The sequence below is a fragment of the Pectinatus brassicae genome (assembly GCF_014201835.1).
GTDB lineage: Bacteria > Bacillota > Negativicutes > Selenomonadales > Selenomonadaceae > Pectinatus > Pectinatus brassicae.
In genome coordinates, this window is the sequence record NZ_JACHFH010000005.1 from 57,672 (window position 1) to 101,208 (window position 43,537).

Annotated in this window: 42 protein-coding genes and 1 CRISPR repeat array (1 of these 43 running past the window's edge); of the genes, 32 read left to right on the top strand and 10 right to left on the bottom strand. The window is 34.6% G+C overall.

Translation table 11 applies throughout. The features are described from left to right. Positions 1 to 527 carry the 3' end of a DNA polymerase III subunit gamma/tau gene (gene dnaX, locus HNR32_RS02950; RefSeq protein ID WP_183859517.1) on the top strand. Its footprint begins 1,264 nt before the window's first position, so 527 of the gene's 1,791 nt are visible here — the last part of the coding sequence; its start codon lies off the left edge, out of view; the stop codon is at positions 525 to 527. A 53-nt stretch (positions 528 to 580) separates the two neighbouring features. Here the strand turns inward: dnaX and HNR32_RS02955 are convergent, their stop codons facing one another. After that, on the bottom strand, positions 581 to 913 hold the full coding sequence (locus HNR32_RS02955) for a hypothetical protein (RefSeq protein ID WP_183859520.1): 333 nt from the start codon (positions 911 to 913) through the stop codon (positions 581 to 583). A gap of 389 nt (positions 914 to 1,302) precedes the next feature. Here HNR32_RS02955 and HNR32_RS02960 point away from each other — a divergent pair, with 389 nt between their 5' ends. The 12 genes from HNR32_RS02960 to cas2 all read left to right on the top strand — a co-directional run bounded on the left by HNR32_RS02960 (position 1,303) and on the right by cas2 (position 14,703). After that, entirely contained in the window at positions 1,303 to 3,207 is a 1,905-nt protein-coding gene (locus HNR32_RS02960) for a sigma 54-interacting transcriptional regulator (protein WP_183859521.1), read from the top strand. A gap of 678 nt (positions 3,208 to 3,885) precedes the next feature. Further along, positions 3,886 to 4,371, top strand: a complete 486-nt coding sequence (locus HNR32_RS02965; protein WP_183859523.1) for a helix-turn-helix domain-containing protein — start codon at positions 3,886 to 3,888, stop codon at positions 4,369 to 4,371. A 393-nt stretch (positions 4,372 to 4,764) separates the two neighbouring features. Next, positions 4,765 to 4,938 (top strand): hypothetical protein, encoded by a 174-nt coding sequence (locus tag HNR32_RS02970; RefSeq protein ID WP_183859525.1) that lies wholly within the window; start codon positions 4,765 to 4,767, stop codon positions 4,936 to 4,938. Between the two features lie 267 nt (positions 4,939 to 5,205). Continuing rightward, complete coding sequence (gene cas10, locus HNR32_RS02975) at positions 5,206 to 7,869, top strand: type III-A CRISPR-associated protein Cas10/Csm1 (RefSeq protein WP_183859527.1); 2,664 nt, start codon at positions 5,206 to 5,208, stop codon at positions 7,867 to 7,869. Then, positions 7,841 to 8,260, top strand: coding sequence for a type III-A CRISPR-associated protein Csm2 (gene csm2, locus HNR32_RS02980; RefSeq protein ID WP_183859529.1), 420 nt, complete (start codon positions 7,841 to 7,843; stop codon positions 8,258 to 8,260). The genes cas10 and csm2 overlap by 29 nt, the downstream gene beginning before the upstream one ends. Continuing rightward, positions 8,260 to 8,961: a type III-A CRISPR-associated RAMP protein Csm3 gene (csm3, locus tag HNR32_RS02985; RefSeq protein ID WP_183859531.1), complete on the top strand. Its 702-nt coding sequence runs from the start codon at positions 8,260 to 8,262 to the stop codon at positions 8,959 to 8,961. Before csm2 ends, csm3 begins: the two co-directional genes overlap by 1 nt. Position 8,962: 1 nt before the next feature. Next, complete coding sequence (gene csm4, locus HNR32_RS02990) at positions 8,963 to 9,958, top strand: type III-A CRISPR-associated RAMP protein Csm4 (protein ID WP_183859533.1); 996 nt, start codon at positions 8,963 to 8,965, stop codon at positions 9,956 to 9,958. Further along, entirely contained in the window at positions 9,955 to 11,187 is a 1,233-nt protein-coding gene (gene csm5 / locus HNR32_RS02995; protein WP_183859535.1) for a type III-A CRISPR-associated RAMP protein Csm5, read from the top strand. Before csm4 ends, csm5 begins: the two co-directional genes overlap by 4 nt. Positions 11,188 to 11,204: 17 nt before the next feature. Continuing rightward, entirely contained in the window at positions 11,205 to 11,999 is a 795-nt protein-coding gene (cas6, locus tag HNR32_RS03000; protein WP_183859537.1) for a CRISPR system precrRNA processing endoribonuclease RAMP protein Cas6, read from the top strand. Positions 12,000 to 12,015: 16 nt separating this feature from the next. Beyond that, the gene (gene csm6 / locus HNR32_RS03005; protein WP_183859539.1) at positions 12,016 to 13,326 is read left to right on the top strand and encodes a type III-A CRISPR-associated CARF protein Csm6; all 1,311 of its coding nucleotides are present in this window, start codon (positions 12,016 to 12,018) and stop codon (positions 13,324 to 13,326) included. 21 nt (positions 13,327 to 13,347) lie between these two features. Next, positions 13,348 to 14,346 (top strand): CRISPR-associated endonuclease Cas1, encoded by a 999-nt coding sequence (cas1, locus tag HNR32_RS03010; RefSeq protein WP_231038075.1) that lies wholly within the window; start codon positions 13,348 to 13,350, stop codon positions 14,344 to 14,346. A gap of 36 nt (positions 14,347 to 14,382) precedes the next feature. Continuing rightward, positions 14,383 to 14,703, top strand: coding sequence for a CRISPR-associated endonuclease Cas2 (gene cas2, locus HNR32_RS03015; protein WP_183859541.1), 321 nt, complete (start codon positions 14,383 to 14,385; stop codon positions 14,701 to 14,703). A 225-nt stretch (positions 14,704 to 14,928) separates the two neighbouring features. After that, a CRISPR array of direct repeats spans positions 14,929 to 17,295; the repeat unit is 35 nt; unit sequence ATTAAAAAACATAAGCCCCGTAAGGGGACGAAAAC. 575 nt (positions 17,296 to 17,870) lie between these two features. Here the strand turns inward: cas2 and HNR32_RS03020 are convergent. Next, positions 17,871 to 18,683, bottom strand: coding sequence for a polysaccharide deacetylase family protein (locus tag HNR32_RS03020; protein WP_183859543.1), 813 nt, complete (start codon positions 18,681 to 18,683; stop codon positions 17,871 to 17,873). A gap of 197 nt (positions 18,684 to 18,880) precedes the next feature. Here HNR32_RS03020 and HNR32_RS03025 point away from each other — a divergent pair, with 197 nt between their 5' ends. From HNR32_RS03025 to HNR32_RS03045, 5 genes are all read left to right on the top strand, one after another. Then, positions 18,881 to 19,855, top strand: coding sequence for a biotin--[acetyl-CoA-carboxylase] ligase (locus HNR32_RS03025; RefSeq protein ID WP_183859545.1), 975 nt, complete (start codon positions 18,881 to 18,883; stop codon positions 19,853 to 19,855). A 26-nt stretch (positions 19,856 to 19,881) separates the two neighbouring features. Then, positions 19,882 to 20,655 carry a type III pantothenate kinase gene (locus HNR32_RS03030; protein ID WP_183859547.1) on the top strand — a complete coding sequence of 258 codons (774 nt, stop codon included), beginning with the start codon at positions 19,882 to 19,884 and terminating at the stop codon, positions 20,653 to 20,655. Positions 20,656 to 20,672: 17 nt separating this feature from the next. Next, on the top strand, positions 20,673 to 21,626 hold the full coding sequence (gene dusB, locus HNR32_RS03035; protein ID WP_183859549.1) for a tRNA dihydrouridine synthase DusB: 954 nt from the start codon (positions 20,673 to 20,675) through the stop codon (positions 21,624 to 21,626). Positions 21,627 to 21,714: 88 nt separating this feature from the next. Then, positions 21,715 to 22,074 carry a hypothetical protein gene (locus tag HNR32_RS03040; protein ID WP_183859551.1) on the top strand — a complete coding sequence of 120 codons (360 nt, stop codon included), beginning with the start codon at positions 21,715 to 21,717 and terminating at the stop codon, positions 22,072 to 22,074. Positions 22,075 to 22,147: 73 nt separating this feature from the next. Next, the gene (locus HNR32_RS03045; protein WP_231038074.1) at positions 22,148 to 22,969 is read left to right on the top strand and encodes a polysaccharide deacetylase family protein; all 822 of its coding nucleotides are present in this window, start codon (positions 22,148 to 22,150) and stop codon (positions 22,967 to 22,969) included. Here HNR32_RS03045 and HNR32_RS03050 read toward each other — a convergent pair whose 3' ends face one another. Further along, the gene (locus HNR32_RS03050; protein ID WP_183859553.1) at positions 22,970 to 23,461 is read right to left on the bottom strand and encodes a hypothetical protein; all 492 of its coding nucleotides are present in this window, start codon (positions 23,459 to 23,461) and stop codon (positions 22,970 to 22,972) included. Positions 23,462 to 23,497: 36 nt separating this feature from the next. Between HNR32_RS03050 and HNR32_RS03055 the strand changes: the two genes are divergently transcribed. From HNR32_RS03055 to speB, 5 genes are all read left to right on the top strand, one after another. Continuing rightward, a complete protein-coding gene (locus tag HNR32_RS03055) occupies positions 23,498 to 24,520 on the top strand; it encodes a glycosyl hydrolase family 18 protein (protein ID WP_183859555.1) in 1,023 nt (340 codons plus the stop codon). 472 nt (positions 24,521 to 24,992) lie between these two features. Then, positions 24,993 to 25,784, top strand: coding sequence for an adenosylmethionine decarboxylase (gene speD, locus HNR32_RS03060; protein WP_183859557.1), 792 nt, complete (start codon positions 24,993 to 24,995; stop codon positions 25,782 to 25,784). 26 nt (positions 25,785 to 25,810) lie between these two features. Beyond that, positions 25,811 to 27,262 (top strand): aminotransferase class I/II-fold pyridoxal phosphate-dependent enzyme, encoded by a 1,452-nt coding sequence (locus tag HNR32_RS03065; RefSeq protein ID WP_183859559.1) that lies wholly within the window; start codon positions 25,811 to 25,813, stop codon positions 27,260 to 27,262. A gap of 35 nt (positions 27,263 to 27,297) precedes the next feature. Beyond that, on the top strand, positions 27,298 to 28,149 hold the full coding sequence (speE, locus tag HNR32_RS03070) for a polyamine aminopropyltransferase (protein ID WP_183859561.1): 852 nt from the start codon (positions 27,298 to 27,300) through the stop codon (positions 28,147 to 28,149). Continuing rightward, entirely contained in the window at positions 28,136 to 28,996 is an 861-nt protein-coding gene (speB, locus tag HNR32_RS03075; RefSeq protein ID WP_311636354.1) for an agmatinase, read from the top strand. Before speE ends, speB begins: the two co-directional genes overlap by 14 nt. 105 nt (positions 28,997 to 29,101) lie before the next feature. Here speB and HNR32_RS03080 read toward each other — a convergent pair whose 3' ends face one another. From HNR32_RS03080 to HNR32_RS03100, 5 genes are all read right to left on the bottom strand, one after another. Beyond that, complete coding sequence (locus tag HNR32_RS03080; protein WP_183859566.1) at positions 29,102 to 29,545, bottom strand: PTS sugar transporter subunit IIA; 444 nt, start codon at positions 29,543 to 29,545, stop codon at positions 29,102 to 29,104. A gap of 14 nt (positions 29,546 to 29,559) precedes the next feature. Further along, positions 29,560 to 30,942, bottom strand: a complete 1,383-nt coding sequence (locus HNR32_RS03085; RefSeq protein ID WP_183859568.1) for a PTS fructose transporter subunit IIC — start codon at positions 30,940 to 30,942, stop codon at positions 29,560 to 29,562. Further along, positions 30,939 to 31,868: a 1-phosphofructokinase gene (gene pfkB / locus HNR32_RS03090; RefSeq protein WP_183859570.1), complete on the bottom strand. Its 930-nt coding sequence runs from the start codon at positions 31,866 to 31,868 to the stop codon at positions 30,939 to 30,941. Before pfkB (HNR32_RS03090) ends, HNR32_RS03085 begins: the two co-directional genes overlap by 4 nt. A 16-nt stretch (positions 31,869 to 31,884) precedes the next feature. Further along, positions 31,885 to 32,742 carry a tagatose bisphosphate family class II aldolase gene (locus tag HNR32_RS03095; protein ID WP_183859572.1) on the bottom strand — a complete coding sequence of 286 codons (858 nt, stop codon included), beginning with the start codon at positions 32,740 to 32,742 and terminating at the stop codon, positions 31,885 to 31,887. Between the two features lie 120 nt (positions 32,743 to 32,862). Continuing rightward, a complete protein-coding gene (locus HNR32_RS03100) occupies positions 32,863 to 33,618 on the bottom strand; it encodes a MurR/RpiR family transcriptional regulator (RefSeq protein WP_183859574.1) in 756 nt (251 codons plus the stop codon). A 250-nt stretch (positions 33,619 to 33,868) separates the two neighbouring features. Between HNR32_RS03100 and HNR32_RS03105 the strand changes: the two genes are divergently transcribed. The 9 genes from HNR32_RS03105 to HNR32_RS14430 all read left to right on the top strand — a co-directional run bounded on the left by HNR32_RS03105 (position 33,869) and on the right by HNR32_RS14430 (position 41,951). Next, complete coding sequence (locus tag HNR32_RS03105) at positions 33,869 to 34,924, top strand: galactitol-1-phosphate 5-dehydrogenase (protein WP_183859576.1); 1,056 nt, start codon at positions 33,869 to 33,871, stop codon at positions 34,922 to 34,924. Between the two features lie 138 nt (positions 34,925 to 35,062). Then, positions 35,063 to 36,997, top strand: a complete 1,935-nt coding sequence (locus tag HNR32_RS03110; protein ID WP_183859578.1) for a BglG family transcription antiterminator — start codon at positions 35,063 to 35,065, stop codon at positions 36,995 to 36,997. Positions 36,998 to 37,002: 5 nt separating this feature from the next. Next, complete coding sequence (locus HNR32_RS03115) at positions 37,003 to 37,467, top strand: PTS sugar transporter subunit IIA (protein ID WP_183859580.1); 465 nt, start codon at positions 37,003 to 37,005, stop codon at positions 37,465 to 37,467. Positions 37,468 to 37,511: 44 nt separating this feature from the next. Then, positions 37,512 to 37,790 carry a PTS galactitol transporter subunit IIB gene (gene gatB, locus HNR32_RS03120; RefSeq protein WP_183859582.1) on the top strand — a complete coding sequence of 93 codons (279 nt, stop codon included), beginning with the start codon at positions 37,512 to 37,514 and terminating at the stop codon, positions 37,788 to 37,790. Between the two features lie 24 nt (positions 37,791 to 37,814). Then, the gene (locus HNR32_RS03125; protein ID WP_183859584.1) at positions 37,815 to 39,203 is read left to right on the top strand and encodes a PTS galactitol transporter subunit IIC; all 1,389 of its coding nucleotides are present in this window, start codon (positions 37,815 to 37,817) and stop codon (positions 39,201 to 39,203) included. Between the two features lie 68 nt (positions 39,204 to 39,271). Then, on the top strand, positions 39,272 to 40,129 hold the full coding sequence (locus HNR32_RS03130; RefSeq protein WP_183859586.1) for a tagatose bisphosphate family class II aldolase: 858 nt from the start codon (positions 39,272 to 39,274) through the stop codon (positions 40,127 to 40,129). Positions 40,130 to 40,146: 17 nt separating this feature from the next. After that, positions 40,147 to 41,073, top strand: a complete 927-nt coding sequence (gene pfkB / locus HNR32_RS03135) for a 1-phosphofructokinase (protein WP_183859589.1) — start codon at positions 40,147 to 40,149, stop codon at positions 41,071 to 41,073. A gap of 177 nt (positions 41,074 to 41,250) precedes the next feature. Then, the gene (locus tag HNR32_RS03140; RefSeq protein ID WP_183859591.1) at positions 41,251 to 41,700 is read left to right on the top strand and encodes a flavodoxin family protein; all 450 of its coding nucleotides are present in this window, start codon (positions 41,251 to 41,253) and stop codon (positions 41,698 to 41,700) included. Further along, entirely contained in the window at positions 41,700 to 41,951 is a 252-nt protein-coding gene (locus tag HNR32_RS14430) for a diguanylate cyclase domain-containing protein (protein WP_375782629.1), read from the top strand. Before HNR32_RS03140 ends, HNR32_RS14430 begins: the two co-directional genes overlap by 1 nt. 85 nt (positions 41,952 to 42,036) lie before the next feature. On the opposite strand, the gene HNR32_RS03150 is transcribed toward HNR32_RS14430, so the two are convergent. Together HNR32_RS03150 and HNR32_RS03155 are read right to left on the bottom strand one after the other, a co-directional pair. Continuing rightward, on the bottom strand, positions 42,037 to 42,456 hold the full coding sequence (locus HNR32_RS03150; protein WP_183859593.1) for a hypothetical protein: 420 nt from the start codon (positions 42,454 to 42,456) through the stop codon (positions 42,037 to 42,039). A gap of 367 nt (positions 42,457 to 42,823) precedes the next feature. Beyond that, the coding region (locus HNR32_RS03155; protein ID WP_183859595.1) for an RNA-guided endonuclease TnpB family protein at positions 42,824 to 43,537 on the bottom strand (714 nt) is incomplete at its 5' end.

Here is a 43,537-nt window from a genome sequence, read left to right on the forward strand (position 1 = left end):
CTTTAGAAGCGGCAGAATCATTGTTGCCGGATATTAAAGTACAGAAAAATACTGAAACAGCATCTTTGGTACAACCGGCAATTGATATAACAGATGCTGATGCATCATCTATTTGGCAGGTTGCTTTACGTGAATTAAAAATGCAGCATAAAATACCAGCCTTAGCTTGTGTGGAAAAGGCGCAGCCTCGCTCACTGCAAAATGGACAGCTGGTATTGGCATTTAAAGCGTCTTTTTTAAAAGCTCGTACGGAACGGGATGATTATCGGAATCTATTGGAAGGAATCCTGTTCGAAAAAACAGGGCAGACCATACGTCTTGTTTGTATAATGGATGAATCAGCTGGGGCGAAATCATCAGAAAAAGCCCCAGCCAAACAAACAAAAACAGCAACAGTACCTGTTGACAAAACTAAGATTATTGTTGCTGATGATGATTTGAATGAAGAAGAACAAAAGAGATTAAAAAATGCTGTTAATATATTTGGCAATAATATAGTTAATGAAGATAAGGAAACTGATAAATAAACCTTCATTGTAAAAATAAAAACCAATGCATTGTTTTGCATTGGTTTTTATTTTTAAGCAGCGATATATCGCAGATAACAGCTATAAATGAAAAATAAAAAGGCAAAGCCCATACAAACAAAGCTAAAATATTTTACCCAATCGGTATATTTTTCGCTAAGTTTAGCATGACGCTGAGCATAAATTGATAATAAAGCACCTTCTAATAATATGTAAATTACACGGTCAAGAATTGCCAGCTGACTCCAGCCAATCATCAAAAAAATAAAGTTGATACAAATGAGGATGATTAGAACAATGTCGCGGCCCGGCTTAGCTGGCGACGGAGTCGAAGGCTTTTTAGATTTTTCAATCTTTTCACTGATACGTTTGGAGTATCGTGACATTAACACCAGTCCTTTTATATTAGATTTGTCTTATTATACCATATATTTTAGCGGCTGACTAACACTAATCTAGTTGTATGACAAAAGATATGAAATTTATAATATATATTCTTTATCAATAGGGAAATTGTACTAAATTGCAGCAAAATATATGAATATATGTAAAGGTGTCTTTGTTTAAAAAAAGTTATAAGAATTGTTTCTGGATTGATAAAAATAACTGTACAATTTAAAAAAAATATTACACTATAATGTATTTTTTTTTCAGAATATGGATTGCTACTTTGGTAAAGGCTTGGTACAATATAACATATTAGTTTTAAATTTTATTAAAGATATAGAATTGAGGTGTACATTTTGCGTCATATGTATACGACGCAAAGACTATAATGATTAGACAAAATCGCAATAGAGAAAAACTCGCGAATTATTATAATATGTTTACACAAATGGGAACATTGGATCCTAATGTCCATCCGTGGGTCGCTGAGTCTTGGGAAAAAAGTAAACAGCATAATATAGATATAAAAAGATTTAACGATTTACAGGGATTAAATAAGGATGAACTAAAAATATTACAGGGACACCATCGGGCTGCTATTGAATATATGCAGGAATATACAGAAGGAATAAAAGATTTCCTGCAGGAATATGATTTAAGTTTATTACTGCTTGATAAAGACTGTAATGTATTAAAAAATTATTCCTCGCCTTATAATAGACTATTGTCAAAAAAAATTGAAGGTGTAAATCTTCAGTTGGAAAATGTAGGTACTTTTAGTGCCAACATAACAGCACAGTATAAGAGTATGTTTTGGCTATTTGGGCCTGAGATGTGGCTGCAAAACTATCATGACTGTGATTCTGGTTCAGCACCAATATTCGTTTGCGGTGAAATGAATTATATAGTAACAATTTTGTGTCGGGACTATGATAAATTGCCACAGGATGCCATAATTTCATTATTGATGTCGATAAAGACAGCAATGGAAATACATTTAAAACAAAAGACATTTTTGCAGGCACAAAAAACTATTCTTGATGCTACCCCGTTTGCTGTATATCATATACTTAAAAATGGTGATGTTGCTTATGCCAATAAATTGGGTGAATCACGTTTGGCAGGTATAGGCGCTATTGATAAAGATGTAACACTTAATCTTAACGAGGTTTTGCTTAATTACCAGCACACACCTATATATAAAGGTTTTGATGGAATATCATGCATAAATCAGGAAGTTACCTGGACGACAACAAGCAAAACTTATGAGGATATTACCACAGTAATACCGATAAAAGATGAATTTGACCAAAGTGTAAGCAGTGTAGTAACAGTTACTATGCCAATAGAAGATTTGCGTATGCTGGTAGCACATGCAGCAGGGTATACAGCTAAATATAGTCTTGATACAATAGTCGGTGATAGCACAGCCTGTGTGTCAATGAAAGACAGGGCAATGCGGGCAGCACGAAAAAATAATCATATTTTATTGCAGGGAGAACCGGGAACGGGCAAGCAGCGTTTAGCGCATGGAATTCATATGGCAGGTCTGCGTGCCAATGGTCCGCTTATCTCTATTAACTGTGGTGATGTTCCACCGGAATTATTGGAACAGGAATTATTTGGTGCCAAAACTGGACAGGAAGTAAGCCATCCGGGTAAATTGGAATTAGCCAGCGGCGGTTCCTTGTTGATGGATGAAATTGAAAAACTGCCATTATCGCTCGCAGAAAAACTTGCCCATGCTCTGCAGACTAGAAAAATACGCCGTATCGGCGAAGATATTGAGCGTAGTATCAATATGCGGATAATTGCTTCTTCTGATGGTAATTTGCGTCGTTTGTGCGAAAAAAATCTCTTTGATGAAAGTCTTTTTGAAATAATTTCACGTAGCATAATTCATTTACCACCGCTTAGAAGTCGTCGTGAAGACATATTGTTATTAGCAAACAGCATAATGAGTGAACTTTTGGCACAGCATAAAATCCCAGCTAAAGAATGGTCGGACGAGGCGATTAAAGTACTGTCAGAATATGATTGGCCGGGCAATATCAAGCAATTGCAGGGAGTAATTGAAAATGCTGTATTAAGCACTTCCAGCAATATAATTAAGGCTGAAAATATCAACCTTATGGGTAATATTAAACCAGACAGCAAATGGAAAGAAGATAAGGAAATATTTATCAGGGCATGGCAGTCGGCCGGCGGCAATGTCAGTCGTTTAGCCAATTTGCTTGGTGTGAGTCGTGTTACCTTATATCGTTATATAAAAAAATATGGCGTAGAAAAATAAAAATGTGGTTGGCAATGAAGTATTTTATACTTTCATTGCCAGCCTTTTTCGTCTTTAAATATATTTTATATAGTAAAAAAGATAGTATACTATTAAAGTTAATTCAATATTTGTGCTTAAATAAACGCATATTCTGTTAGAAAAATAATAATAAGAAAAATATGTACTTAATTAAATGCCGATATACCTGTTTATGCGTATAAATGACAAAATATCAAGATTGCACTATAGAATATAAGTGTTATAATAATAATCATTCCCAAGCTATACAGATAAATATTATTTTTCAATGGAAATGCACTGTTTTAAATAATAGTGCCGGTTTTTTTGTTAAAGGGAGATGTGTTGCATGAAAGAAAAAAATACTAAGAATAATCCTGTAGCGGAAGCTGATGAAATGCACAAAGAATTACCACACAAAAAGCAAAAGAAGTTGAAAAAACCAAAAAGAGTATATAATTAACACGATTAAAGCCCTCTATCATGAATAATTGATAGAGGGCTTTAATCGTGTTAATATATATTTTTTTCTTTTAAAATAGATAATTGTGCTAAATGTTAATTATATCAAGATCGTGCTAGAGGCTTTTTACTGTTTTTATTTAATATTAAGTTAATTTGACATTAAATAAAGATGGTATTAATATATAGGTACATAAATATATAGAGGTATAAAATATGAAATTTTTAACACCGCAGCAGGTAGCAGATATGCTGCAAGTTGACTGTGATACAATAATAGCGTGGTTAAAGCAAAATAAATTGCCAGCTGTTAAGATTGGCGATGTTTGGCGGATAGAGGAAGAACGGCTGCAAAATTATTTACAGCAGGAACTTGATAAAAATAGTATTGAAGAAAAATATGCTGATTATGAAGATAATGTTATACCTAAAAAAGGACGACGTGGCAGGAAACCAACTGGTAAATATGATGGTCTGAAAGAAGTCTTAAAAAATACTAAGGGAAAACTTATTAATATGACTTTTGCTGAGGTACAGGATCATATGGGAGATAGTCTGCCCCAGTCGGCTTATCGTTTGCGACCATGGTGGGCAAATGATTATACACATTCTCAAGCTAGGGCATGGTTGCATAGTGGTTGGGAAACACGCAATGTGGATTTAAAGAATCATAAAGTTACTTTTGAACGGATAAAAAAATAGGTTTATAAAAAATTTAATAAAGAAATGCTAAAAAGAGAGGCTGTCGTAGGTTTTTAGCTTTATAATAAAAAAATCATTGACAACCTTTAAATACCTCTATATAATTATGGGTACTTAAAGGTATAAAAATATAGGAAAATAAAACAGGGAGAGAATAATGAAAGAGATAATGGATTATCTAATAATTTTTTGTTTAGCGATTATCATTATATATTTAGTCGAAAATAATAGAAAACTGCGTACTAAAATAAAAATAATAGACAGGTAGAAAAATAGTTTTAAAAATATGAGTGAATCAGATTTATTATCTGGTGCTAAGAATCGTAAAAGGGCATATTTTTGTTTCAAACTGGCTGAAACAGCACAATTTAATTGATATCGGAGGACATACAAATGAGTAATGAATTGATACAAGAAGAAAATAGAAATAAACGACGTGATAAACATCGGCAAAAAGCTCGCTATGCTCCTAAAATTACAGGAATGCCATTAGGGTTGACTAAAGGACAGTGGCAGTGTAAAAAAAATAATAGAAATAAAAGTACAGTTAGTTGCAAAAATTATTAATAATGGTTATTATAAAATAAGATTTAATTGTAGTTTGTATCAGAAATTTGTATTAAATAATGATAAGTTACTAAAGATTAGAAAAAGGATTTATATTAATTGCTATATAGTTTCTAATTTACTGAATTTAAAAGTAACTAATAGATACTTTTTAAGGAATAGAGAATTATTATGCCAGTATTCATAGTAAAAAGATATTTTATATAAATCTTTTATTATTGAAGTTTTTTGCTAGCATAAAAAATTATAAAGAGAGGGTGTAAAACAGTGCGAAATATAGAAAAACTACATAAAATAACATTAGCAGCTTTGCTGCATGATTGTGGGAAAATAGTTTATCGTAGTAATGATATCAAACGTACTCATTCTTTATTAGGTACAGAATTATTGATGAAATATTGTAATGATAAAGAAATTCTGCAGGCGGTAAAATATCATCATGGCAAAGCATTGGCACAGGCTAAATTAGCTAATGATAATATAGCATATATTGTTTATGAGGCTGATAATATTGCGGCTGGTTTTGACAGACGTGATGAAGAAGGGGCAGATATTAAGACTGGATTTAATAAATATGTTCCTTTGGAAAGCGTTTTTAATCATCTGCAAGGCAGTTGCCCGGATACGGATAAAGCATATCATTATTTACGTGGTTTGGCACAAGGTGAAAAGATTAATTATGGTATACGGGCAAGCGACAATAAAATACAAGCAAGTCGTGATAATTATGCAAAATTATTGAATTATTTTGAAGAAAATCTACAATCATTAATGATTAAAAATGGCAAGATAGCAAAAGATAATTTTATAAATGCAGGTGCGGCGCAGTTATTGAAAATAATTGAAGCAATTTGTTCATATATGCCCTCGAGTACAATGCAAAAACAAGCCACTGATATTTCCTTATATGACCATGTAAAATTAACAGCAGCAATTGCTAATGCCATGTATTTATATTTTGCTGAAAATAATATTATTGATTATAAGAAAGCTTGTTTTAAAAATAATAAAGACTATCGGCAAAAAGATATGTTTTTGCTAGTGTCTGGTGATATGTCGGGTATACAGGACTTTATTTATACAATAGCTAATGCCGGAGCATTGAAATCATTGCGTGGACGTTCATTTTACCTTGATATGGTATTGGAATATCTTGCCGATGAAATATTGCAGGAACTGGGATTGAATCGCTGTAATCTTATATATACCGGCGGCGGTCATTTTTATTTATTGGCTGCTAATACACAAACGGTTAAAGATAAAATTGCTCAGATGAAAAATAAATGTAATGAATGGTTTTTGCAGAAAACAGGAACAACATTATATTTGGAATTGGGCTGGCAGGAATGCAGCGCTGTTAATTTTATGGTTCCAGATAATGCTGTTGCAGATACAGAAGAATATGAACAGATTGGCGAATTGTTTCGTAAATTAAGCAGTAAATTAAGTAAGCAAAAATTATGCCGCTATAATAAACAGCAGCTTATAAAGATGTTTGATCCGCAAAGTGCAATTAATAAAACGCGTGATGGTATTAGAGAATGTGGGATATGTCATACTTCAACAGCTGTTTTGGCTGATTTTCATGGCAGTAATGACGGCAATACCAAAGCGTGCATATTATGCAATAAATTATATGATTTTGGCAGAGAAATTATTGCTGAAGACAAGACAATATTTGTCGTGTTAAATGATAATAAAGGACTGCCGTTACCATCGTGGGATAATGAATGCAGCCTGCATATTATGGACAAGAAATGTTTAGCAGATTATGACGAAAATAAAATAAAGCATTTATATACAAAAAATGTATTAGAAACAGGTAATCGTTTAGCAACAAATTTATGGGTAGGCGATTATATTGTTCATAAATTAGAACAGGAAAATAGTAAATATTTACAAATAGCAGATTTTGAGTATTTAGCTGAGCAAAGTCAGGGTATTAAAAGGTTGGGCGTATTGCGGGCAGATGTTGACCGACTGGGACAAACGTTTGCCACAGCTTTTCGTGATGAAAACGGAACGCATTATCTGACATTATCGCGTATAGCCGCATTATCACGACAACTATCGCTGTTTTTTAAAAAATATATAAATTCTATCTGTAAGGGCAATATTGCCGGAGAAAATGAGCTAGATAAACCATTGTTTTCATTGTGGAATAATAAAAAAAATGGACGGCAGCTGGCTATTGTCTATTCAGGTGGTGATGATGTTTTTGTTGTTGGTGCATGGGACGAAGTATTAGAATTTGCGGTTGACCTGTATCAGACCTTAAATCATTTTAGTAATGGCAAAATAACTATATCAGCCGGGATGGCAATGCTGGAGCACAATTATCCTATTAGTCAGATGGCTAATATTGCCGGACAATTAGAATCACTGGCTAAAGACAGCGGGCGCAATCGTATTGCATTGCTGGATAATATAGAACAAATGTGGGCAGATATAAAAGGTAAGAATAAACAGCCAGTGCACTGTTATGAATGGCCGGTATTTATTGATGAAGTAGTTGGTGAAAAAATATTATTTTTAAAAAAACACTTTAAATTTAATACTGAGATGGAAGAAGCTGTATTGGGACAAGGTCATTTGCCAATCGGCAAGGGACAGCTTTATCGTTTACTGGAATTTTTACGGGAAAAAATTAATGGCAGTGAAGAAAATCAGGACAAGCCGCAGCGTATGAATATAGCTCGTTTTATTTATTGGCTGGCTCGTTTGCAGCCAGATAAAAAAGATATTGCAGCCGATGCGGATTATCAGAAAGTCCGGGGGAAATTATATGACTGGCTTACCGAAAAAGATTGGCAAAACAGCAGACAGCTGCTTACAGCATTAGTGCTAATAATATATGGGCTGCGTGATAAAAATAAAGAAATGGATAATGGGGGCAAAGAAAATGGCACAAAGTATATTAGACGAAGCTAAGCAATTTTTTGACAAGGCAATGGAGATGAGAAAGGATCGACCAATTCCAGCATTAAATACATCGAAACTGCGTAATTTTTTAAATGAGGTTGTAACTATTAGTAATCGTGTAGAAAGTTTAAAGGCTAAAAGGATACAAGATAATGACGATAGTAATGATTTACCGCAGGATTTGCAGAATTTAGTAGATTTTTTAGATGTTAAATTGATGTATCAAGTAGGTCGTGAGGAAAATAAATGGCCACGGCCATTAAAAAAATTTTATGAAGCTGGTAATATGGCTGAAAGAATAAATTCTGCCAAGCAAGGAATAAGAGAATATAAGAGATTTGCCGATTTAATGGAAGCTGTTGTAGCACTACATAAATATCATGGAGGGAGCGATAAATAATGGAACAAAATAATATAAGAACTTTACAGGCCAAAGTATGTATCAGCGGAGAATTAAAAATATTAACAGGTATGCATATTGGCGGTGGTGGCAATACCTCGGCTATTGGTGCAGTTGATAGTCCTATTATCAGAGATTCTTTAACAAAATGTCCAGTTATTCCAGGTAGTTCGATAAAAGGTAAAATGAGAACATTATTGGCTAAGCTTTATGATAAAAGAGGTATTGGTGTATTAGGGAGACCTGATGAAGATGATGATGTAGTAAAGCGGCTTTTTGGTTCGAGTGAACCGATACAGCCAGCCCGTTTGCAATTTTTTGATTTGTCGATGCAAAAGGAAAGCAAAGAAAGTATTGAAAAAATGGATACGGATCTTTATCTTACGGAAGTTAAATTTGAAAATACAATAAATCGTTTAACAGCACAGGCTAATCCGCGCCAGATTGAACGAGTTCCTGCCGGCGCAGTATTTTCTTTTAAGCTTATCTATAATTTGGAAAATATGGCTGAATATGAAGAAGATATAAAAGGGCTGCAACAAGCCATTTTACTGTTAGAAGATGACTATATTGGTGGTCATGGTTCGCGTGGATATGGCAGAATAGAAATAAATAATTTGCAGGTGGATATACCAATAAAACGCGATGATGTAAGTATTGGCAAGGAGAAAATAGCGGCAATTTTAAAAGGTGGTAAATAATATGGACTATCATATATATAAATTGTCATTTACTACACCCTGCCGTTTTGGTTCAACGGCAGGACTTGATAAAAGTGATGTTATTTGTCAGGCGGACACGTTCTTTTCAGCACTCGCCAATGAATGTGTATCTTTCTATGGCACTGATAAACTGCAAATACTAAAGCAAAGTGTAGAAAAGGGACAGTTCTTAATTAGTGATTTACTGCCATATGATGAAGATGGTTTGTTTTTGCCCAAGCCGTTATGGATAGTAGATAAAAAAAATAAGCAGGAAAGTCTTACAGGTATAAAAGAGCGTATGGAAGGCTCCAAAAAATTAAAAAAATTGCAGTATATACCTATATATGATTTTGAAAACTATATTGAATGCATGAAAACCGGGAAAAATTATATTAATAATGACGATAAACGTATAATTATTGATGAGATATATCAAAAACAGTTAATAGAAAAAGTAAACTGCCGTGGCGAGGAAAGTCTGCCCTATTTTATGGAACAAGTGCACATTAAAGCAAATTGCGGCCTTTATTTTATAGCGGCAACAGCAGGCAGTGACGATATAGAGTTATTAGATAAATTGCTGCAGTTATTATCATATACGGGCATCGGCGGCAAACGCAGCAGTGGTTATGGTAAATTTACTTATACTAAAGAAGTACTAAAAGATAATAATGATGGTGAAGATACAAGTAATTTATATTATTTACTGGAAAAATCACCGGGGCAGATATATATGAGTTTATCCAATATAGTGCCGGCACAGACGGAAATTGATCAGTTGCGGGAAGGTTCGTATCGGTTATTGCCACGTAGTGGTTTTGTAACAGATGGCAATTACAGTACAGTTCCGCTTAAACGCAATAGATATTTTGCAGTTATGCATGGCAGCTGTTTTAAACAGCCTTTGGCAGGAACAGTTCTCGATGTTAATGATAATGGCAGTCATCCTGTATATAGATATGGAAAAGGAATATATGTGAGGTTAGCGCTATGAATGAATTTTTGCAGACAAAGAAAATGCAGCTGAAATGTTTGGCGCCTATTCATATTGGTAGCGGCAATAAGTTAAGTAAAAATGAATATATTTTTGATGAAGATAAAGGGATTATTTATTTATTACAGCAAAATAAGTGGCTGCAGTTTTTACAAGATTTTAATCCGGCAAATGAAAAAAAAGAAACTTCATCTAAGTCCGGTAGTCAGATAAAAGGTTTTGTAGCATTGGCACAGGTGCTGGGGCATAAGAGTAAAGAATATTTACAGGAATACAAAAAATATATTATTCGTAATGCTCGTAGTGAAAAACCACTATCTTTATATCAATGGTGTATAAATAATGACATAAAAATGACAGATGCAGCTGCATGCGCTTTAGCACAAACATATATAAAAAGTGATAAAAATGACTTAAATGATATGATGCCCTTTATGCGTCAGGCTGACGGCAATATCTATATTCCTGGCAGCAGTATAAAAGGGACAATAAGGACAGCCTTATTATATAAGCTGGTAAAAACAGCACCGCAATATAAATCGTGGCAAAGAAGTTTGCAACAGATAAGGCCATCCGATAAAAAAAGCTATGAAAGCTTAGCTAAAGAAATAGAACAAGCTGTCTTTTATAAATATGAAGACTTTAATGATAAGGGGCGTAAGGTAACTGATGCCAGAGCAGATATAATGCGAGGATTGCGCATTAGTGATGCCTGTATAAATGGTACTGCTGAAACTCAGGTTTATCGTAAATATGATATCAGCCTGTATAAAGACAAACGGGGAAAAGCTGAAAAAAAACTACCATTATATCGTGAATGCGCACCCATTGATACGAGTTTTTCCTTTGCTATGACAGTGGAAAAACAATTTATGCAGTCTAGTGGAATTAATTCGATTGAAGACGTTTTGCAGATAATGGCAGATTATACGGCAGAAATAGTAAGTCTGGAAAAAGAAGTTTTTAATGACTATGGGCGGCGGTACTGGGATGGTAGAGAAAATATGGCTAATATTATTATTGGCGGCGGCAGTGGGTTTCTAACCAAGACAATTATTTACTCCTTACTGCCACGAATGGAAGCTGTTAACATAGTAAAAAATTATTTGGATTATAAATTTAAAAAACATAAGCATAATATTTTAGATCGGCAGGTCTCGCCTCGAACATTAAAAGTAGCAGGTGACATAAATAATATGTATCATATTGGCTTAGGTCTTATAGAATAAATAAAAAAGAGATATTTATGATAAAACAATATATATTTAAAGTAATACCACAGGATAAAAATGAAAGGATAAATTTTAATATGGGCTCTATCATGCATGGTCGTATGATAGAGTCGCTGCCGGAGCAAATAGCCCAGCAGCTGCATAATACATCTGCCCGCCCATATAGTCAGGCCATTTATGTAAAAGATGATATTGGTTATTGGCAGATAAATGCATTGACGTTGGAAATGAATAATTACTTAGAACAGCTAGCCAAGCAATGGAATGATAATGTAATTTATCTGCGTCAGCGGGATAAGAAATATCATATACAGCTTCATAATATATCAAATGGCTATTCATATCAGGATTTTAGCAGATGTTTTTTCACAATAGCGCAGCCGCAGCGCTATTTGCATATAAAATTTATTACGCCAACATCGTTTAAAAGTAACGGTGAGTATCAAATGTTTCCCAATATAAATTTGATTTTAGCCAGCTTGTGTCGAAGGTGGAATGCTTTATCAGACAGCATAGTTTTTGAAGATGAAGCGGCTTATAAAGATATATGCAAGAGTACGTTTATTCATGGCTATCATTTATCATCAAGAAGATTTGGTTTGGAGAAAATAAAAATAACAGGTTTTAGCGGCGATATTGATATTTTTATAAAAGGACCGGAGATGACAGTACGCTGGCTGAATATGCTGTTTGCCTATGGACAGTTTTGTGGTATTGGTATAAAAACAGCATTGGGCATGGGAAACGTGAAAGTATGGGCAAAAAATCGTGAAGATAATAATACCAGTGTAACAGCACTGATTAAATAAAGAGAGGAAAACAATTATGGAAGAATGTGTTCTTTTTTCACCAGTAGGTAGCACCGATCCGATACGTGGCGATTTTGACGGACCAATGCTGCATATTGTCCGTTACTATAAGCCTAAGAAAGTATATTTGTTTTTAACAGCAGAAATGGCTAAACGTGACCGTGAGAAAGATATATATGTCTGGACATTAAAACAGCTTGATCCCACTATAGAAATTGTGAAATTATATCATGAAGATATAGATAAACCACAGGTAATGGATAAATTTGATAAATATTATCCAGAGGATTTAAGGAAAATATATGAAGAAAATCCTGATTGCACAGTGTTGGCTAATGTTACATCAGGAACAGCGCAGATGATGACATCATTACGATTTTTTGCGGCGACGGCGGATTTCCCTATAAAGTTAAAACTTATTGCTGTCGATACACCAGCAAAAAAATCTAATCACAGCATAGCTGTAAATGATGAGTACGATAAAGAAGCAAGCTGGGCCAATAATATTGATAATATTACCGATAGCAGTGAAATTGAAGTACGCTGCAAAGAAATAAAGCATGATAATATAAAAAAAGGCTTGGTAAAAAATATTATTATCAAATATCTGGAAACATATGATTATAAAGGGGCATTGACTGTTTTACAGACAGCTGAATATTTTTTTGCACCTGATTTAGCAAAGATATTAAGAGCGGCTGATTACAGGCTACATTTAGAACATAGTAAAGCGCAAAAATATTTTGACAGCAGCAGTTTAAAATATAAAGAAGTATATCCGGTACAATCGAGTGACTGTCGGGATATATTCGAATATATTCTGCATTTAAAAAAATTAGGGGCGCGCAATAATTTATTAGAGTTTGCTCAAGGCATATCACCGGTATTATATAGATTAAGCTATATGCTATTAAAAAAATCATTAAATATACCTATGGATGATTATACCTTTCAAGATCGCGGTGTAAGAAAGTATGAAGAACGTAAACTACCTGATATTTATAAAAAAGAATTTATAAACATGAATTATAAAACACCAATTAACACATCTAATCTTTTACCACTTATCGCCTATGAAGCAGTGAAACAAAATAAAGTGAGGGGTTATGAGTTAATAAAAAATTTACGGGATTTTGAAAAAAATGTACGTAATATAGCCGCACATGAAATTAGTGCTATTTCAAAAGACACATTTAAAAATAATGCCGGAACTACCTGTGAAAAAATCATTAATGATATTGAAAAATTATATCAAATAATATTTGCAGGTAATGCTAATTGGAACAGCTATGATCATATGAATGAAAAAATAATGCAATATTTATAATGAAAATGCTGGGAGGCGGAAATGATGAGCTTTGCTTATATTACTGAAGAAGGCGCTCGTATTCAAAAGAAAGGCGATAAATTTGTTGTTGGTCGTAATTTGGAAACTATTATGGAAATACCAGCAGAAATACTGGAAGGGCTGGTACTAATAGAAAGTGTTCAGGTATCTTCACAGGCAATGGTCGCATTTTTACAGCAGGGGATTCCTGTTACTTGGATATCTTCAATGGGAAAATTTTTTGGACGTTTGGAGTCTACCCAACATGTAAATGTAGCAAAACACAGACAACAGATGCTAATGCAGGATACATCGTTTGCCATAGAATTAAGTAAGAAAATAATAGCAGCAAAAGTGCATAATCAGATTATACTTTTGCGTCGTTATAACCGCCGGCAGCAATCAGATAAGATACGAATTATTATCACTAACATTTTGGCAATTAGAAAAAATATTATTACAGCTGAGAATAAAGAGCAGCTTATGGGATATGAAGGGATTATTGCCCGTTTATATTTTGAAGCATTGGGACAAATTGTGCCGCAGGAATTCACTTTTAGTAAAAGAAGCAAAAGACCGCCGCTCGATGCAGTTAATTCTATGCTTAGTTTTGGCTATACACTTGTTATGTATGAATTATATACGGCAATAGAAAATAATGGACTTCATCCATATTTTGGTTTTATGCATGCCCTGAAAAATCATCATCCGGCATTGGCTTCTGACTTATTGGAAGAATGGCGTTCCGTTATTGTTGATTCGATGGTATTGGGATTGATTCAGCATAGTGAAATAAAAATAGAGCATTTTCAAAAATCAGAGACTAATGGCGGTGTATATTTGACTCGAGAAGGTCGTAATATATTTTTGCGGGCTTATGAAAAGAAAATGCGTACAGTCAATAAATATGAAGAAAGTAAAAAATCTTATCGTTATACATTAAATAAACATGTTAATATATTTTCACAGGCGCTTATTACAAGAGATACAGCAGTATATTTTCCTATTTTTATTCGTTGAGCTTAAAAAAAAAATAACGAATAAGGGGATAGTATTATGAGTGATGTTTTTACTAATGAAAATGAATTTATGGCTGTTGATGATAAAAGATATATAGTTCTTATTATTTATGATATTGTCGACAATAAAAGTCGCAATAAAATGGTTAAATGTTTAGAAGGATTTGGCACGCGGGTGCAAAAATCGGCATTTGAGGCTTATCTCAATAAAAAGCGCTATGAAAAACTGGTATATAAAGCTAGTAAAATAGTAAATACAGAAGAAGACTCTTTGCGTATATACTTACTGGCAAATCATACTTCAGTGCGCTCCTGGGGAAAAGGTCATACGCATGTGGAAGATATTATTATTTTTTAAAAATAATATCATTAATTCATAAATCTTTTGCAACTGTACTTTTTGTCGACAATATGTTATAGTAAAAAAAGCATAAAAAACAATAATAAAATCAGCGCCGTTATTATAATGGTGCGGGTTAGAGTGCTATTATAGCAAGTGATATTAGAAAGTGCTGTTAAAAAACTAACCTGCGCCGCAAATTAGTAAATAAACCTAGTAAGAATAGCGCTTACAGCGGACAGGATTAAAAAACATAAGCCCCGTAAGGGGACGAAAACGTTCCAGGATTCGACAATTGCTTGAGCTTTTTTTTCGAACTCATTAAAAAACATAAGCCCCGTAAGGGGACGAAAACTGAGTTCTAAAGTTCTAGCTAAAGAAATTAAGTGCTCTAGTCGAATTAAAAAACATAAGCCCCGTAAGGGGACGAAAACCCTTACGATACTTTTGTAGATGTAAAACATTACGCATAGAATTAAAAAACATAAGCCCCGTAAGGGGACGAAAACTTTCTTGTATACATTTTCATTTGTAAAACCTCCATAAATTATTAAAAAACATAAGCCCCGTAAGGGGACGAAAACTTTGTTTTGTTTTCTTTTATTATACATCAGATGCTTTAGTCTATTAAAAAACATAAGCCCCGTAAGGGGACGAAAACTAGCTGCGCATTCAAGCGGCTTATGTGAAAACTATTAAAAAACATAAGCCCCGTAAGGGGACGAAAACTTAATTGCTTTTCTTGTGTATTTTTCTTTTGACATTGTAATTAAAAAACATAAGCCCCGTAAGGGGACGAAAACTTTTTCATTTTAAAGCCCTCCATTAATTAACTTGTTGTTCCATTAAAAAACATAAGCCCCGTAAGGGGACGAAAACTACTAGTTGTTAGCTGGTTGCTTGTCGCTGTCCGCCGTCTGCCAATTAAAAAACATAAGCCCCGTAAGGGGACGAAAACTACCTTGTACTCTTGCTAGTTTACTGTTTGATACGTAATCATATTAAAAAACATAAGCCCCGTAAGGGGACGAAAACTAATATACTTCTGAAATTTCATAACCGTTCTTGTGTAACCAATTAAAAAACATAAGCCCCGTAAGGGGACGAAAACTATTTCATTAGCAACCAACATTGCAAACCTTTCTTTTCTCATTAAAAAACATAAGCCCCGTAAGGGGACGAAAACTGGTATAAACTGCAAATATTATATCCATAAGTTTCACGACCTATTAAAAAACATAAGCCCCGTAAGGGGACGAAAACAGATTACACCCAATATTGTTTATTTCCATTTTTGTTTAATTAAAAAACATAAGCCCCGTAAGGGGACGAAAACTCTAAGCATTGACCACCCATCGAACCACCTTTGCACCTCATGTTAATTAAAAAACATAAGCCCCGTAAGGGGACGAAAACCCTTCTAATAATTCAGCTATTACGGTGCCTGTCATATCAATTAAAAAACATAAGCCCCGTAAGGGGACGAAAACCACTTTTAACGCTGTGCTTATTAAAATATCGCTCTATGCCAATTAAAAAACATAAGCCCCGTAAGGGGACGAAAACGAATATTATTAATGCTGCTTTGATACATTTCGATATATTATTAAAAAACATAAGCCCCGTAAGGGGACGAAAACGAGTTACCATAGTATTTTTTAATTGCTTTACGTGTATATTTATTAAAAAACATAAGCCCCGTAAGGGGACGAAAACTAAATTCATGGATGTTATTTCATGGATATAATAATCAAGATAGATTAAAAAACATAAGCCCCGTAAGGGGACGAAAACATATACATTGTCATCAGTTATTGCTCCTTTATTTTACATTAATTAAAAAACATAAGCCCCGTAAGGGGACGAAAACACGTGTATATTTTTGTTTTGTCATTGTAATTTCTCCCTATTAAAAAACATAAGCCCCGTAAGGGGACGAAAACCTCATCACGCTGGTAATTGTTTAGCGCTGCTACTGTTTCAATTAAAAAACATAAGCCCCGTAAGGGGACGAAAACTACAAATATATCGATAACAGTTTGCCTTGGATTACAATGCTATTAAAAAACATAAGCCCCGTAAGGGGACGAAAACAAAACTAAGTGAAATATTAAAACTGTGTAATTATAAATTAAAAAACATAAGCCCCGTAAGGGGACGAAAACTAGTTCCTATTGACTTGCAATATTTCTTATAATAGTTTTATTAAAAAACATAAGCCCCGTAAGGGGACGAAAACCCATTTTATTTCTGCCATTTAATCACCCTTAAAATCCTTCATATTAAAAAACATAAGCCCCGTAAGGGGACGAAAACCAGCTTATTTCCCCTACCGATAAAACATGACTATTACATTAAAAAACATAAGCCCCGTAAGGGGACGAAAACATTTTTAGCACGTCTTTTGGTTACTCTAATATATCTAATTATTAAAAAACATAAGCCCCGTAAGGGGACGAAAACACCATAAGTTCAGCCATGTCGTTAAGATATTCTATGTCAATTAAAAAACATAAGCCCCGTAAGGGGACGAAAACGTCTCTTCAGCGCGGGTAAGCCACCTCCCGCGGACGCATTAAAAAACATAAGCCCCGTAAGGTAATGGTGGCTTGACTAAGTCAAGTCGGAAGTAACCCCTCAGGCAGCTTTGCTGCCAGCTCCCCTATAGGGGAGCCTTTTAGGTATCTAATTTCAATTAGTATCTATGAAACCAATTAAAAACATAAGCCCCATAAGGGGACGAAAACCTCAACGAACACTTTTTCTAATCGTTGTTTACCGTATCATTAAAAAACATAAGCCCCGTAAGGGGACGAAAACTGCCGTGTTTTATTAATGGTTATCTGTGCGAACCACTTTATTAAAAAACATAAGCGCGCCGTAAGGGGACGAAAACAGGGGGGCACTCTTTCCGCATTCATAGCCTTGCAATGTTGTTAAAAAACATAAGCCCAGTAAGAGGACGAAAACCGGTTTTTTGCTATTTCCAATGCTGTTCTAGTTTTACCAGGATTAAAAAACATAAGCCTCGTAAGGGGACGAAAACCTAATAATAGGTAATAAAAAACGCCTACCTAATTTGGTAGACGTTAAAGGACTGCTATTATTTTGGACAAGATAATAAAACTATGATGCTATGGAATTGTCACAACTGATAAATGTGTGGCAATTCTTTTTTTATGCTGTTAATTTTTCATCCAGCCAATTTTTTCAAATAATGGGACATAGTTTAATCTACGATAGAATGATTTAAAGGTATTGGCAGTATGGAATATCGGAATACGCTCTAACGCAAAGATATTACTGTCATTGGTAACATTGCCGTACTTGATGGAAAAGGCAGCCCGATAGCCAGCATTTTTAATCATTTTAGCGATATACAAATTATAAGTGCCTGTAGGATAAGCAAAGTAATGTGTATCCTGTTGCAATCTTTCATCAAGAGCCTTTTTGGAATTTACTATTTCACTTTCAATCTGTTTATTGCTGAGACTGGTAAGAGACCTATGGGTTACTGTATGTGACTCAATATAAAAGCCATGTTTTTTTAATTCTTTGCATTGATCCCAAGTAAGATAGTTAGGATATTTATCAAGAAAACTGGTGATTACAAAGATAGTTGCACTAAAGCCATATTTTTTTAAAATCGGATAAGCGTTGACATAATTATCCTTGTAGCCATCATCAAAGGTGATTAGTACAGGATTGGCAGGCAGTTCTTTATTATGTTCTAAGTTTTCATAAAGGTCATCCGGGGTTATAACGTGATAATCGTTGTTTTTAAGATAAGCCATTTGTTTGTCAAAATCCTGCGGCAGAACGGATAAGGAGATGTTTTTATTATCAATTTTATGATAATTTAGAACAATGATGTTAGGCTGGAACTCGCTGTCGGCCATGGCAGCTGTTTTGGATATAATATGAGGACTGGAAAAAAATACGGGAATAAGACATAAAAAAATAAGCAATAAAATTTTTTTTAGGAGTGAATGACTCATTGCTTTTTTACTTCCTCTCACTATGGATGTTGTCGAATTAATTATAGCAAGACTACGGTAATTTTACTAGCTATTTTTCTTGCGAAAATAAATATCATAAGGTATTATAATTAAGATGTTTATTTTTTATGATATTTTGCCTAAAGGATATAAATCTAAACAGTAAGTAAATAAATAAATAAAAAGAAGGTCATTTTGTGCGTTCAGAGATTTTGACTATATTGCATAAGGCAAAAGGCGGATATGTATCAGGCGCTGATTTAGCAGAAAAATTAGCAGTATCAAGAACTGCTATTTGGAAACATATTTGTGCATTAAAGGATGAAGGATATCAAATAGAAAGCAAATCAAGGAGCGGTTATAGAATTGTGGATTCACCAGATTTACTCAATCCCGGTGAAATTAAAGCTAAAATTAAAACAGAAATTTTAGGACAAAAAATTATATATTATAAAGAAATAGGCTCTACTAATAATGAAGCTAAGTTACAGGCAGCTAAGGGCGCTAGGGAAGGCACTATTGTAGTCAGTGAACAGCAAGGTACAGGACGTGGCCGTTTGTCGCGCGGCTGGTATTCTCCTGCGCAAAAAGGCATTTGGTTTTCATTGATTTTGCGGCCGGGATTTTTACCGCAGGAAGCACCTAAATGTACTTTAATGGCAGCGGTTGCTATTGCTAAAGCAATTTTTACTATTACAGGTATTGAGGTAGGCATAAAATGGCCCAATGATATTTTGTATAATGGGAAAAAATTAGTTGGTGTTTTAACTGAGATGAATGCTGAAATGGACAGAATAAATTATATAGTCATAGGCATGGGAATAAATGTAAATGTTTCTAATAAAGAGATGCCTGAGGAAATAAAAGATATTGCCACCTCATTGTCAGAGATAAAAGGCGAAACAGTATCACGTATTGATTTGCTGACGCAGGTGCTGGCGGAATTAGAAAATCTATATTTATTGATAAAAGAACAGGGGTTTGCACCAATTCTTAAATTATGGAAACAGTATTCGGTAACATTGGGGCAGGATATAAAGGTTATTGGTGTGAATGAAACTTTTTACGGTAAGGCTGTGGATATTGATGATTTTGGAGCATTATTGGTTGATACCGGTGAGAAGATTGAACGCGTATTAGCTGGTGATGTTTCTATTCGCAAAGCTAAATAATAAAAACGTTGGAGGATTATAGATAAATGTTATTAGTATTTGATATTGGCAATAGTAATATTGTGTTGGGTACTTATGAGGGAAAACGGCTGGTTAAGCATTGGCGTATTTCTACCGACAGACAAAAAACAGGTGATGAATATGGCATGCTTATAAATGAACTGTTTCGTTTCCAGGGGATTTCCATGTCGGATATTACGGCAATTATTATTTCTTCGGTAGTTCCGCCATTGGTTGTTCCCTTGGTAAGAATGTGTCAGCGGTATTTTAAGATTAAACCGCTGGTAGTTGGAGCAGGGATTAAAACAGGCATAAAATTAAAATACGAAAATCCGCGTGATATTGGGGCCGATAGGATAGTTAATGTTATTGGGGCTTATGAACAGTACGGCGGACCGCTTATTGTCATAGATATCGGAACGGCAACAACTTTTGATGTGGTCAATGAAAAAGGCGATTTTCTTGGTGGCGCAATTGCTCCGGGAATTGGTATTTCTACCGAAGCTTTGTTTCAGCGTGCGGCAAAATTGCCAAGAATTGAATTGGTAACGCCGAAAAATGTAATCTGTCATAATACAATATCAGGTATTCAGGCCGGTATTATTTTAGGGGCTGTGGGGCAAATTGACGGCATTGTGCACCGCATGAAAAAAGAAATGAATAATATGGATATGAAGGTTGTAGCTACGGGAGGACTGGCTAATATGATAGCTAGAGAATCAGAAACAATAGATACAACGGATCATTTTTTGACACTTACAGGCTTGCGTGTATTGTACGAACGTAATAAAAAAGATTAAAATATAGGTTGGGTTTTATGTTTATTGGTAATTTAAAGATAGAAAATCCGGTTTTTTTGGCGCCGATGGCCGGTGTAACAGATATAGCATATAGAATTGTAGCCAGACGTATGGGCTGCGGACTCGTTTATGCTGAAATGGTCAGTGATAAAGGCATACATTTCCGCAATGAGCATACCTTACGGATGTTGGAGACAGAAAAAAATGAACGTCCTTTGGTGATGCAGCTGTTTGGTGAAACACCGGAAAGTCTTAGTGAAGCAGCTAAATATGTTGAGAGCTTGGGATGTGCCGATATTATTGATATAAATATGGGGTGTCCTGCTCCCAAAATTGTAAAAAATCATGAGGGTTCAGCGTTAATGCTTGATCCCAAGAGAGCTTTTGCCATAATGTCAGCGGTAAAAAAGGCTGTAAATATTCCGGTTACGGTAAAGATGCGCAAAGGCTGGGACAATGAGCATATTAATGTTGTTGAGATGGCTAAATTGGCACAGGAAGCCGGCATGGATGCTATCGCTGTACATGGCAGAACCAGGGAACAGTTTTACAGCGGTCGAGCTGACTGGGATATAATAGCCGTCGTAAAACAGGCTGTAAATATTCCAGTTATCGGCAACGGAGATGTTAGGACCTGCAACGATTTACAAAAAATATTTGACCAGACTAATTGTGATGCTGTAATGATTGGTCGGGCAGCTCAGGGAAATCCGTGGATTTTCCGTGAGTTTGTACATTTTTTACGGACTGGTGAAAAAATGGCGGAACCAACAATGCAGGAGCGTAAGGAGATTATATTAGAGCATCTTGATATGCTGCTGGAGAAAAAAGGCAGTTATATCGGCCCGAGAGAAATGCGCAAACATGCTACATGGTATACGCGGGGTATTACTGGTGGGGCGGAATTGCGTCGTCTGTTTAATTTAGCCGAAAAACGTGACGATTTTGTAGAAATTTTGTCACAAATGTAATATAGCTATATGTTATCCTTATGTAAAAGCGTATAATATGGTAAAATATATATAATACGAATTATTGATTTACAACGGGGAGAAAAGTATGATTTGTTATAAATGCAGTAAAGAAATAGGCGATAATAAGCATTGTCCATATTGCGGACATGATAATACTATAGCAGTAATGAGTGATCGGGAAAAAAACAGCTATGTTGGTGTTACTATTGAAGATGGCAATAATCGCCATTATCGCAGCAGAGGGAAAACTGGCAATGGACGCTATAAAAAATATGGTTCATTATTGTGGCAGCTGACCCGCAGCAATAATTTGCTGTCGCGAATATTATTGACATTAGGAATAGCAGCAGTAATAGCTTTTGTCATATTTGTGGCACTGCCATTTTTATCAATAGCGGTTATATCTATTCTGGTAATTTGGGCAGTATTTAAGTTATTGCATTAAATAATATAGTATAATAAAAAGCGGCATAATATGCCGCTTTTTATTATAAAGAGAAATTAAATGAGGTGGAGCAATGATTTATTTATTTTTAGCATTAATAATCCTAATGCTACTAGGCGGTTTTTTTTGTTATAAAAAAATGAATTTATATATACCAGTTTTAATGTATCATCGTATTGCCACGGTAGAGAATGACCGCAATAGTCTTCCTATAGAAAAATTTGCATGGCAGCTGGAATATTTGCAGAAAAATAATTTTAATACTATAAGTTTGAAAATGTTGTATGATTTTTATACAAAAGGCATAAAACTGCCGAAAAACCCTATAGTATTGACATTTGATGATGGCTACAAGGATAATTTTATTAGTGCATTGCCCCTGCTTAAAAAATATAATATGACAGCCGTAGTTTTTCCGATTGCTAATTGGATAGGTAAGCCGAATAAATGGGAAAATTTTGGCAAAGAATTAACTACGACAATGAATTGGCAGGACTTAAAAAGCTGGCAGGAAAATGGACAGGAAATTGCATCCCATACTGTGGAACATCCTTTTTTAAATAATTGTTCTCGCCAGGAATTATTGGCAGAATTGTCTAATAGCAAAAAAATACTGCAGGAAAAATTGCAGACGAGTATGGATTTTCTCTGCTATCCGTATGGGAAATTTGATGCGGATACAGTAGCTATTGCTAAACAAAGCGGCTATAAGGCAGCCTTTGCTATTTTTGAGAACGTTAATCTGGGCAAAGTGAATATTTTTGCGCTGCCGCGTATTCCTATTCCTTCCCACCAATCTGAGTGGGAATTCAAGCTTAAAACAAGTAAATTGTTTTTATTATTTGTGGCTATGCGTAAATGGGAACGTGATTTAAAAAAATGGCGCAAAAAATAATTACTGTTCGTCTTTTTTCTGGAATATTTTTCCTTCAATAACAAAAGTTTCCTTTTTTAGTATTTCAATAATGCTTTCTACGGGGATATTTTGTTGATTGATCCACCATAGAACGTTTTCCTGAGCGCAAAAACGATTGATAGTACGCTGGCGATAATGATTGAAAGTAACTTCTTCCTGCGGGCTGGAAAAGCCATGTTTGCGAATTAGCTTATCAAACATATCATCAAGTGCGGATAATTTATCGTGACGGATTTTTTCGGCACGCTGTAATAATGCGGCATCGTCATCTTTAAGGACAGGGCAGTGTTGCATTATAATGGTCATGCGTGCATCTTTAGCAGTTTTTAAATTATTGATGTATGCCTGTCGACATTGCGGACAGGCACGGTTTTTATATTTTTTTATGATGGCGGCACGAGCGTTAAGATCATCTGGTAAGTTTACTGTTATGATATGGCCGCATTTTAGAGTAATATTCGTATTTACCATAGAAAAAGACTCCTTAAAAATGGAATGGGTGTATATATGAAAAAAATAATGATTTTGGCAATGATTTTTTGCATGCTGACAATAACAGCATGCGCACAAAAAAGAACGGGGGAAAAAGTAAATTTGGTATGGCAGCCAACATTTACCAATGAGGATAATTTAGCAACCCAGCCGAAATTGGTTGGGGTAAATGTAGTTTCACCCTGTTGGCTGACGATAAAAAGCAAGGATGGAATGATTCAGGAAAGTATAGACAAGGATTATATAGAAGAATGCCAAGGTAAGGGCTATAAGGTATGGCCTTTAATTACTAATAATTTTGATCGTGAGCTGACACATGCTTTTTTGCATAATGAAGCTGCCCGTAAATATATTATAGAACAACTTATATTATATGCGCAAAAAAATAAATTTGACGGCTATAATTTTGATTTTGAAAATATTTATGCCCAAGATAAGGATGCTTTAACATCTTTTATAAAAGAATTGTCAGATGCGCTGCATAAAGAAAAACTGACGTTATCAATGGATGTTACAGTACCGTCTAATGATGCTAATTGGTCAAAAGGCTATAATCGTGGTGAATTAGCTAAATATCTCGATTATATTGTCCTCATGGCTTATGATGAACATGGCCGTTTGTCAAAAAAAAGCGGTTCGGTGGCATCAATTGGCTGGGTGGAGCAGGGAATAAAAAATACGTTGGCAGAAGGTGTACCTAATAATAAATTAGTATTAGGCGTTCCCCTATATATGCGTATTTGGTCAGAACATAATAATATTGTTGAAGCAAAAACATTGAGTATGCCAAAGGCTCAGCAAATATTGCAGGAAAAATATATCAAGCCGCAATGGCAGGAGCAAGATGGACAATTTTATTTTGAATATCGTGATATGGATTTAATAAAAAAGCGGGTATGGCAGGAAGATGCCGCTTCGCTAAAATTAAAAGCAGATTTGATTAATAAATATAATTTAGCAGGGATTGCCAGCTGGCGCAAGGGATTTGAAACACCTGATATATGGAAAACCTTGGATTCAGTAGTAAATAAGCGTTAATAAGAAGTATATTACATTAAAAAGGTAATTAATTACTAATAAAAACAATTAGTATAAATTCTTGCATTTATTGTAGATTTCTTTTATAATAAAGCTAATTGAGAAATTAAAATGTATCATAAAGAGTCCAGTGTTAGCAGAAATTGTTTTCGGCTTTATTATAAAGCAAAACACAATGGACAGTGATGAACATCATCACTTTATTGATTGTTGATTTATTGATGGTTAATATTAAGGCATTAATAAATAAAACCTAGATTTAAAAATTTAATCAAGGTTCATTTTATAAGAGAATTTTGCGCATATGCGTGTTACTTGTGAAATGGTCAATATGAGTATTAAAAGTAATTTTCTGCTATATAGACTCTGGCTTATATAAGGATATCAATGACGATATTTCTAAAACTCAGGTAAACGGATGCAGTGCGCGCAGTTTATCTGAGTTTTATTTTGTAGAAAAGAGGTCGTTGTATTGAAGGAAAAGTTAAAATTATACGGCTTTAACAATCTTACCAAGGCACTTAGTTTTAATATTTATGATGTGTGCTATGCTAAGACGCCCCGTGAACAGCGAGATTACGTAAAATATATTGGTGAGCAGTACAATTCAGAACGCTTGACAAAGATATTGACGAATGTTACGGAAATGATTGATGCCAAAGTTTTGCATATTGCTAAACAGGATTATGACCCGCAGGGTGCCAGTGTAACCATGCTCATTGCCAATAAGAATATGTCAAAGGAAGCTTATGTTGATACGGAAGATGAAATGGTCAATGGCAGTACGTTTGTGGCACATTTGGACAAAAGCCATGTAACAGTGCATACTTATCCGGAATACCATCCTGACAATTGTATTGCGACATTTCGTGTTGATATAGATGTATCTACCTGCGGGGAAATTACACCGCTTAATACGCTAAATTACCTGATTGGTAATTTTGATTCCGATATAATTACTATGGATTACCGGGTGCGGGGCTTTACTCGTGATGTCAGCGGCAAGAAATTGTTTATGGATCATGCTTTGACATCAATTCAGGATTTTATTGATCCAAAGACATTGGAAGATTATGATGCTATTGATATAAATATATACCAGGCTAATCTTTTTCATACAAAAATGCTCATTAAAGAATGTGATCTAAGTAATTATCTGTTTAATACGGATATTTATGAAATACCACCCAAGACACGTTTGTCAATAATGAATAGTCTAAGACGTGAAATGATAGAGATTTTTAGTGGTACAAATGTATTTTAAAAAAATCAAGGGGGAATACTAAAACATTGAAACAGCCTACACAAGAAAATGCACCTATTTTGGAAGCCTTGGAACGATTAAAGCAAATGCGTATTGTTCCCTTTGATGTACCAGGACATAAACGCGGTCGCGGCAATAAAGTATTGACAGATTTTTTAGGCGAAAAATGTATGTCGGTTGATGTAAATTCGATGAAACCACTGGATAATCTTTGCCATCCGGTATCAGTGATAAAAGATGCGGAAAATCTGGCAGCTGAAGCCTTCGGTGCAGCTCACGCTTTTTTCATGGTTGGCGGTACAACTTCATCGGTACAGGCTATGGTGTTTACCGCCTGTAAACGCGGTGATAAGATAATTTTGCCGCGCAATGTACATCGCAGTGTTATAAATGCGATGATTTTATGCGGGGCTGTACCTGTATATATAAACCCGCAGATGGATAAAATGCTGGGCATCCCATTAGGCATGAGTATCAACGATGTAAAAAAAGCTATACGGGAAAATCCGGATGCCAAGGCAGTACTGGTAAATAACCCGACTTATTATGGGATATGTTCCAATATTAAAGAAATAGTTAAACTGGCACATGCTAATAATATGCTGTTGTTAGCTGATGAAGCGCATGGCACGCATTTCTATTTTAGCGATCGTCTGCCGATAGCAGCAATGCATGCCGGTGCTGATATGGCAGCTGTGAGTCTGCATAAATCAGGTGGTTCGTTGACGCAAAGCTCGATGTTGTTCATAAGTGATAAAATATCTGAAGGTTATGCTAGGCAGATAATAAATCTTACCCAGACTACCAGTGGGTCATATCTGCTGATGTCCAGCCTTGATGTATCCAGGCGTAATCTGGCATTGAACGGCAAAAAAATAATCGATGATGTAATAAATATGGTGGAATATGCCCGTGGCGAAATCAATAATATTGGCGATTATTATGCCTATTCCCGTGAAAAAGTAAATAATGACTCCATATATGATTTTGATATAACTAAGCTGTCTGTCTATACGCGCTCAATTGGACTGGCCGGAATTGAAGTCTATGATATTTTGCGTGATGAATACGATATTCAGACTGAGTTTGGTGATTTAGCCAATTTACTGGCTTATGTTTCCGTGGGTGACAGACCACGCGATATTGAACGGCTTGTCAGTGCCTTGGCAGAAATACGTCGTATTTATAAAAAAGATTCTAGCGGTATGCTCGAGGCCGAATACATAAGCCCTAAGGTTATGCTGCCCCCTCAGGAAGCTTTTTATACCAATAAAGAAGACGCTGTTTTGCTGGATAAAGCAGTGGGACGTGTCTGCACAGAATTTGTTATGTGCTATCCGCCGGGAATACCAATTCTGGCACCAGGAGAGCTGGTAACAGAAGAAATATTAGAATATATACATTATGCCAAGGATAAGGGCTGTCAAATGACGGGGCCGGAGGATATGGATTTGCAGTATCTTAATGTTATGGGATAATGTTTTTAGTTGAAAAATGAGATGAGGCGACATAGATGGAATTATGGTTTACTGAAAAGCATACGCCGCATGTAAACTTTTCTATAAAAGTAGATAAGCAGCTTTATTCTGGTCAAAGTGAATTTCAGCGAATTGATGTATTTGAATCGCGTGAATTTGGGCGTATTTTGGCATTAGATGGTTATTTAATGCTGACTGAAAAAGACGAATTTATTTATCATGAAATGATTACGCATGTGCCAATGGCAGTAATACCTGATGCTAAAAAAATATTGATAATTGGCGGCGGTGATGGTGGTACAGCCAGAGAAATACTTCGTTATAAATCCGTTGAATCAATAGATTTGGTAGATATTGATGAGGAAGTGGCAGAGGTTTGTAAAAAATATATACCGCAGACAGCAGACAGCCTTAATGATCCGCGGGTAAATTGTTATTTTGAAGATGGATTAAAATATATACGTCATCATGAAAATGAATATGATTTAATAATTGTTGATTCCACTGATCCGTTTGGCCCAGGTGAAGGATTATTTACCAAGGAATTTTACGGTAACTGTTTTAAGGCCTTAAAAGAAACAGGTATAATGGTAAATCAGCATGAAAGCCCGTTTTATCCGGCAGATGCTTATGCAATGCAAAGAGCGCATAAACGTATTTTTGATTCGTTCCCAATAAGCCGTATCTATCAGGCGCATATTCCAACTTATCCTTCCGGTCATTGGTTATTTGGTTTTGCATCTAAAATACATCACCCGATACTTGGTGCCAATTGGAAAAAATGGAAAGCACTTAATATAAAAACGCGTTATTATAATCCTAAATTGCATGTTGGTTCATTTGCCCTACCTAATTATGTGGAGGAAATTGTCCGTGAAGTTGAATAGAAATATTGAAACCTTTTTGGGCTGTGAAAAAGAATACGCCGAATCAGATATAGTAATATTTGGGGCGCCGTTCGATTCAACGGCTTCATATCGTCCGGGAACAAGATTTGCCGCTAAAACAATGCGCGGTGAATCATATAACATGGAAACATATAGTCCGTATCTTGATAAAGATTTGGAAGATGACACAGCTGTTTTTGATGGCGGCGAATTAGAATTATCGTTGGGCAATACACAAAAAACACTTGATACAATATATAATTTTACAAAAGACATTTTATCTGATAATAAACTGCCATTTATGATTGGTGGGGAGCATCTTGTTACGTTGGGGAGTTTTAAGGCTGTTGCTGAAAAATATCCCGATGTGCATATAATTCATTTTGATGCGCATGCCGATTTGCGTGCTGAATTTTTGGGAACACCGTTGTCCCATGCAACTGTGCTGCATCGCTGCTATGATATTGTCGGCAATGACCGTATTTATCAGTTTGGCATTAGAAGCGGTGAAAAAGCCGAGATGATTTGGGGTAAAGATAAAGTATTTACCCATAAATTCGACTTTGAGGGATTAGACGAAGTAATCGCGAAATTAGCCGATAAGCCAATATATTTTACCGTGGACCTTGATGTGCTTGATCCGGCAGTATTTCCGGGTACAGGTACACCGGAGGCCGGCGGTGTATCCTTTAATGAACTGCGTATTGCTATGCAGAAAGTTGCCAAGCTTAATATTGTAGGTACTGATATGGTGGAACTAAGTCCGCCATGCGACTTAAGTGGCATGTCAACGACAGTAGCATTGAAATTAATGCGGGAATATCTGCTTTCATTATCAAATAAATAAGTTATATAAAAATTTTAAATAAAAAAAGCCTTCTGTTGTAGGATGAAAATTACAATAGGAGGCTTTTTTCTGCATTGAAATAGAATACTTAAGTAATTAAAGGATTTAAATTTCAGTTAAATATGTCAGAAGTTCTTCTGCGCTTTGAGAATTAATCAGCTGATTGCGAAAAACAGGATTAATTAATTTTCGTGATAATTTGGCTAATATTTGTAAGTGCATATCATTAGCATCGTTTGGAACCGCTATCATAAAAATAATTTTAACTGGAGTGTTATCAGCACTTTCAAAATCAACACCTGCTGGCGAAACAGCAATAGCAACAGCAGCCTGATTAACAGCATCACTTTTAGCATGTGGTATAGCAATACCAAAACCAATTCCAGTGGTTGATTCTAATTCGCGCTTTAAAATAGCTGTTTTATATTGTTCTTTGTCATTTAGTATGTTGTTATTATTTAACAGATCGACAATTTCATTAATGGCTGAAGTTTTATTGTGTGCCTGTAAATTAAGTGTAATATTATTAGCAGTAAATATTTGATTCATTTATAGACCTCCTATTATAAGGGTTTTCTTCTGGTTAAGCCATAGATAATGGCACCGACAATTGAGCCTGTCAAAATACAGGCAACCCATGTAAGTGGTTTGTCCACTAGAGCCAATATTAAAAATCCACCATGCGGTGCGGGGACCTGCACTTTCATCATATATGTAAGTACTGCAGAAATTGAGGATGAAAGCATTAGTATTGGTAATACTTTTAATGGGGATTTTGCCGCGAAGGGAATAGCACCTTCGGTAATATGGGTACAGCCTAAAATGTAATTTACAAAACCAGCAGCACGTTCATCTTTAGTGAATTTATTAGGGAAGATAGTAGCAGCTATAGCTATTACTAAAGGAGGAGTTATACAGGCAGCAGAAACACCAGCCATAAAATAAAAATTACCTTCACCAAGTAATAATGTACCTGTAACGTAAGCAGCCTTATTTACTGGACCACCCATATCAAATGCACTCATGCAGCCAATAACAATACCTAAAAAGATTGGATTGGAATTTTGTAAATTTGCTAAAAAATCCATCATAAATTTATTTATAGCAGATACAGGACTTCCCAAAAGAGTCATAATTATTCCGATTACAGCAACTGTAACTAAGGGAATAAGAAAGATAGATTTTAAGCCTTCAAATTGTTTGGGCAGGCCAGACAGTATTTTTACCATCCATTTGGCAAAATAGCCGGCCATAAATCCGCCTAGTATTCCTCCGATAAAGCCAGATCCAGTCGATAAAGCGATAGTTCCGGCAACAAAGCCGGCAACAAGCCCCGGTCGATTAGCAATCGAGTTAGCAATATATGCAGTTAAAATGGGAACCATTAAACCCATAGAGGCACCACCGACAGCTTTAAACATTGCGGCGGTAGCATTATATTGTTCAGAATTAGGGTCAAAGGAATAAATCCCCCATAAAAAAGAAATTGCAACTAATACTCCACCCGCGACAACAAAGGGAATCATATTGGATACGCCGGCCATAAGATGCTTATAAATTTCGTGACCAATCGATGGTTTTCCATTAAAATTATCATCTGATATTTCAAGAAAGCCTTTTTCTTGTCCACCGCGAATGGGAACAGTACCGGAAATAGCCTTTTTTATTAAGGCATCAGCTTTAGAGATACCATCAGCAACAGGTACTTCAATGACAGGTTTACCGTTGAATCTGTCCATATCAACATTTTTATCACAGGCAACTATTATACAGTCAGCTTCAGCAATATCTTTGGCTGTGAGTTCATTTTCAACACCAACAGCACCATTGGTTTCTACTTTGATTTGTGCATTATTAGCGGCGGCAGCCTGCTGTAATGCCTCAGCAGCCATAAAAGTATGGGCGATGCCTGTAGGACAGCCTGTAACACCTAATAATTTATTCATATTGTTATAAGTCCTTTCTTTATAACGTTAATATTTTTACTATAGATTGCCACTTTATCTAAAGTTCCGATAGCATTGCTTTCGGCGACATTAGCCCCTGTAGCGGCAGACTTTTTTAAAGCATTTTCTATATTTTTACCATATAAAAATTCACTTAGGAAAGCAGCTAGAGCTGAATCTCCAGCACAAGCTGAGCTGAGCAGTTTTATTTTTTGTGTACTTGAAAAATAAACAGTAGTACCATCTGTAAAATAAGCACCTTTTTCGCCGAGAGTAAGCAGTATGTTTTGGGCGCCAGCTTGTACTAATTTGTTCAAAACTATGATTGCCGTTTCATCAGAAGTTATATCATAATTAAAGATTGTTTTTATTTCGTCATCATTAGGTTTTATTAAAAATGGTTTGTATTTTAGCAAATCCTTTAATTTAGGGGAACTTATATCTAAAATTAATTTTATGTTTTTTTGGCTGCATATGTTAGCAATTTTGTCGTAAAAATTTTCCTCGATGCCTAGGGGCAGGCTGCCACTAATTGATAAATATTCACAGTCTGTAAGATTTTGTAAATTTTGCAATAATTTTTTTTGCTTGTTCTGGGAAACAAAAGCGCCTTTATTGACAAATTTATATTCGTCTGCACCATCATTTAAAAATATATTAATTCTTGTTATATCATCAACCCAGACAGGGGAGACCAATATATTAGATTTTTTTAATTCATCTATAATATATTTTCCGCTGAATCCCCCAAAAAAACCCATGACGACCGAATCACGATTAAAATGTTTTAATACTAGTGATACATTTACACCCTTGCCATTAGGGGTATAAACTGGATCCCATGTTCGATTTACAAAATTTTTTTTTATATTTTTACCAGTGATATTAAAATCAATAGCAGGATTCATGGTTAATGTATAAATCATTTGTTAACTCCCTGCGTTAGTATCTGTTTGCGCTTTTACAAACATTAATTTTGTGTTCAACGATTTTCTGCATGGCTTCTTTTCCGGGCGTCATATATTTACGAGGATCACTGGCAGTTGGATTGTTTTGGAAAAAGTCCTTAACAGCAGCAGAAAATGGTATTTTCAAGTCAGTAGCTATATTAACTTTGGTAATGCCTAATTCAATTGTTTTTTGTACCATATCATCTGGCACATCGGAAGCACCATGTAATACTAGCGGAATATCAATTTGTTTTCGCAGTGCTTGTAAACGGTCGAAATCTAAGTGAGGCTTTCCTTTATATAATCCATGGGCAGTGCCGATGGCGACTGCTAACGAATCAATATTGGTCTGTTTAATAAATTCAACGGCATCATCTGGATCGGTATATATGGCATCAGTATCAGCAACTTCGATATCATCTTCTTTACCGACCAGCTTACCTAGCTCGGCTTCCACCGTGACATCATATTTATGAGCATATGCCACGACTGTTTTTACTTTGGCAATATTTTCTTCGAAAGGTAATTTTGATGCATCGATCATACAGGAGCTAAAGCCAGTATCAATATCTTTCTCAATAACAGAAGGGTCTTCATGATGATCTAAATGCAGAGCAATGGGGATATTGTTTTGCTGCGCAGCTGCTTGGGCCATAGCGACTAAATAGGCTGGATCGGCATAGGCAACAGTTGAAGGTGTTGCTGCAATGATAAGTGGGGAATGCATTTTTGCAGCGGTATTTACAACTACCTGTAGTGTTTCCATATTGTGAATATTAAAAGCAGGAACAGCATAGCGGTTTTTTTGTGCTTCGAGCAGCATTTGTTTTGTGGATAATAGTTTATTCATTTTATGATTCCTCCTAAGAATTTAATTATTCTCTTCGGAATATATAATGACATAAAATAAAAAGAAAATCTTTTCTAAAATTACTGAAAAGATTTTCAAATAGATAAATTATATAATTTTTTAAAGGCATGACTTTTGTTCAACCAAGTAATCGATGATTATGCGTGAAAGGATAAAAAGTGGAATTCTTGAAGTAACTTCAAATTCTTTAATAGCAATTTTACTGCTTTTGTAAGCAATTAAATAATAGGTAGCGTATTTTAATAAAATACTTCTATCAGAACAGCAGCAGACAATTAATTTGGCATTTATATTATCTATATATTTGGCAGCAGTAACTAATTCTTTAGTCTGACCATTAAATGAGAAAATTATAAATAAGTTGTTTTTGTCAGCATTTTTAGCAATTTGTTCGATTATTTTAGGATCATCAGTGTGAGTTACATTGTAATCGAGTAATTCCAATTTAAAACAAAATTCTTCGGCAACCATTGCCGTGGGACCACGGGAAAATACATATATTTTAGTGTTTTTATATTCAATAATTGTATTTATAATATCCAATAAATTTTTTATGGAAATACGTTCAATTGTTTGGGCAGCTTCAATAAGAGATTTGTTCATAATCTCATTAACACTGACGATATTTTTATTTTCATTGGGGCGCATTAAACGATAGCGTAATTCATTGAAACCATTTATGCCGCATTTTCTAATGGCGCGTGATACTGTGGCTGGTGAAGTAAAAGTATTAAATGCTATATCAACAATTGACATATTACTAAGCTCGGTATCATGTTCATTGATATAATTGATAACTTTTTTTTCAGTAGCAGTTAGCTGATCTAAAATATATTGCTCGGGTTTTATAATCACTAGAATATCGCTCCTATATATAAATATATTGCCGGTATTTTATGAATTTTATGATGAGACTTAAAGACAATATAGCTATTCTATCATGTTTTTCTATTTAATGAAATTTATAAAACAATATAAAGATAGAAAAGTAGAGAAATCTGCTATTAAAAATTTCCGCAGTATAAGGAAATCCTTGAACTATGGTGGAAAGAGGCTTTTTGCTATACTTGAATTGTAAAAATTATCTGATAAAAGAGGTAAAAAAATGGAAGATATGAAAGCACTGGTAGTAGAAGGGGAAAAAAATTTAAATTATAAAAATGTTCCCATTCCTGTAATCAAGGATAATGAAGTATTAGTAAAAGTACATGCATGTGGAATTTGTGGTTCAGATATACCAAGGGCAAAGGACGGTGGAGTGCATTCTTATCCAATTATTATTGGGCATGAATTTTCTGGTGAAATTGTAAAGGTGGGAACAACCATAAAAAATATTGCAGTTGGACAGCGAGTGACAGCCGCACCATTGATTCCTTGTGGTCATTGTGAAAATTGTGCTACTGGCAGACCAGCAATGTGTACCCAATATTCATTTATTGGTTCTCGTCAGGGAGGGGCAATGGCCCAGTATGTTGCAGTTCCAGCAGAAAATATTGTTCCAATTGCCGATAATATTACTTATGAACAAGCTGCTTGTATAGAACCATTAACAGTGGCAATCCATGGAATAGAGCGGGTTGGGCAGCTTAAAAGCGGCAGTACGGCTATTGTTTATGGGGCGGGAACAATAGGCCTGCTTACAATGCAGTGCTTATTAGCAAAAGGACTGGAACATGTATATATTATTGACATTGATCAGGCCAAGCTTGATTTGGCAAAAAAATTAGGTGCATATGAAGCATTAAATTCAAGTAAAATAGATGTACTGCAATATTTTTCTGAAATAGGAAAAGTTGACTATGCATTTGAAACTGCCGGAGTAAATATATTACAGGCACAAATGCCCGAATTAGTAAAAAAGACAGGGAATATTGTGTATATAGGAACGGCACCAAGGGATGTTGTATTTCCAGCAAAAACATTTGAATTAATATTGCGGGGGGAATTAAATATTACAGGTTCATGGATGAGTTATTCAGCTCCTTTCCCTGGTTCAGAATGGATTGGTGCTGTAGAATACCTTCAATCTGGCAAAGTGAAGGTTGACGAACTTATTACTCATACACTACCATTATCAGCAGGTTATAAAGCATTTGAAATATTGTTAAATAAAGAGGAAAAAGCAATTAAAGTCATGTATGTTATGGGCAAAGATAATTAAAGACAAACTATACTGTTAATTTATTTAGGAAATTGTTTATGCATCTGTAGAATTTTTCCTCGGTTATAGGAAATTAATAATCTATGTAAGAAAAATGAACTTTGTTATACTGATTTTATAGCAGGAAGGAGGATATGGATGTTAAGCAACAGGCAGGAAAAAATTGTTAAATTACTGCAAAAACATAAGAATGGATTAACAGGAGAAGAGCTTTCTAAATATATAGGTGTATCATCACGTACGATTCGAACAGACATAAAAAATGTAATACTTATTTTAGAAAGACATGGTGCTGAAATAAGTTCAGGAACACGTTTTGGTTATATTCTGGAGATAAAGAATCAAGCAAGATTTTTGGATTTTTTACAGGAAACAGCGGCATCCCATATAGATTCCTTGGATGATCGAATTAACTATATTATAAAACGAATTATTGACAATGCGTTAAAAAACAAATTTTTTACCCAGCAGGATTTAGCTGATGAGCTTTATATTAGTTTATCTACATTAAAAATAACATTAAAAGAAGTTGCAAAAAAATTAGAAAAATATGAATTGGAACTTGTAACATATAAAAATAATGGTATGAAGATTTCCGGTAATGAAATGAAAATACGTTATTTTATATCTGAGTATTTTTCTGAGATAAAAGAATATTCACAAAATACTACGGCTGAATTACATGACAAAATATTTAAAGGTATTGATCTTAAATTAGTACAGCAAATAATTTTTCGGGTAATTAATGCATTTGAATTTCATTTAACAGATATAGCAGTACAAAACTTGTTAATACATATAGCAATAGCAATGAAGCGTACTGGTCAGGAAAATTATATTACTTATCCGCTAAGCCAGTCAAAAATTATGGAAAAAACAACTGAATTTGAGATAGCATCATCAATATTTGAGGAAATTTATCGTGAAACTAATGTGGATGTAGCAACAAGTGAAATATATTATTTAACACAGCATCTTATGGTTAGCAAAAAATATATGGACGTCGATGATTCAGCTATAGAACGAATGAATAATACAGTTAAAAAAATTATCGCCATAATTAATGAAAAAGTAAATATTGATTTTTCGCAGGATAAGACATTACTGCAATGGTTATCATTGCATCTCAAAACAGCAATTCCTCGTATGAAATTTAAAATGAATATACGAAATGATGTACTGGATGTAATAAAATCAGAATATCCATTAGCTTTTCAAATAGCTGTGATAGCTAGTGAATTTTTAGAAGAAAATGAAAATGTAGTTATTAATGAAAATGAGATAGGGTATATAGCAATTCATTTTGGTGCAGCATTGAATAGGCTGGATATAAAAAATGATGCCTGTATAAAGAGAATTTTGATTGTTTGTGCCAGTGGGATGGGAACAACAGTGCTTATTAAAAGCAGAATGGAAGAATATTTTGAAAAGCGTATTGTTATTGTCGGTACAGTGCCAGGTTATCAGCTTACAGCTGATATGCTGGATGATATTGATATTGTAGTTACTACTGTTCCGATAAATCATATAAACTCAGATAAGATAATTCAAATTAAGAATTTACTGAACAATGAAGAAATACATTGCTTAGAAAAACGATTTTTTATTACTGATAATAGTATAAGCACTGAAATTGAAACATTTTTTCGTAAAGACTGTTTTTATAATGATATGGGATTTCAAACTAAAGAGGAAATAATTGAATTTTTAACTGAAGAATTAAAACAAAAAAATCTTATGAATGATTTAACAAAACAATCGGTATTTGAACGGGAAAAAACCTCAGCTACAGAAATAGGTAATTTAGTTGCAATACCTCATCCAATTTATAGTGATTCAGAGATATCGTCAATTGCGGTGCTTCTTTTGAAAGAAACAATTATATGGGATGAACAGCCGGTTCAACTTGTTTTTTTAATAAATATAGCCAAAGTACAGTTTAAACTTTGGGAACCTATATTCCTGAAATTATTTAATTATCTTGTAAAAAATAATGGAGTGAAGGAGATACTTCATGAAGCATCCTATGAATCATTTGTAAAAAATCTTAAGAAACAGTTCGACAAGGAGTGACAACAATGGATTTAAATAGTTTATTAAATAAAAAACTTATTTTTTTTGAGGCAAAGCCAAAAAATGATGTTGAGGCCATAAAAATTTTAGGGGATAAATTTATAGAAGAAAAATATATTAAGCCAGAGTACACAAAGACTGTTGTAGAACGGGAAAAAAACTTTCCCACAGGGATTGTACTAGAATCATTAGGTGTAGCGATTCCACATGCATCTCCTGAAAATAATGTACTAAAAGATGGAATTGCTGTTTTGAGTCTTAAAGAACCGATTATTTTTCATACGATGGAAGATGCGGATAATGAAGTAGCAGTATCAATTGTTTTTATGCTGGCATTAAAAGAAAATAATGAACATTTATCGATGCTGCAAAAACTTTTTAAGATTTTTCAAAATAATGAGCTTATAAAAAAATTAGCAATAGTAAGTAGTGCAGAAGAGTTTCACAAATATATTACTGAGGCGATATAAAAGAATTTAGTTTATTAATATCTTAAGAAAGAGGGAGATTTATTATGAAAAAAATTATTGTAGCCTGCGGAGGAGCTGTTGCAACATCTACAGTTGCAGCAACAGCAATTAAAGAACTTTGCCAAAAAAATAATATTCCAGTAGAAATATTGCAGATTCGCATGACTGAAATTGAAGGGAATTTAGAGGGGGTTGACCTTATAGTTACAACTATGCGTATAAAAAAAGATTTTGGCAAGCCGTACGTAAATGGAATGCCATTTTTAAGCGGCTTAAATGTGGAGAAAACAGAGCAGGCAATTCTTTCAGTTTTACAGGGATAAAATATAAAATAGGAGGAAGTTTTTATGGATATTATATTAGCTTGTGTACAATATTTTGTTGATCTTGGTGCAGCGGTTATGCTGCCGATTGTTATATTTATTGTAGCTTTAGCATTAGGACAATCTATAGGAAAAGCATTAAAATCAGGTATATCTATTGGTATTGGTTTTATTGGTATTGGTCTTGTAATCGGGCTTATGCTTAATAATTTGGCGCCGGCTGCCAAAGCAATGTCAGCTAATTTTGGTATATCTATGAATATAATTGATATCGGCTGGCCGGGTTCAGCACCAATGACTTGGGCAAGTAATATAGCACTGGTAGCTATTCCAGTAGCAATTATAGTAAATATTGTTATGTTGACCTTGCGAATGACACGAGTAGTTAATATTGATATTTGGAACATTTGGCATTTTGCATTTACCGGAGCAATAATAAATATTGCTACAGGAAGCTATATTCTCGGTATTGTCGGGGTAGCATTGCATGCAGCGTATGCTTATAAAATTGGTGATTGGTTTGCACCAGTAACTGAAAAATACTTTGGACTTGAAGGCATTGCTATGCCGCATGGTACAACAGGATGGTTTGCACCTATTTCAGTTCCTATTAATTGGATTCTTGATCGTATACCAGTTATTCGTAATATTGACATCAATTTAGAACATTTCCAAAAATTTGGAGCAGTTGGTGATCCATCCATAATGGGCGGAATAATGGGGATAATAATAGGGATATTAGCTGGCTATGATTTGCGTGGTATTCTTACACTTGGCATTCAAATGGCAGCAGTTATTATTCTTATGCCACAGGTTGTAAAACATATTATGGCTGGTCTTATGCCTGTATCAGAAAAAGCAAAAAGCGCACTGCAGAAACATTTTAAAAATTCCACATTTTATATAGGCTTGGATTGTGCTTTATTGTTAGGTGATCCAGCTGTAGTAGCGGCATCATTATTATTTATTCCAGTTACAATTTTTATTGCAGCTATAGTACCGGGCAATCAGATATTACCGTTTGGGGATTTGCCGACAATAGGGTTCTTTATTGCAATGGCGGTAGGTGTTCATAATGGCAATCTGTTCAGAACACTTATAACAGGCTCTGTTGTAATGTTTATGACCCTTTTTATTGCCAATCAAATGATTGGTTTGCAAACAACATTAGCAGCAAATGCCGGACAATTAAAAGCAGGTATATCACAAGTAGGCTCATTAGATCAAGGTGGCAGCCCAGTTACTTATATATTAACGCAAATTATGCATAATACCAATATGATGGGGTTACTCATTGTTGGCGGTATATATATATTCTGTGTGATTTGTACATGGATTTGGCATAAAAAACAAGTTGCTGAATTAAATTCTGAAAAAAATACTGAAAGCGATACAACAGTATCTGCTCACTAATTTTTAATACAATATAAGGCAATAATATAAGTAATATGTTGTTGCCTTATGACTATGGAGGTTAAAAAATGCATACAATTTTATCAACAAGGGAAATGCTTTTAACTGCGCAAAAAAATAATTATGCAGTTCCAGCATTTAATATTCATAATATGGAAACAATGCAGGTAGTGGTGGATGTTGCCAGAAAACTTCGGTCTCCTTTAATTATTGCGGCAACACCGTCTACAGTTGAATATGCCGATAGAGATTATATAGTGGCGATGGCACAGGCAGCAGCTAGACAAACTGATATTCCTTTGGCTATTCATCTGGATCATCATGAAGAAATTAATGATATTGAAAGGTCAATAGATGCTGGCTTTAGGTCAGTCATGATAGATGCGTCAAAAAAACCGTTTGAGGAAAATATTGAAATAGTAAAAGAAATAGTTGCATATGCCCATAAATATGATACAACTGTTGAAGCTGAATTAGGCAAGCTTGTCGGACAGGAAGATGATCTTATTGTTGATGAAAATGACAGTGCATATACAGATCCGGAAGCAGCAGTAGAATTTGTAGAAAAAACCGGGATTGATTCTTTGGCTGTTGCTATTGGAACGGCACATGGTCTTTATAAGGGAACTCCTAAGCTTGATTTTGACAGGTTACAGCAGATTCGGTCTGAAATAGATATTCCATTAGTACTGCACGGTGCATCTGATGTTCCTGACGAATTTGTAAAGAGAACAATTTCACTGGGAATTTGCAAGGTTAATGTTGCTACTGATTTAAAAATACCATTTTCTGATGCTGTAAAAAGTTATTTTTTGGAAAATCCTGATGCGAATGATCCACGTAAATATATGACACCAGGAAAATTAGCCATGGAAAAAATAGTTGAACATAAGATTAAAGTTTGCGGCAGTGAAAATCGTTATTAAATCAAAGGAGAATATTGATGATACTTGTTGTTAATCTAAATCCGTCATTAGATAAAATTTATAACGTTGATACATTAGAATATGGTCAGGTAATGCGTACAAATAAAGTACAGAATACCGCTGGCGGAAAAGGTACTCATGTAGCGAATGTTATCAGTATTCTTGGCGGAAAGTGCATTGTAACGGGTTTTTTAGGGGGACATATTGGAGCATTTATTAGGGGAAAATTGGAGAAACAACAAATTATCAATAAATGCATACATATTGAAGGAGAAACACGTTCTTGCCTGAATATTGCCACTATAGATGGAAAACAAACAGAAATATTAGAACCAGGTCCAATAATAAAACTGGAAGAACGAAATGCCTTTATTCAGCAATACAAAGAATTATTAAAAGAAGTTTCTTTAGTAGTGGCATCGGGTAGTTTACCGCAGAATCTCGGCAGCGATTTTTATCAATTACTTATAGAGCTGGCAAATGATGCTGGTAAAAGATTTTTATTGGATACGAGTGGAGAAGCATTTGAAAAATCACTTTTAGCAAGGCCGTTTTTTATTAAGCCAAATAAAGATGAAATTGAAAGTTTTACTGGCAGAAAAATTGAAACTATAGAAGATGTGGTAGGCGAATTAAAAACTTTCATAAAAAAAGGTATTATGATGCCAACAATATCACTAGGTAAAAAAGGTGCAGTTATTGCATATAATGATAAATTTTACCATGTTCAGCCGCCAGTGTTGGAAGCTGTTAATGCAGTAGGTTCCGGCGATGCATATGTTGCAGGATTGGCAATAGGATTAGATAAAAATTTGTCAATAGAAGAAATTATTTCATTGGCAGCAGCTTGTGGAACAGCTAATGTACTTGAAGCGGAAAGTGGATTTGTCGATATAAATAAAGTTGATAATATTAGTAAAAATATAAATATAGAGCTTTTATAAAAAAGCGCAAAAAAATGGCAGAATTAACACTGCCATTTTTTGTATGTCATGAATACTATCACTATAGTGCATTAAGGGGAGTTATTTATAGGAACAGTTGATTAGTAGATATTTTTCAACAAAACAGATAGGGAAATTTATAGGAAAAGCGAATAATATAGTAAAGGAGGCGTAACAATGAGCATTTTATTTATAAGTGGAAGTCCTAATAAAAATGGTACTACTGTCAAATTAGCTGAGACTATGTTGTCAGGGAAAGCTTTTACAACACTTTATTTAGTGGATTATAAGATTTATTCCTATGGTCAGGATTATTCTGATGATCAGTTTATGGAAATTATAGAGGCCATGAAAAAAGCTGATGTTATCGTAATTGGTTCCCCGTTTTACTGGCATAATATGTGCGGGGCAGTGAGAAATTTATTGGATCGCTCCTATGGAGAACTTTCGCGGGGAGTTTTTGATGGTAAAAAGTTGTGTTTTGTTTTTCAAGGAGCGTCACCAAAACAGGAGCAGCTTGAAGCTGGAAGCTATACGATGAGCAGATATGCATCGATGTATGGCATGGAATATCTGGGTATGGTTACGAGTAAAGAACAGGCTCAGCAATTGTCAGTAAAATTATAATAGTTGTATTTAAAGAGCAAAAAAATCTTGATAAAATAGCCCAGCGCATAATTAGTAATATTGGAAAAGCATATAGGATAAGAAAAAATACAATAAATGTTAGTGTTAGCATGGGAATAGCTATGTATCCTTATCATGGGAAGGATGCAATGAAATTAATGAAAAAAGCAGATATTTCAATGTATAATGCTAAAAATACTGGAAAGAATAGATACGTATATTATAGTGATAAAACTTCAACTTTTGCGTAAGCAGTACAAATAATGTAATCATAGCATATTTAAAGGCATCACTGAAAAGTGATGCCTTTAAATATATATTGACTAGAAAGAATATTCATAGTGAATGGATTAAATTGTTTACAAATTTTTCATAGCAGTTCAGTTCTAGACGGCTGAATTGTTTTTTTGCCGGCTGAGGGAAATCACAGGATAAATTATTATAATACAGTGTTAATTTATTAACGGTCATTTTATTGTCGGGCGCTAAAAGTGTACTCTGATAATTAATGGAAGAAATTGTATCAAGTTTTATAATTTGAAATTTGATATCGTTATTCTGATGACATTCAACGCGGATAATTTTACTAGCTGTTTTTATAACGCTTATTTCTGGCTGGTTGTTTTCGGTATCCATGTCTGCTTCTGTATAACTCATTTGAATGTCGCTTAAATCGAATTTAAACGGCAACAAAATATTATCTTTATATATGTTTAAACGTGCCATTAAATTGGGCCCAATGATTTTGATGTCCATTATAGATGCTCCTTTTTATTTGTTAATAGTAAAAAAATACTTCTTAAATATTATTATACTATAGATAATAAAGAAGTCCTACTTTTATTTATAAGTAGAGGACATAAGTTTTAAATGACAGGGATAATCTAAGATTATAGTGATATTAAAATTTTATCATTATTAAGTAAAATACATATTATGGCGGGTAATATGCCTAATTATAACTGATGATTTCAATATTATTTTTTTGCAAAAAGTCATTGATACTGAACCTCCCACGACTAAAGTCGCGGGGTTCCTGCTTCACAGATAGTTGCGCAAAAGTCACGTCTTACATTATCTCCACAGGCTATCCCCGTAGTTCCTACGGTTCTTATATATGTTATTACACTGCTGTGTTTAAAATTCTTAATCCTTCATTGCGAATGTTTATGGCGGCATTTATATCTCTGTCGTGATGTGCTTTGCATTCAGGACATTCCCATTGTCTTATAGTAAGGTCTTTAACTTCTTTGTTTTGATAACCACAATTATGACAAATCTGACTTGATGGATAGAATTTATCTATTTGCATTATTTCTTTGCCATACCACTGAGCTTTATATTTTAGCTGGCGAGTAAATTCTGACCAACTGGCATCTATAATGCTTTGGGCAAGTTTGTGGTTTTTCAGCATGTTATTTACTTGTAAATCTTCTAAGCAGATAACATCATAGTTTTCTATAAGTTTGAGCGAGAGTTTATGCAGCATATCTTTTCGCTGATTTGCAATACGTGCCTGTAGGCGCGCCACTTTGATTCTTGCTTTATTTTTGTTTGCGCTGCCCTTTGTTTTTCGGGACAAGCGTCTTTGCAGTTTGACAAGTTTTTCCAGTGACTGTTTGAGGTATTTATGATGGGGATATTTGTCGCCATCGGATGTAATTGCAAATTCTTTTAAGCCAAGGTCAATACCGACATAGTTGTCAGTTCGCTTAAAAACAGGTTTTTCTACTTCGGTGCAGCATAGAGATACAAAGTATTTACCATCAGGCGTTTGTGAGATTACAGCGTTTAATATTCTGCCCTGTGGTATTTGTTTGTCTCTTATTTTTACTTT

What these genes read in the sequence shown, in the direction of transcription:
- HNR32_RS03030 (WP_183859547.1), top strand. Translation starts at nt 19,882, where the DNA reads ATGTTATTAGTATTTGATATTGGCAATAGTAATATTGTGTTGGGTACT.
- HNR32_RS03125 (WP_183859584.1), top strand. Translation starts at nt 37,815, where the DNA reads ATGGATATTATATTAGCTTGTGTACAATATTTTGTTGATCTTGGTGCA.
- dusB (WP_183859549.1), top strand. Translation starts at nt 20,673, where the DNA reads ATGTTTATTGGTAATTTAAAGATAGAAAATCCGGTTTTTTTGGCGCCG.
- HNR32_RS02965 (WP_183859523.1), top strand. Translation starts at nt 3,886, where the DNA reads ATGAAATTTTTAACACCGCAGCAGGTAGCAGATATGCTGCAAGTTGAC.
- csm4 (WP_183859533.1), top strand. Translation starts at nt 8,963, where the DNA reads ATGGACTATCATATATATAAATTGTCATTTACTACACCCTGCCGTTTT.
- HNR32_RS03045 (WP_231038074.1), top strand. Translation starts at nt 22,148, where the DNA reads ATGATTTATTTATTTTTAGCATTAATAATCCTAATGCTACTAGGCGGT.
- speE (WP_183859561.1), top strand. Translation starts at nt 27,298, where the DNA reads ATGGAATTATGGTTTACTGAAAAGCATACGCCGCATGTAAACTTTTCT.
- HNR32_RS03095 (WP_183859572.1), bottom strand. Translation starts at nt 32,742, where the DNA reads ATGAATAAACTATTATCCACAAAACAAATGCTGCTCGAAGCACAAAAA.
- HNR32_RS03050 (WP_183859553.1), bottom strand. Translation starts at nt 23,461, where the DNA reads ATGGTAAATACGAATATTACTCTAAAATGCGGCCATATCATAACAGTA.
- HNR32_RS03150 (WP_183859593.1), bottom strand. Translation starts at nt 42,456, where the DNA reads ATGGACATCAAAATCATTGGGCCCAATTTAATGGCACGTTTAAACATA.
- cas2 (WP_183859541.1), top strand. Translation starts at nt 14,383, where the DNA reads ATGAGTGATGTTTTTACTAATGAAAATGAATTTATGGCTGTTGATGAT.
- csm5 (WP_183859535.1), top strand. Translation starts at nt 9,955, where the DNA reads ATGAATGAATTTTTGCAGACAAAGAAAATGCAGCTGAAATGTTTGGCG.
- csm3 (WP_183859531.1), top strand. Translation starts at nt 8,260, where the DNA reads ATGGAACAAAATAATATAAGAACTTTACAGGCCAAAGTATGTATCAGC.
- pfkB (WP_183859570.1), bottom strand. Translation starts at nt 31,868, where the DNA reads ATGATTTATACATTAACCATGAATCCTGCTATTGATTTTAATATCACT.
- HNR32_RS02970 (WP_183859525.1), top strand. Translation starts at nt 4,765, where the DNA reads ATGAGTAATGAATTGATACAAGAAGAAAATAGAAATAAACGACGTGAT.
- HNR32_RS03130 (WP_183859586.1), top strand. Translation starts at nt 39,272, where the DNA reads ATGCATACAATTTTATCAACAAGGGAAATGCTTTTAACTGCGCAAAAA.
- csm2 (WP_183859529.1), top strand. Translation starts at nt 7,841, where the DNA reads ATGGCACAAAGTATATTAGACGAAGCTAAGCAATTTTTTGACAAGGCA.
- gatB (WP_183859582.1), top strand. Translation starts at nt 37,512, where the DNA reads ATGAAAAAAATTATTGTAGCCTGCGGAGGAGCTGTTGCAACATCTACA.
- HNR32_RS03055 (WP_183859555.1), top strand. Translation starts at nt 23,498, where the DNA reads ATGAAAAAAATAATGATTTTGGCAATGATTTTTTGCATGCTGACAATA.
- csm6 (WP_183859539.1), top strand. Translation starts at nt 12,016, where the DNA reads ATGGAAGAATGTGTTCTTTTTTCACCAGTAGGTAGCACCGATCCGATA.
- HNR32_RS03085 (WP_183859568.1), bottom strand. Translation starts at nt 30,942, where the DNA reads ATGAATAAATTATTAGGTGTTACAGGCTGTCCTACAGGCATCGCCCAT.
- HNR32_RS03140 (WP_183859591.1), top strand. Translation starts at nt 41,251, where the DNA reads ATGAGCATTTTATTTATAAGTGGAAGTCCTAATAAAAATGGTACTACT.
- HNR32_RS03040 (WP_183859551.1), top strand. Translation starts at nt 21,715, where the DNA reads ATGATTTGTTATAAATGCAGTAAAGAAATAGGCGATAATAAGCATTGT.
- HNR32_RS03105 (WP_183859576.1), top strand. Translation starts at nt 33,869, where the DNA reads ATGGAAGATATGAAAGCACTGGTAGTAGAAGGGGAAAAAAATTTAAAT.
- HNR32_RS03020 (WP_183859543.1), bottom strand. Translation starts at nt 18,683, where the DNA reads ATGAGTCATTCACTCCTAAAAAAAATTTTATTGCTTATTTTTTTATGT.
- pfkB (WP_183859589.1), top strand. Translation starts at nt 40,147, where the DNA reads ATGATACTTGTTGTTAATCTAAATCCGTCATTAGATAAAATTTATAAC.
- HNR32_RS02960 (WP_183859521.1), top strand. Translation starts at nt 1,303, where the DNA reads ATGATTAGACAAAATCGCAATAGAGAAAAACTCGCGAATTATTATAAT.
- cas1 (WP_231038075.1), top strand. Translation starts at nt 13,348, where the DNA reads ATGATGAGCTTTGCTTATATTACTGAAGAAGGCGCTCGTATTCAAAAG.
- HNR32_RS03115 (WP_183859580.1), top strand. Translation starts at nt 37,003, where the DNA reads ATGGATTTAAATAGTTTATTAAATAAAAAACTTATTTTTTTTGAGGCA.
- HNR32_RS02955 (WP_183859520.1), bottom strand. Translation starts at nt 913, where the DNA reads ATGTCACGATACTCCAAACGTATCAGTGAAAAGATTGAAAAATCTAAA.
- cas6 (WP_183859537.1), top strand. Translation starts at nt 11,205, where the DNA reads ATGATAAAACAATATATATTTAAAGTAATACCACAGGATAAAAATGAA.
- HNR32_RS03110 (WP_183859578.1), top strand. Translation starts at nt 35,063, where the DNA reads ATGTTAAGCAACAGGCAGGAAAAAATTGTTAAATTACTGCAAAAACAT.
- HNR32_RS03080 (WP_183859566.1), bottom strand. Translation starts at nt 29,545, where the DNA reads ATGAATCAAATATTTACTGCTAATAATATTACACTTAATTTACAGGCA.